Below are 50,316 nucleotides of genomic sequence, written 5' to 3' on the forward strand. Positions count from 1 at the left end.
TTGATGAATTTCTTTTTATCCTCTTCAATAACATTAAAGCTTTCAATATAGCCTTTAGCTTGGAAAATTCCAAGTAAAGCTTCGATAACTTTAGAATGCAAAAGCTGAGTAGTTTCTAATCTTCTCATCCCTGCATTTCTAATTCTTGTTAGTGAATCTGAAATTAAATCATTTATCATGGTTCTTTCCTCTTACCAACTTGCTTTTTTAAGACCAGGAATTAAACCTTCATTTGCCATTTTTCTTAAGCAAACTCTACAAATTCCAAAATCTCTATAAACTGAATGTGGTCTTCCACAAATTTGGCATCTAGTATACCCTCTAACGCTAAATTTAGGTTTGCGGGCAGCTTTTGCAATCATTGATTTTTTAGCCATATTACTTTCCTTTTGCAAATGGCACGCCAAATAATTCTAATAATTTTTGTGCCTCTTTATCTGATTTTGCTGTTGTAACGATAGAAATGTTCATACCATGAGTTCTTAAGATTTTATCATATTCAACTTCTGGGAACATTAACTGCTCATCTAAACCAAAGTTATAGTTTCCTCTTCCATCAAAACCATCTCTTGGAAGACCTCTAAAGTCTTTAACACGAGGAAGAGCTATAGTAATAAGCTTATCTAAGAAAGCATACATATTGTCTTTTCTTAATGTTACCATTACACCTACTGGGAAGCCTTCTCTCACTTTAAAACCAGCAACTGATTTTTTAGCTTTTGTGATAACTGCTTTTTGTCCAGCAATCAATGAAATAGTATCCGCAACATTTTGTAATACTTTTTGATCTTTTGCTAATTCCCCAGCACCTACACTGATTACAACTTTTTCAATAAAAGGAATAAGCATAGGATTTTTAATATCAAATTCTTTTACTAAAGCAGGTTTGATATTTTGATCATATTTTTCTTTCAATCTCATCATCTTATTCTCCTGCCTTTGCTACATTTGAAATATCCATTGGCATTTCTTTATTGATAAAACCGCCATTTGGATTTTTATCACTTGGCTTAACAGCTTTTTTAGCGATTTTACAACCCTCAACAATTACTTTATTTGTTTTAGGAAATACTGCTAAAACTTTACCTGTTTTACCTTTGTCATCGCCTGCGATAACTTTTACCATATCATTCTTTTTAATTTTTAATTTCATTACAACACCTCCGGTGCTAGTGAAACAATTTTCATAAAGCCACCATATCTTACTTCACGACCTACTGGTCCAAAAATACGCGTTCCGATAGGCTCTTTTTTAGCATCAAGAATAACTGCCGCATTTTCATCAAAACGAATTAAAGAACCATTATCTCTATGAATTTCTTTTTTAGTTCTAACGATAACTGCTTTTACCACTTGACCTTTTTTAACTTTACCATTTGGTAGAGCTTTTTTTACAGATGCAACGATTACATCACCAACAGTAGCGTATCTTCTTTTACTACCACCTAAAACCTTAATACACATTAATTCTTTTGCACCGCTATTATCAGCAACTGCAAGCCTAGTAAAACTTTGAATCATTACTCAACTCCTGCTGATACTATAGTTTTTAAGCGAAATGATTTTCTCTTAGAAAGTGGTCTACATTCAATAGCAACCACAGTATTTCCCACTTTAAGTTCATTTCTTTCATCATGAATTAAATATTTTTTAAAGCGTTTTACGATTTTTCTGTATTTTGGGTGAACCACTTTTCTTTCAACCAAAATTGTTGCTGTTTTATCTCCAGCAATTTGAACAACAACGCCTTGAATTTCTCTTTTAAATGCCATTTTCTATCCTTATTTTAAAGCGCTAATTGCAGTATTGATTCTAGCGATGTCTTTTTTAACTTCGCTAATCTCTTTAGGATTAGTTAGCTGCATTGTTTTTAGCTTTTGTCTTAAAGTAAATAAAAGCACCTTTTTTTCTTTTAGCATTGTTGCAAGCTCACCTGCTGTTTTATCTTTAATCTCAGTATATTTCATTTTGGCTCTCTCTTGTAACAAACTTAGTTTTAAATGGCAATTTGTGCATCGCTAAAGTTAAAGCTTGTCTTGCCATTTCTTCATTAACCCCTGCCATTTCATAAATAATACGACCTGGTTTAATGTTCATTACCCATTCCTCAACTGCACCTTTACCTTTACCCATACGAGTTTCTAAAGGTTTTTTAGTTAAAGGTTTATCTGGGAAAACTCTAATCCAAGTTTTACCTTGTCTTTTTACAAAACGAGTTAAAGCAATACGAGCTGCTTCGATTTGACGTGAATTGATACGGCCAGCTTCAGTTGCTTTTAGGGCAAAATCACCAAAAGTAAATTCAGTCCCTCTGTTGGCATAACCTCTGTTACGCCCTTTCATCATTTTACGATATTTTGTTCTTTTTGGCATTAACATGATTATTTACCTCTTCTTGCTCTTCTAGTTTTTTTAGCTGGAGCGTTTTCTTCGGTTTTTTCAGGTTGAACACCCTTTTGTAAAACTTCACCTTTAAAGATCCATACTTTAATACCTATGTTTCCATAAGTAGTGTGCGCTTCTGCAAAACCATAATCGATTTTTGCTCTTAAAGTGTGAAGTGGAACACGACCTTCTAGATACCATTCAGTTCTTGCCATTTCAGCACCACCCAAACGGCCTGAAACTGAAACTTTAATCCCTTTAGCACCTGCTTTTTGCGCTCCTTGAATTACTTTTTTCATTGCTCTTCTAAAAGCAATTCTTTTTTCAAGTTGAGTAGCAACACTTTCAGCTGCAAGCTGAGCTGAAGCACCCGCTTTTCTTTCTTCTTTGATGTTAATATTAACTTCTTTTTTGATTAAATCTTGAAGTTCTTTTCTTAAAATATCAACATCACTACCTTTTTTACCAATAATAATCCCTGGTCTTGCAGCTACAACAGTTACTCTTAATTTTTTCGCTGTTCTTTCTACAAGAATTTGGCTAATTCCTGCATAATAAAGTTTTCTTTTTAAGAAAGTTCTGATTTTATAATCTTCACCAATATTTTCTGCTAAATTAGCTTTTGTAGGAAACCATCTTGATTCCCAATTTCTATTAATTCCTAGTCTTAAACCAATCGGATTTACTTTTTGTCCCATATTAGCTTTCCTTTTTCACTGATGCTTTTTTAGCTTTTGTAGTTTTTTCAGCATTTGCTTCTACTTTACTAACTTCTACCAAAATGTGTGAAGTTGGCTTTCTAATACGACTAGCACTTCCTCTAGCTCTTGGTCTAAATCTTTTTAAAACCGCACCAGCATCAACACGACAACTTGAAACAACAACTTCATTTGCTTCAAATCCGCCATTTGCTACAGCACTTGAAATAGCATTTGCTATAAATTTAGCACCTTTATTTGGCATAAATTTCAAACTAGCTAATGCAAGCTCTGCATTCATACCTTGAACTTCTCTAGCAATCAATCTCGCTTTAGTTGGAGATAATCTTATGAATTTAATTAACGCTCTACTCATAAATCTCCCTTACTTACCTATTTTTTTCTGAACAGAGCCTTTGTGACCCTTAAATGTTCTAGTAGGTGCAAATTCACCTAATTTGTAACCGATATGATTTTCAGTAACATATACTGGAATAAAGCTTTTTCCATTATGAACATTAAAAGTTAAACCTATCATATCAGGTATAATAGTGCTGCGTCTTGACCAAGTTTTAATTGGCTTACCATCGTTAGCTTTTTTAGCAGCGATGACTTTTTTCATTACATGGTCATCAACAAAAGGACCTTTTTTTAGTGACCTAGCCATCTTACTTTCCTTTTCTTCTTGAAATTATTAGCTTATCGCTAGCTTTTTTACGGCGAGTTTTAGCACCTTTAGTTGGTTTACCCCATGGAGTAACTGGATGACGGCCTGAATTTTTCTTACCTTCACCCCCACCGTGCGGGTGATCAACTGGGTTCATCGCAGAACCTCTTGTTTGAGGACGAATACCTCTATGGCGATTTCTACCAGCTTTACCAATAGTCACGTTTGACCATTCTTCATTACCAACTTCACCGATACTTGCCATACATTCAGCTAAAACTTGTCTCATTTCACCGCTTGCAAGTCTTAAGATAACGTATTTTTCTTCTTTACCCATTAATTGAGCATAAGCACCTGCTGAACGGATCATTTGACCGCCTTTACCTGGCTTTAACTCGATATTGTGTACGATAGTACCCACTGGGATGTTTCTTAATTTCATTGCATTACCTGGTTTAATGTCAAGTCCGCTTTCAGCAGCACAAACAACATCACCAACACTTAAACCTTTTGGTTGCAAGATGTATCTTTTTTCACCATCTCTATAAGAGATTAATGCAATACGACAATTTCTATATGGATCGTACTCGATTGCTTCAACTTTACCTTCAATACCAAATTTTCTTCTTTTAAAATCTATAATTCTGTAAAGTTTTTTAGCACCTGCTTCTTTATGACGGCTTGTGATTCTACCATTATTGTTACGACCTGCATGAGCTGGAAGTTTTACAAGTAATGAACGCACACTAGCTTTTGCTGTGATATCATCAGAGCTTACACCTGTGATGTATCTTCTACTTGGAGTATATGGTTTATAAGTTTTAATTGCCATCTTATGCCTCCGAACTTTCTAAGCTCACACCTTCTGGTAGCTTAACATAGAATTTTTTAAAGCTATTTCTTTGACCTTCGCGACCTCTAAAACGCTTTACTTTTCCATCCATTTTTAAAGAATTAATTCTTACTGGAGTTACACCAAAATATTCTCTTAAAACTTCTTTTAGACCATTTTTAGTCATCTTTGGAGAAGTTTGAATAACTACAACACCTTGCTCTTGAAGGTTTAAGCTTTTTTCAGTGTAAAGTATTGTTTTTATATCAGTAATATCTGCCATTTTAACCCTCTTTTACGATAGATTCAAGCGCTGCTTTTTCAATGATAACAGCATTAAATACAGATACTAAATAAGCATTTACTTCGCTAATATCAACCACATAGCAATTTGCTAAGTTTCTAAAAGCAAGAAGTGTTTTTTCATCTAGTAAATCTTTTACAATTAAAGCATCTTTTAAACCAAGCTTTTTAATAACTGCATTTGCATCTTTTGTTTTACCGCTTTCAATGCTTAAACTATCTACTGAGAATAATGCATTGTTTTGTGCTTTATCAGCCAATGCTCTTTCAAGCGCTAAGCGTTTTTGTTTTTTATTAACTTTTTGGAAATAGTTACGATTGTTTGTAGGACCAAATGCCACAGCACCACCAACCCAAACATTCGTTCTTGTTGAACCTGCTCTTGCACCACCACGACCTTTTTGTCTCCATGGTTTTTTACCACCACCGCTTACATCGCTTCTACCTTTAGTATGAGCTGTGTTTGCTCTAAGGCTAGAAAGATAAGATTTTACATATAGATAAAGGTTGTGAGGATTAACTTCTGCATATTTTGCTGGAAGATCGAGTTCACTAGCTTTTTCAAATTTATCATTTAAAACAGTTACTTTACTCATTTTGCAATCCTTATTTTACCCATAGCACCATTAAATCCTGGTACCGCACCTTTTACTACTAAGATGCCATTTTCTTCATCAAATGAAACTACTTCATTTTTAACAGTAACTTTTACATTACCATAATGACCTGCCATTTTCATACCTGGTTGAACACGACCTGGCCATTCGCGGTTACCGATTGATCCGTGACGTCTGTGGAATCTTGAACCGTGACTTGCAGGACCTCCGGCAAATCCGTGTCTTTTAACAACCCCACTATAACCTCTACCTTTAGAATTAAAGCTTACTTTTAAGATAGAAGCTTCTTTTAAAGGATTAAGATCAATATCACCTGCTTCTGTGTTTGCTACTTCTAAAGAAGCAAATCTATTATATTCAGCTGAAAGATTGTATTTTTTTTGCTGACCTGCAATGCATTTATTATTTGCTTTGCCTTTTACATAAGCAACCAAAGCTTTTCCATTTTCTACTTCACATACTTTAGTTTGAACAAGTTTAAGTAAGGTTACAGGAATGCTTGGTGTGCTGATTGTTCTACTCATACCAATTTTTTCTACAATGTATTCCATATTCTATCCTTATTTACCCATAGCTCTTACTTCAACATTGACCTCTGGAGCCAAGTCAAGCTTAGTGAGTGAATCTACTGTATCTGGAGTAGCTGCTACAATATCAAGCATACGAGCATGAATTCTCATCTCAAATTGTTCGCGTGAATCTTTATTGATGTGTGGAGATTTCAAAACTGTGTATCTTTTGATTTTTGTAGGCATTGGCACTGGACCTCTGATGTCAGCACCTGTTCTTTTAACAGCTTCTACAATTGCTGCAACTGTGCGATCTAGAACTCTGTGGTCATAAGCTTTTAGCTTAAGCCTGATTCTTTCCATATTTTTTCCTTTGTAAAGAACTCGTTAGACTCATAAGAATCTAACCACCATATAAAATGATGTTGAGATTATATAAAAACATACTTTGCTATGTCAAGAAATTTATACATTTTTTTTAATTATTTTCCTTTTTAAAAGGATAAAAATAAAATTTTATAAATTTTACAAGATTTTTTATGCATTAAGAAAATCTAAGAAAAAATATAGTATGATTTCAAAATCTAAAAGGGGCATTAGCTCAGCTGGGAGAGCACAACGCTGGCAGCGTTGGGGTCAGCGGTTCGAACCCGCTATGCTCCACCATTTAGTATAAAGAAATCTATGAAATCACTACAATTTTTTTACGATAATTACCCAAAATTTCAAAAATTTGATGAAAGAAAAATTCAAATCCAAACTCATAAAAACATCATCATAAAAGGTGGTTTTGCAAGTGGTAAGAAAAATTTGATCTTAAATTTTTTGTCTTTATATAAAGCAGAAAATATACTTTTTATTGATTGTAATGATTTAAAATTTCAAGCAAGTGCTTTAATAAATTTAAATTCATTTTTAACTTATAATCCACAGATTAAATTTTTAGCACTTTGTAACTTTACTCATAATTTTGACTTTGCTAGTTTAAAACATCTTAATTTACAAATCATAATAAGTGTTTGTAATAGTAATTTTTGCTTAGATCAGTTTGAAGAACTTCATTTAGATTATTTAGACTTTGAAGAATTTTTAAGCCTAAATAAAAAATATACTGATACCAAAACAATGGTAAGTTATTTTTTACACACGGGACGCAATGTGATTTTAAATCACAACTTTAACACAAACTCATCATACTTGAAAAGCTTTTATACCCCATTAGAGCTTACTATACTTAAACAAATCGCCTTAGAGCTTGGGAGTGAATTTAGCGTTAATGAGTTATTAAAAACTCTAAAAAACAGTATAAAAATTTCCAAAGATACCTTATATAAAAGCATAGAAAAACTAGAATCAAACTACACTTTGTATTTTGTAAAAAATCTTGAAAAGAATTTAAAAAAAGTGTATTTTTGGGACTTTTCACTAAAAAATTCTCTAAGCATACAAAAAGACTTTAGCGCTTTGTTTGAAAATTTGATTTTAAGCGAATTATTTAAATTTAAACAAGAAATTTTTTATACTAAGCATTTTGATTTTTACTTACCAAGTCTTAAAAATGCATTTTTATGCTCACCTTTTAAAGATAAAGATTTAATTAGTTTAAAAGTCAAAAAAATCCTTAGTAAAAATCAACTTGCACTTTCGACTATTTATATCATCACGCTTTCGCAAAGAGATGAGTTTTTTATTGAAGGGGTGTGCGTGATGATTTTGCCTTTTGATGAGTGGGCCTTGGGTAATTAATCTAACTCATCAAGATTATGTTGCTCTATAATAGAAATAATAAGCTTGGTATAATTACTTTTAATTTCTGAGTATTTTTCTAAATGACTTGCCGCTTCTTTACCATCAAGTTTTTTATTTTCACTTATAGCATTCCATCTCCAAGCTCTAAATTCCTTATAAGCATCATGGCGATTTAAATTAAGCAAGTATGAATCCACACTTTCTTGTAAGCTATCAAATATACGAATTTTGTGAGTTTTACCCTCGCCTCTTTCCTTTGGGACCAAACCTTTTTCACCCCAAGTCCATTCTCCAAATAAATTATTTGCCTCTTTAGCAAAGCGACTTGTACCGGTTGCACTTTCAATAATAGCTTGAGCTATAGCTAAAGACTTTGGTGCCTTTTGGATACGCATTTGGTATTCTTTATGATCGTATAAATTTTTAACGCGATATTTTTCTTTTAAAGACCATAGTTTTTGCACAGCATTAGAATTTAGTTTTCTAAAATTATTCTTTAAAGCTTCCCTGAAAAAAATATCTATGAATTCTTTTTCATTTTCAATTTCTTTAAAAGAAACATCTAATAAAGCATTGATTTTTTTGATAAAAACTTCGCGCTTTTCTTTTATACTTAAAGTATAGTATTGCTCATCAAAACCTGCTACAAATTCGGCTTTTAAAAATAAGACACTACTAAGTAAAATTATAATCAGCTTCAAAACAGCACTTTACCTTTCCTCTAAAAAATATTTGATCCTCTTCTAATCTAAAATACAAACTTTCATTACTCTTTGGCTTTACCAAAATATCATCTTTAACTTTTTGATTTAAATACGCTAGATAAAAACAAGCCCCCATGCCCGTACCACAAGCTAAAGTCTCATCTTCCACCCCACGTTCATAAGTTCTAACTCTTATAAACTCATCATCTTCCACTTTAGCATAATTAACATTTGCATTATATTTTTTACGCACTTCTTTGCATAAATTTACATCAAATTCATTTAAATCATCAACAAAGGTTACTATGTGTGGAACTCCAGTATTACAGCCTTGCCAAATTCTACCTTTATACTCAAAAGCTTCTTTAGTATCCTTTACCCCGCTAAGTTTTATTTCAACTATATCATCATCAACAAAAGACTTTATAAGCCCTGCGCCGGTTAAGAAATTTAAATATTGAGATTTTTTTAAATAATGATGTACAAAATGAGCTGCCGCGCGTGAACCATTGCCACACATGCTTGCTTTGCTCCCATCGCAATTATAAAATTCCCATTCAAAATCATATCTATCATGAGGCACAACCACTATAAGCCCATCAGCACCTATGCCCTCATAGCGATTACAAAGAATTTTAGCCAATTCACTGCGATCTCTTTTTTCACTATCTGCAAATACCACAAAATCATTCCCACTAGCACAATACTTATAAAATTTCATTCATTACCTTTAAAGTGTGTTTTAAAAAATTTAGCACATTTTTCTCAAAATTTTCATAATCTGAAGTATTTTTTATCACAAAATCTGCTTTTTTTAGTTTTTCTTCTATATCAAGTTGCAAATTAATTCTTTTTAAAGCTTCATTTTCATCTAAATTATCTCTTTGCATTAGTCTTTGAAGTAAAATTTCTTTTGGAGTATAAACCAATATACTTTTTCCTAAATTATGATAGTGATTGTTTTCAAAAAATAAAGGTAGTTCTATAAAAAAAGCCTTATTTTTTTTATCTAAAATTTGGGCTTTTTGTAAAATAACTTCTTTGATTTTAGGATGTAAAAAATCTTCTAACTTTTTTTTGGCATTTAAATCATTAAATATAATAGCACCAAGTTTTTTTCTGTCTATTTTTCCTGCTATGATTAAATCATCATTATTAAAAATCTTAGCTATGGAATTTGCATTTTTATTTAAAAGCTCATGGGCTATCACATCTGCACTTAAAGTATCAAAACCCAAATTTTGAACTATTTTTATAAAGCTTGACTTTCCACCTGCTATACTTGAAGTTACAAAATAAGCATTTTGCATAATTTAGCCTTAAAACATTTTTAGTTAAAATACCTTTTAAATTCTTAAAGGAAGATAAATGAATATAAGCTATGAAGATGCGGGCGTAAGTATAGACAATGGTAATGCTTTTGTAGAAGCAATCAAGCCTTTAGTAAAAGAAACTTTTAATGAAAATGTTTTAGGTGGCATAGGCTCTTTTTCGGGTGCTTTTGCTATGCCAAGTGGTTTTAAAAATCCTGTTATGCTAGCAGCAACTGATGGAGTAGGTACGAAGTTGCGCCTTGCTATTGATAGTCAAAAATTTGACACCATAGGCGAGGACTTAGTAGCAATGTGCGTGAATGATTTAATTTGTAATTTTGCTACACCTTTGTTTTTTCTAGACTATTATGCAACTGCAAAGCTAGATGTAGAAGTAGCTAAAAAGGTTGTAGCAGGGATTGCTAATGGTTGTAAAAAAGCAAATTGTGCTTTAATAGGTGGAGAAACTGCCGAAATGCCTGGCATGTATCATAGCAATGATTTTGACTTAGCAGGTTTTTCAGTAGGTATGGCTGAAAAAGATGAGATAGATAGAAGAAATTTTGTAAAAAATGGAGATATTTTGCTAGCTCTACCTAGTAGTGGGCTTCATTCTAATGGATATTCTTTAGCTAGAAAAGTATTATTTGAAGCACAAAAGCTTAAATTTGATGATAAAATAGATGGTAAAAATTTAATCGATATTTTACTTGAACCTACAAGAATTTATGTAAAAGACTTTTTAAAATTAAAACCATTCATTAATGCACTAGCTCATATAACAGGCGGTGGTTTGGTAGAAAATTTACCTAGAGTTTTCCCAAGAGGAATAGGTGCAATCATCAGAAAACATCATTTAAAAACTCCTGAAATTTTTTATCAAATAGGCCAAAGTGTAGAAGAAGCTGAAATGTATAGAAGCTTTAACATGGGCGTGGGTTTAGTTATGGTAGTAGATCCATCTAATGTAGGAAAAGTTTTAGAAAGTTCAGATGCTTATGTAATAGGCGAAGTTGTGCTAAATGAAGGGGTTGTTTTAGAGTAATTTAACTTCCTAGAATTTACTTTAACGAGTTTGCTTAAAAAGGAGTTATTTTACTGTCTTTGTTAAACCCTGAATATTTTTTTGTTGTTTTATAATTTTATCTAAGCAAACTCTAGGAAATTAAATCATTTTCTTTAATTTATAGTAACATATAAAGATAAAAAAACCACCATAATCATAATAGTAATAAAAAATCTTTTTATACTTTGCTTCATTCCTTACCTTTAAAAAACCCTAGCTTAAAGCTAGGGTTAGTGTTAAAACTTATAACGAGCTTCTGCTTTAAATCCATAGTTAGCATCTGTATCATCTAAGAAGTAACGATTGGTTTCAAAGCTTAATTCTAAATTATCTTTAGCCTGAACTTTAAATCCTATAGCAGCATTTAAGAAACTATAATCATAATCTCCTTTTTTATAACGCCAAGTCCCCATTAAAGGATCTGAAAGTTTTCCATATTCAGCATCTGAAAAATACTTACCAAAGTCTGTTTTTAAATATACTAATGTTTTTTCATCATTATAATATTGACCTAAAAGCACAGAAGCAACAAGACCTAAATTTCTATAATCTTCATTATAGATTGAAATCTTATTAGATGTTTTAAATTTACTCTTAGCATAGTAAGTAAAATCAGCACCTATAGAACTATCTAAAAAAGCTCCTTTATTTAAATGAAGTTTTTTACCTAAAGCTGCAAATGCACTATAAGCAAATTGACTATAGTTTGAATTTATATCTCCACCATTGTATCTAGGATCATTAATAAAAGCAGTAGAAACATTTGTTTTTGCTTTGTAATGATCTAGATTAAATCCTGTTTCTATATAACTATCATCATGGAACATAAATGCAGAATAAAATCCTGTAGAAAAATTATTAATTTTAGAACTACCCAAACTATTTAAGTCAGAACTTAATCTTGCATACCCTGCATAAACCCCATTCATCATATCAAAGTTTTTAAAGCTTTTTTTCTCATCAAATCCATACTTACTTGAAGTATAAATGCTTGATATTTTTCTATCTCCATAAGCACTGCTGTGAAGATTTAGATGATTATTAGCACCTTGAACCCACATACCATAATTTTGATTATTGTCTTTTAAGATTCTAAATCTCTCACTTAAATCATTTCTTGATAATAAGTGCATTCTATTAACTAAAAATCCACTATCTGTTATAGCTCTTATGATTTCTGATGGATCTTGGATAACACCATTATCTCCACCTCCGCCACCATAGTTTTTATTAACAACTTCTATTTTTTCTAAGTCTATATTGCCTGTTTTATCATCTTGAGTAATAGTAGGGGTGATATAGTATCTTATAGCACCTTGATCTTTAGTGACTGTTGTATTAGAAGCTTGCAAATAACCTTCTAGTTTAAATTTATTTTTATCAGTGATTTGGCTAAGATCTACTAAGGTATGATCACCTGTAATGGTTTGAGAAATAGGGTTTTCATAAGTGAAGAAAATTCCAGCATCATCTAGTATTTCTATTTTAAAGTTTTTAATATCACTAAAATCTAATTCTTTAGTAATTTCAATGCTATCTCCTTTATTGTTTTTTAAATCTGTATAAAAACCAAAAGTAGCATCACCTTTTAAAGTAAATTTATCTGTACTGATTTTTCTATAATCTTGCATAGATTTAAGTTTATTTTCTTCTAAAGCACCAAAGTATAATTTAGAATTTTCCAAATAAGCACCATAAGCCTTAGAGCTATTATTATCTCCAATGCCTTGTTCTACTTTAGCACTTAAATTTAAGCTAGTTCCTACATTAATCAAAGAATTATTACTAGCATAAAGACTATAAGCTACTAACTTACTTTTATCATCTGAATTGGTACTAGATTCAACATGTATATTTTTAACACTATCATTAGAGCTAGTGATATTTAAAACTCCTCCATTTATAGCAACTAAACCAAGAGCATAAGATGCTCCATCTAAACCATCTAAGTATTGAGTTCCCCAAGCTGATTGTGTGTATTTGCTATCTTTATTAATTACAGTAGCATTGTGGATATTTCCTACTGTTCCTGCTTGACCACCTTTACCTGATTTAGTTTTTATATTTATATTAGCATCTAGATTGATATTTGAACTTGCTTTACTAGAAAAAGCGGCTATAGCTATAGCATCACCACCTCTTCCACCAGCACCACCATCGCCTGAAGTAATTTTATTAGTAGAGCCTTGATTGTATTTATGATCAGCCCCATCACCTAAACCACCATCAGCACCATTACCACCATCGCCTGCTGTGATATTTATTTGCATATCTTTGCTTATACTAGCATTATTAGCATTATTAAAGCCAAATACCCTAAAGCCTTCTCCATGGCCTCCAAAGCCACCATCGCCACCATTACCATAAAGATAAGCATCAGTTCCAGCTTCGCCATTAGTACCATTTTGGCCAGTTTTAGTAAATACTCCAGCATCTCCTATATGCATAAGGGTTTTATAGTTATAAGATTTACCATCTTTGCCATTTTTGCCATGATGATTTTCAACGATTTCTACCTTAGTTACTTTTAATTCACCTTCGTTTTTATAATCATTAAAAAATAACTCTACCCCATAGCGTCTGTTTTCAGTATCATAAGATCCACCACTACCACTTGAAGCAATTTCTACATCTTTAAGAGTGCCATTTTCACCTTTGATTAAAGTAATACCACCATTATCAAACTCAAATATTCCACTTTGTAGTTGTTCTTCTTCTAATTTTTTATTAATATAAGGATCTCTTATAGAAACAAATAATTTACCATTACCATCTGATTTAAACTCATTTACATTTAAAATATCTGCACCACCTGTAGTATGATTGATATTAAAAATCATAGTATTATCTTTTTCCAATACTACAGAATCATTAGTTTGGAATTTATGGAATTTATCAGTTTCACTAGAGTTTTTATTAAAATCTATATGAGCATTATTAAAAATTGCTCCTGAGGTATTATCATTAGCTTTATTAGTGGTAGTGGTTTGTATATTTACATTACCATCTATAGTTAAAAAAGAATCTTTAATATAAAAAGCACTTGCTCTAGATCCATCAGCTCCACTTGCATTAGCATTAATGATAAAATCTTTGTCGGATTTAAAAGTAAGATGAGAGCCATTGTTTATATATACTCCATATACTTCAGCCTTACCAGTACCTGAATTTGCACTAGCATTCATCGTAAAGCCATCTTTAGATGTAAGATTTAATTTAGAGCCATTATCTAAATATACTCCATAAATAACAGCATCACCATCTTTAGCATCTTCTCCATCTTTACCCTCATTAGCTACGCCACCTACAAACTTATCATCTATTAAGGTAAAACTACCATCTTCTGTATCTGCTTTGGTATGATCGCCTTTTTTACCACCTGTGCCACCTTTACCACCAGTAGCTTTTAAATCTAATTTACCATTTAAGGTAAGATTATAAGCTTGATTGCCATTTAATCCATTAGCATATATTCCAGCTATATATACATCACCACCAGCTCCGCCATTGCCACCATCTCCAGCTTTTACTCCGTTAAAATGATCAATTCCATCAGCCATAGCTCCATTAGCACCATTGCCACCATTACCACCTATAGCATCAATGTTAGCATTTTTATCAAAGATACTAAAAAGACTAGAACCACTAAGGCGATATGCTACTTGGAAAAGACTTTCTCCTTTACCACCATGGCCACCATTACCACCATTGCCATAAAGGATAGCATTAGTTCCATCTTTACCATCACCAGCATTATTTCCTGTAGTACTAGCTCTTACAGACTTATTATCATGGCTTAGTATATTAATATTTGCTTCATCAAAGCTAAGTCCATCATCTCCTTTTTTACCTTCTTTAGAGCGTTTTATGGTTAAACCACCTGAACTAAGATTTCCATTATCATTTTTTATTTTATAATCTGTCATATATCTAGTATCTTCTAAGTCAAAGCCTTTATTATCAAGACCTAGATTATAATCTTTTATACCGCTAATTAAGGCTTTATCCTCTCCATAGTTAAAATCTTTTGTTTGACCTTCTTCTAAAGATTTTTTTCCACTTTTTATATCTTTTACAAACTGATCTTCTATATTTATAGTAAGATCATCTTTAGTAGTATTTGCATTTTTAGTTATTTGTATAAAACCTACTTTATTATTTTCAATATCAGTATCTAAGATAAAGATATTTTCACCCTGTGTAGTTAAAATATCGCTGGTAAAAGTTTTACCTGCTTTAATATTTAAAGTACTATTACTAAAGTGTGCACCTTTTTGCTTAGAATCTAAATTAGCACTAGCTCCACTTGTAGATGAAGTAAGTTTTAAATCATCTAAAAGATTAATAGTAGAATTTGTAGCTTTTAGAGTATAAGCTTGACTTTCTGTACTTGTATTTCCACCATTTATAGAAGAGTTTATAGTTATAGTGCCATTATCACTATAGCTTTTTAAATTTAAGCTAGTATTTTCTAAGGTGAGGGCATTAGCTTTTAAATTATTACTTGTGTTTGTTGCTGTGGTCATCATGCTATCTAGTTTTAGGGTGTTATTTTCACCACCACTAAATTTCAAGCCCTGTGCATCAGCCCAGTTATTTCTAGCATTTGCACTAATATTAGCTGTTTTTATACCTATGTTTAGATTAGATTGGTTATTGATTTGAGTGTATTTTACATTAGCATTTCCATCAGTACCACCACTTCCATTAGCACCATTGCTACCACCAGCACCATTGCTACCATAAGCGCTATCTCTTCCAGAACCACCAGCGCCGCCACCACCAGCGCCACCAGCGCCACCAGCGCCACCTCCAGTTCCACCATTACCTGCATTAGCTTTTAAAGTAAGTGTTTGTATATCTATATCTTGTTGTATATTAGCAAGTTCTATAGTAGCACTACCACCGGTTCCACCATTGCCACCACGGCCACCATTTCCGCCATTGCCACCATTGCCACCATTGCCTGCAATAGCTTCTAAGTTTAAAGTAGTGATTTTATTTACATTGGCTAGATTTAAGCTTATATTAGAAGCTCCACCTGTGCCACCCCAGCCACCATTAGCTCCATGACCAGCATGACCTCCCCGGTTAGCATCACCACCACGGCCATTGTCATAATAATCATAGCCATCAGCTTCTCCCTTGCCACCTCCACCACCAGTGCCACCAGTTCCACCATTGCCTCCGTTTGCTCCATTTCCACCATTACCTGCTTTGTTGGTTATGGTTAGATTGTTTATAGTGGTGTTTGCTTGGCTAAAGTTTAGGCTTATTTTAGCTTCGCCTCCGCTAGCTCCAGCTCCACCAGCTCCACCAATGCCACCAGCTCCACCAGTGCCACCAGCGCCACCATTGTTGGAATGATCGGTTGGCAAAGCTGATGTATCTGCATCACCACCTCTTCCACCATTTCCTCCTGTGCCACCATTGCCACCATTGCCACCAAAGCCTCCAGAACCAGAAGTATTGTTTATGGTGATATTGCTAAGATTATTTTGAGTGAAATTTAAACTAAGTTCTGATTTGCCTCCAGCAGCTCCATTAGCTCCGGTAGATCCATTTCCTGCATTACCTGCATTACCACCAACATCAGCATTATTTCTGTTGTTATTACCAAATGAAGCATGACCTGCATGACCTCCGTTTCCACCATGACCTCCAGCACCACCATTGCCACCATTTCCTGCAGTGGAATTTAGAGTAAATGAAGTGGAAGTTATAGTAGCACCTAAATTTATACTAGAGCCTGTGCCTCCTGCTTTGCCTACAGAGCCAGCTCCGCCTGTGCCTCCATTACCTCCTTCGCAATTACCACCGTCGCGGACGGTGCAATTATACTTACCGGCTTCTACATGACGGTTAATTTTTCCATTACTACCTTGTCCGCCGCGACCTCCATCTCCGCCGCGACCTCCATTGCCACCAGTTCCACCTTTTATGGTAAAAGTATTATCACTTATAGTTTGATTGCCTGGGTTGTAGTTTTGTGCATTAGTGCCATTGGAGTTATTTCCTTGTCCGCCACCACCAGCACCTCCATCTTCTTTGTAAGCCCGCTTAGTATATGAGTATCCATAAGTATTCCCAATATATATTAGGTTATTTTCATGATCTTTACCAGCACCACCACCACTGGCATTGTTTCCAGCTTTTCCAGCTTCTAAATTTATATTTTGAGCAAAAATTTCATTTGTTATTAAAGGGTTTGAGGTAAAAAGTAAGCTTGCTAATATTAAAGAGAGTTTAATCTTAGAATTGCGATCCCCCCCCCATAGAATGAGTTATTAAACATTATTTTTTCCTTTTTTTGGTTTATATTTGATAGCAAATACTATACCAAATCCAATTCCCCCCCCCCATATATATAAATATACTTAGGGTTTTTTGGCATGGCTTGTATTAAAGGAATTTTAAATTATAAATTTAAATAAAATTTAAACTATGAGATAAAAACAAGCTCTTAGAATTTCTAAAAGCTTGTTGTGTTTTAGTTTAGTGGGTGAAGTTCGTTTGCGTAAAAACTTACTGAATTCATACCTTCTTTGATAGCCCATTCATAAGCTTTTGCCACAAATTCCCAGTTAATGTGTGCGTAGAATTTTTCTAAATACGCAGGACGTGCATTACGGTGATCTACATAGTACGCATGCTCCCATACATCAACTACTAAAAGCGGAATTTTACCTTCAGTGATAGGTGTAGCAGCATTGCTTGTAGCTACTAGTTCTAATTTTTGATTTTGAGTGTTATAAACTAACCAAAACCAACCAGAGCCAAATACCCCAGTAGCACCTTTGATAAATTCTTCTTTTAGATTTTCCATAGAACCAAAGTCTTTTTCAACTGCTGCTTTAAATTCAGCACTCAAAGAACAGCCGCAACCACAGCATGTTTTTGGCTTAATGCAATCAAAATAAAAGTCATGATTATACACTTGAGCAGCGTTGTTAAAAACTCCACCATTTGAATTTTGTATGATATAAACTAAATCTTTTCCTGCAAATTCAGTATCTTTTATAAGATTGTTTAGGTTATTTACATAAGTTTGATGGTGTTTACCGTGATGAAATGCGAAAGTTTCTGCGCTTAAAAAGTCTCCAAAAGCGTCTGCTTCATAAGGTAGTTTTCTTAATTCAAACATATTGTTCTCCTTTTTTAAATTTTATAACATTCTAACATAGTTAAATTAAAAAAGACTAAATGGGTCTTTATTTTTCAAAAAGTATTACTTTGCCTTGCTCTAAGCTTTTTGCTACATCGATAATGCGTTGGTTTTTACTACCTTTAAATTTTAAAGATAAGTCTTTTTGCTCTAAAATAAACTTACCATCTATTAAAATATCAGCCAAAACGAGTAATTCTTTCATGGATTTTTCTTGCACTAGCTCTTCATAAATAAAGCCTGTATATATAGTAAGATCAAGCCCTAAAGTCTTGATATGCTTTGCTAGAATGCTTAAATTTTTTGCTTGCATAAAAGGCTCTCCACCACTAAAAGTAACACCTTGAAGCAAAGGATTTTTACAAATCTCATCATACAAACTTGCTAAATCTTGTAAATACCCTTTGTTAAAATCGTGCGTTTGTGGGTTATGACAACCTTTGCAATGATGATGGCAGCCTTGAGTAAAAATCACATAACGCAAACCATAGCCATCTACTATGGATTCTTTTACAACACCAGCTAATCTAAGAAAAATCGTGTTTAATTCTTGCATGAACTTCAGCTTTTTTAGCATCATTAAAACGATCAAGTGTTCCTACTAAATAACCTGTGATTCTTCTTATGCGTTCGAATTTAATACCATTTTCTTTTCTGTGGCATTTTGGACAAAACTCATCTATCACACCACTATAACCACACACTGGATCCCTATCTAGTGGGAAATTAATCGAACCATAACCTATATTGTTTTCTTTCATACATTTTATAATGCGTTCAAAACTTTCTAAATTTTTACTCACATCGCCACTTAATTCCACATAAGTAATATGCCCACCATTATTTAGCTCATGATATGGAGCTTCTATTTGAATTTTATTATATATGCTAATAGGAAAATCCACAGGAATATGAAAAGAATTAGTATAAAAATCTTTATCGGTTATGCCTTTTAAAATGCCGTATTTTTTTTGATCTAGCTTTAAAAATCTTCCACTTAAACCCTCAGCCGGAGTAGCTATGAGTGAAAAATTCAGCTTATCTTTGAGTGCTTTTTCATCGACAAATTCACGCATAAAACGCACGATTTGCAAGCCAAGCTCCCTTGCTTCTTGGCTTTGTCCATGATGAGAACCTATCAAAGCTATTAAACTCTCACAAAGCCCTATATAGCCTATAGCCAAAGTCCCGTGTGCGATAACTTTCTCTACGCTATCATTTTCTTTTAAAGAATCTGAATCTATCCAAATTCCCTCGCCCATTAAAAATGGGAAATTTTTAACCTTTTTTAGACTTTGAATTTTGTATCTATGAAGTAATTGCTCATACACAAGTTCTAATTTTTCTTTTAAAAGTGAGTAAAAAAGCTCTAAATTTCCTTTAGCTTCTATGGCTAAACGCACAAGATTTATACTTGTAAAGCTTAAATTTCCCCTGCCACTTGTGATTTCTTTGCTCTCATCATAAACATTTGCCATAACTCTAGTTCTACAACCCATATAAGCTACTTCACTATTATAATCGCCCTTTTTATAGTATTTTGCATTAAAGCTTGCATCTAAAAAGCTAAAATTTGGAAAAAGTCTTTTAGAAGCACATTCTATGGCGAGTTTAAAAAGCTTGTAGTTTGGGTCTTTTTCATTATAATTAATGCCTTCTTTTACCTTAAAAATTTGTACAGGAAAAATCGGCGTTTCACTATTTCCTAAACCTCTCATCGTAGCTTTTAGTAAATTTTCTATTACCATTTGTCCTTCAAATGAAGTATCGGTACCATAATTTAGCGTGCTAAAAGGCACTTGGGCTCCTGCTCTTGAGTTCATAGTATTAAGATTATGTATTAAAGCTTCCATAGCTTGAAAAGTCACATCTTGTGTTTGCTTTAATGCTCTTTTATAAGCATAAGCATTGGCTTTTTCTAAAAAATTCTCATCACTATTTAATTCAAGCCCTAAAAGCTCCTTGAAGCATTTTTTTTGGCTTGAAGCTTGAAAATTAGCATTTTTAAAACACTGCTTGTCTAAACTTTGTTCTAATTTTATTTCAAAAAAAGCATTTATAGCCTTTTTATACTCTTTTTGAAAAGTCTTTGCCACACCTTTTGCCATGGCAAAATCAAAATTTGGTATAGACTGACCTCCATGCATTTCATTTTGATTAGCCTGCAAGGCAATGCAAGCTAAAGAAGCATAAGATCTGATATCATTTGGCTCACGCAAACTTCCATGCCCTGTACTAAAACCCTTTTCAAAAAGCTTCAATAAGTCTATTTGACAGCAAGTTTGTGTTAGCATATAAAAGTCTTTATCATGTATGTGTATATCACCGTTTTTGTGCGCATTTGCGATATGTTTTGGCAAAATACACTCATCTACATAGTATTTTGCGCCTTCTGAACCATATTTTAACATCATACCCATAGCACTATCTGAATTAATATTTGCATTTTCTCTTTTTAAATCAGCTTCTTTAGAATCTTTAAAAGTTAAATCATCATACAAACTTAGCAAATCATAGCTACCATTGCGAATTTGTGTTCTTTTTTGGCGATATAAAATATAAGATTTTGCAGTATTGATTAAGGTATTTTTTATTAAAACTTCTTCAACTTTATCTTGAATTTGCTCTACTTGCGTGTGTTTTTCATCAAGCAAAGCCACAACCTCATCGCAAAGTTTATCTAAAAAATCATTATTTAATTTTTCATCTGTGGAATTTATATTGGCTTTGAAAATAGCATTTTTGATTTTAAAAATATCAAATGCAACTTGACTTTTATCTCTTTTTATAATAAATTTTATTTTCATGGAAATTTTCCTAAAAAATAATCTCTAAGTACTACAAAACAGTACTTTGAAAAGATAAGTTTAGTACAAAAAGTTGATGAGAAACTTAAAAAGATAAAAGAAAAATTCACACAAAAAATGTGTGAATTTTGTTTATTCTAACTCTATACATTTTACGATATAAATTTTTATCAAGACCGCGATTTCCAAATCTAATTTCATTAGAAGTTTTCAGATTTAATAAAGAATGATTGGATTTAATACAATTAAATTTTTAATAAAAAATACTATGGAAGAAAACATAGGGTGGTGACCCATACGAGACTCGAACTCGTGTTACCGCCGTGAAAGGGCGATGTCCTAACCGCTAGACGAATGGGCCACTTTGCAGTTTCATTTTTATGAAATAAAAATTATATCTATGTTTTACTTAATAAATAATTAATTTGTTATTTTATATAAAAATATATAATTTCACCCTATTAAGTAGTCAAGGAAAAAAATGGATATTTTGAGCTTAATTGTTTTGTCTTTTGCTTTAGCAGCAGATGCTTTTGCGGTTTCACTATGCAAAGGCTTTAGTGTTAAAGAATTAAAATTAAGACATTATTTAATAGTTGGACTATATTTTGGTGGTTTTCAAGCTTTAATGCCGACTATTGGATATATTTTAGGTTCTTCTTTTGGTTCTTTTGTAGAAAAAATTGATCATTGGATTGCTTTTATTCTTCTTAGTATTATAGGCGGTAAAATGATACAGGAATCTTTCAAAAAGGATAGTTGTAAAGAAAATTCAAATTTATTTGATTTCAAAACCATGATAGCTCTTGCTATTGCCACTAGTATTGATGCGCTTGCCGTTGGAGTAAGTTTTGCATTTTTAAAAGTGGATTTATTTATGGCGTTGATATGTATAGGTGTAATCACTTTCATGATGTGTATTCTAGCTTTAAAAATAGGTAGCAAATTCGGCATCTATCTCAAAAGTAAAGCCGAATTTCTAGGTGGTGTAATTTTAATTTTACTAGCAGTTAAAATTTTATTTGAACATTTATCCTAAATATCTATTTCTATCCCTACAGGAGCATGATCTGAACCAAAAATATCATCTCTTATGAAGGCATTTTTAAGCTTATCTTTTAAGCCATTAGAAATGAAAAAATAATCAATCCTCCAACCTACATTTCTTTCTCTTGCCTTCATTCTATAGCTCCACCACGAATACTTTTCTTTAATATCGCCATTTATATGTCTAAAAGTATCAATAAAGCCTAATTTTAGCAAATCATCTATCCAAGCACGCTCAATCGGTAAAAAACCTGAAGTTTTTTCATTGGCTTTTGGATGGGTTAAGTCTATCTCACGGTGAGCAGTATTTACATCTCCACATATGATGATTTCTTTACCTTCTTTTAAAAGCTTATCTAAATACACTAAAAAATCATTATAAAATTTCATTTTAAAGTTTAAACGCTCTTCATCTTTTTGACCATTTGGAAAGTAGATATTAAACAAAACTACATTTTTAAAGCTATGTTCTAAAACCCTACCTTCATCATCATCAAAAAACTCACATTTTTTTACCTCACAATCAAAATTACACAAGCTCATTACACCTGAATACCCTGCTCTTTTGGCACTATTTGAATACATATGTTTAAAAGGATACTCATAAATTCTTTTTGGAAATTTATCCTCGTGTGCTTTGATTTCTTGAAAACCTATAAAATCGATTTCTTCTTTTTCAATCCAATCAAGTGCATTTTTATCACAAATTGCCCTTAGGCCATTTACATTCCATGATAACAATTTCATAATTTAATCCTTAAACTTACAAAAGTAAAATCATACCATAAAGATATTAAGTTAACCATTTTTATTTATAATTAAATCTTAACTTTGAAAGGAACTTATGAAAATTTTCAATATATCATGGCTTAAATTTATTATTTTAGGCGCTTTTTATATAACTAGTATTAACCTAAAATTGTTTTCTTATATTCATGAAAATTTACATCCTTACAATAATGACATTTCCATTATTTTATATATATTTATATACTTTACACTATTAGTTGGAATTTTTGCTTTATTGTTTTTACCTTATCTTAGCAAAATTTTAATGATTTTTTTAATAGGCGTAAGCTCAATTAGTAGTTATTTTATGATCAATTATGGTGTCATTATAGATCATGATATGATTAGAAATGCTATACAGACTGATCAAAAAGAAGTATCTGATTTACTTCATTTTAATATCTTTGTTTATATATTTTTTACTTTTATGATTCCAACATTTTTAATTATAAAAGCTAAAATAGAATATCACAATATCAAAAAGCATTTAATTATCAAATTTAGTACTTTTATTGTTGCTTTTATTGTTGCTTTTGGATTACTTGGAATTTTTTCAAAAAGCATTGTACCATTTTTAAGAACTTATAATGAAGTAAGAGTTTATAACACTCCTTTTTATCAAATTTATTCAGCAATTAAGTATATAAAATTAGAAGTCATTCCAAAAAAAGAACTTCAAAATATAGCCTTAGATGCGAAAATGGAAAAAGATTTGAACAAAACTATGATTTTAGTCATAGGAGAAACCGCTAGAGCAAACAACTATTCTTTAGGTGGTTATACTAAAAATGATACTAATTTTTATACTAAAAATGAACCCAATTTAGTATATTTCAATAATGTAAGCTCATGCGGAACAGCAACTGCTAGAAGTTTACCTTGTATGTTTTCAAGACATAAAAGAACTACTTTTGATAACAGTCTTTATGAAGAAAATGCTTTAGATGTTTTACAAAGAGTTGGAGTCCAAAGCGTTTGGCTTGGAAATAATTCTGGAGGTTGCAAAGGAAATTGCGATCGTATAAAACATAAACTAATTTCAAAAGATTACGATGAAAACTTGCTTGAACTTGTAAAAGAACAATTACAAAGTCCATATTCAAGTAAAATTATAGTCGTTCATTTACAAGGTTCTCATGGGCCAGCTTATTTCAAGCGCTATCCAAATGAGTTTAAAAAATTTACACCAACTTGTGATACAAATGAATTGCAACAATGTTCACAAGAAGAATTAACCAATACTTATGACAACACCTTACTTTATACAGATTTTATCATAAAAAATCTTATTGATTTACTCAAACAAAGTCCTATACAAAATGCTTCATTGTTATACATATCAGACCATGGAGAAAGTTTAGGGGAAAATGGAATTTATCTTCATGGAATGCCATATTTCATAGCACCAAAAGAACAAACCCATATTCCTATGATTCTTTGGAGTAAAGATAATAATCTAATCCAAGAATTACAAAAAAAGAAAAATTATAAATTATCTCAAGATAATATTTTTTCAAGTTTATTAGGATATTTTAATACTCAAACTAAAGAATATGAAGAAAACTATGACTTATATAGTAAAAATTTAAAGGAAAATCCTTAATGAAACCAAAGTATTCTTTATTTAAAAATGCAAGCTATGCCCTAAGTGGAATTAAATTTTTACTCAAGGATGAAATGGCTTTTAAGATAGAATTTGCCATTATTTTACCTTTGATTTTTACAAGTTTATTTTTCCCTATAAGTTTTTTAGAGCATTTTACGCTTGTATTTGTTTTAGTGCTAATTTTAATCATAGAAGCACTAAATTCTGCCATGGAAGCTTGTGTGGATCTTTGCACGAGCGAATTTCATATCTTAGCTAAAAAAGCAAAAGATTGCGCGAGTGCTGGGGTGTTTTTTAGCGTGGCTTTAGCTATAATTACTTGGAGTTTTATTCTTTTTGATTTGGTTAAAGAATGGATGATAAAGTAAAAACACTATGCGCGAAAATATTTGGTAAAAAACGCTTTGAAATTTTAGAATTTTTAGCCCTTCATGCTGATGATGATGGCTTTGTCTTTACAAACATAGAAGAACTTTCTAAAAGGTTAAATATCAGCAAACCTACCATCATTTCTACTTTTAAATTTTTAGAAGAAAAGGCTTTGCTCGAGAAACTCAAAAATGGCTTATATAAACTCAAATAGGAGATAAAATGATACTTAAAAACCCTTTGGATATGCATTTACATTTACGCGATGAAAGCATGCTTGAACTTGTAGCCCCATTTAGTGCAAAAGACTTTAAAGCAGGGGTTATCATGCCAAATTTAATCACCCCACTTACTGAAATAAACACATTAAAATCTTATAAAAAACGCATTTTAAAAGCATGTAAAAATGAAGATTTTATACCTTTGATGACTTTATTTTTTAAAGATTATGATGAGAAATTTTTAGAAAAAATCAAAGATGAGCTTTTTGCTATCAAACTTTACCCTGCAGGTATCACTACCAACTCAGATAATGGAATTTCAAGTTTTGATATAGAAAAGTTAAAACCTACACTAAACGCTATGAGTGAATTAAACATACCTTTGCTTGTGCATGGCGAAACAAATGATTTTGTCATGGATAGAGAAGCAAATTTTGCTAAAATATATGAAAAATTAGCTAAAAACTTTCCAAAATTAAAAATTATAATGGAACATATTACTACTAAGATTTTATGCAACTTGCTAAAAGATTATGAAAATTTATACGCAACTATCACTTTACACCATTTGATGATAACGCTTGATGATGTGGTGGGTGGTAAGATGGATCCGCATTTATTTTGCAAGCCTATTGCAAAACGCTATGAAGACAAAGACGCTTTATGTGAACTTGCTTTTAATGGCTATGAAAAAGTTATGTTTGGAAGCGATAGCGCACCTCATCCTTTGCACACTAAAGAATGCTGTGGTTGCGCAGCTGGGGTATTTAGCGCACCGGTAATTTTACCTGTGTTGGCCGAACTTTTTGAAAAACACTCAAGTGAAATAAATTTACAAAAATTTATTTCAGATAATGCTTGTAAAATCCATAATCTTAAATTTGAAAAAGATAAAATCATCACTTTAGAAAAACAAGAATGGCAAGTGCCGCAAAAATACGGCGATGTGGTGCCATTTATGGCGGGAAAAAATATTAGTTTTATGATTCTTTCATAAAACTAATAATCTTTTTAAAATTATCTTTTTTTATACCAAAAAACACCAAAAAAATATCAGCAATATACCAAAGCAAAATCGCAAATACGCAAATAATGTCCATAGGGGTATCAAATATAACGCATAAAAATAAAAGTGATAATTTAATACAACCAAGAAGCCAATTGCCTTTATAAAATCTATCAACCCCGCAAGAGCCAAAAGCAATACTTAAGATTAATCCAAACTCGGCATTTTTAAACTTAACTAAAGTAAGTTTTTGAAGCTTATCTTCCGAAATGTGCTTTAATTGTTCTTCAACAAAAGATAGTTTATTTGCAGGAATTTTGTCTTTAAGATAAAGCAAAAACATCTTAATTATCAATCCAAAATACTATAAATTTTTGATAAGTTTCTCTTTTTGGTTTCTTTCCATACAAAATATAAATCTACCAAAACATATAGAGTAACAATCAATCTTAAAGTATCAATTTGTGTTACTGTTACAATCACAACAATAAAAATAAATAAAGCAATCTTAGCAAAAGCAATTTTTTTATCGCCAATATAAAATCTATCCGCACCACACCATCCAAAGAAAATACCTATAACCAAAGCAACTATATTACTTTTTAAAGGCGTTAAAGCAATTTGAGATAAAGCTTCCTCTGATGCATTAGATAATTTTTGTTGTAATTCACTCCATTTGTCTGATGGGGTTTTATCTTTAAGAGATAAAAATACAGAATTTGTATCCATTATATTTCCTTTGTGTTTATTTTATGAAAGAATATATTCATTTTATAAATAAAATTTTAATATTTGCTTCTACAACATCTTCTACCTCATCTTTTATAAAGCTTTCTAACTCTTGTTTGTTTGCATTAATGCCATTCATATTCAAATGCCATAAAGCATTTTCTATCGCACTTTCTTTATCTCTTTTTACCACTCTAGTTTCGTTAAAAACTTCATACTCATAAGGGATATTTTGTGCATTTAAAAAACTTTGCAAGTCCTCTTCATAAAAACCTTTAAAATACGTGTTAAAATGCTCAAATATAGGATCTAAAAAGCTACTTTTGCGCCTACTTGCCCAGCCTAAATACACCTTTTTAGAAGCTAAGTTTAAAAAAGCTTTATAGTCTTTTTCATTTTGTAAAGCAGGAGACATACTCAAAAAAGCTAAGTCAAATTTCGTGTTATTATTTTTATAAAAGTTTTCAAAATCTAAATTTAGGGTTTTTACATTTGATATAGCATGAGTTTTTGCATCTTCTTGTAAAATTTCAAGCATAGCACTAGAGCTATCTACACCCAAAACACTTTTTGCTTTTTGTGCTAAATGCAAAGTCCAAACACCACTCCCACAACCTATATCCACTACACTTTTACCTTGTAAGGATCCAAGTTTTGCAAAAGTAGCTTTTTGAATTTCGTTTAAACTAGGATTATACCTTGCATAGCTTTTTGCTTTTTTATTCCATAAATTCATCTTCACTCCTTATTTTTTCTAATATAGTATAATATTTTTTTGTTTTTAGAAAGGAAAATTATGCGTGTATTGTTTTTGTGTTTGATTTCATTTTTAAGTATATACGCCAAAGATTTGGTAAGTGTTAGTATAGCCCCACAAGCTTACTTTGTAAAACAAATTGCTAAAGACACTTTAGATATTAATATAGTCATACCACCTAATGCAAATGAGCATACTTTCGAATTTAAACCAAGTGGTATTTTAAAACTTGAAAAAAGCGATATTTACTTCACAGCAAATTTAGAATTTGAAAAAATTTGGATTTTAAAACTTAAAGATAATCTCAAAAATACCAAAATCATCTCTACTCAAAATGGCATTGATTTTATACCTTTGCAAGAGCATACTCACGAAGGACACCATCATCATGGAGATGACCCTCACACATGGCTTGATCCACTTTTGGCAAAAACTCATGCTAAAAATATCACCCTAGCACTTATAGAACAATACCCACAAAATAAAGCATTTTATGAGCAAAATTTAGAAAATTTCTTAAAAGAAATGGATGCATTAAATTTACAAATACAAGCTTTATTTAAAAATGCAAAAAACAAGCATTTTCTAGTCTATCATCCATCTTGGGGGTATTTTGCAAAAAGATATCATCTAAGTCAAATTCCTGTTGAAATAGAAGGAAAAGAACCTAAGCCAAAAGACTTGGCCAAGCTTGCAAAACTCATACAAAAAGAGCAAATAAAAGCTATTTTTGTACCCAAAGGAGCCAATAACAATACTATTAAAGCTATGGCGAGTAATTATAATCTTAAAATCATAGAACTTGATCATTTGCCAAGTGATTATAAAAATGAGCTTTTAAAAGATGCAAAAAATATAGCAAGTGTTTTACAATGATAAAAATCAATATTAAAAATTTAAACTTTTCTTATAATCAAGATGAGGTTTTAAAAAATATCAACCTAAACTATGAAAGCAAAGACTTTTTAGCTATAGTAGGGCCAAATGGCGGGGGTAAATCTACACTTTTAAAACTCATACTAGGCTTGCTAAATAGCCATAAAAACATAAACTTTGAGGGATTGAGCTTAAAAGATATAGGCTATGTCCCACAAAATACTTTAGCTAATCCAAACTTTCCAGTACGCGTGCTAGAAGTGGTGATGATGGGAAGGGTGGATAAAAAATTCTTTGGTTTTTACACCAAAAAAGATCAAGAACAAGCCTTGCTAGCCTTAGAAAAAGTAGGTATGAGAAATTTTTGGGATAAAAAAATCAACGAACTAAGCGGGGGTCAAAGACAAAGAGTTTACATTGCAAGAGCCCTAGCAAGTGAATGCAAGCTTTTGATCCTTGATGAGCCTACTGCAAGTATAGATACTAAAGGCTCTGTGCAGATTTTTGAGCTTTTGAAAAAATTACACGAAAGCGGGGTTGGTGTGATAGTAATATGCCATGATTTAAATGTAAGCTTAGCTTATGCAAATAAAATCGCGTATTTAAACAAAGAGTTATTCTTGCATGAAAACACCCCTGAAAAAAAGGCACATTTACTAGCACATTTAAGCCAAAATCACACGCATTTTTGTGATGTGGAGCTTAGCTTGGAGCAGTGTTGTTGTGAAGGAAAAAACCATGCTTGAACTTTTATCTAGCTCTTTTATACAAAATGCTTTTTTGGCTGCATTTTTAACTAGTATTGCTTGTGGGATTATGGGGACTTTAATCATGATCAACCGCTTAAGCTCTATGGCAGGAGGCATTACACATGGGGCTTTTGGGGGTATAGGTATAGCATTTTATTTTGGTTTGCCAGTACTTGTCAGCACGAGTTTATTTACTCTTTTTTTAGCCTTGCTTGTAGCGTTTTTAGTGCAAAAATATCCTTTTAGAAGCGATAATATAGTCGGGGTTATATGGGCTTTTGGAATGGCTGTTGGTATCATACTCATAGACTTAACCCCTGGGTATAATGGTGATTTAATGGGGTATTTATTTGGTAGTATTTTGTCTGTACCTACACAAGATATAGTTTTATTTGCAGTGATTGATGTGATTTTTATCATTTTAGTATTGCTTTTTTATCGTCAATTTGAAATTCTAAGCTTTGATAAAGAATTTGCAAGCTTAAGAGGGGTTAAAACTAATCTTTTTCATTATCTTTTAATCGCAATGATGGCTTTTTGTATCGTTATAAGTATCAAAGTAGTAGGACTTATACTTGTGATAGCTTTACTTAGCATACCTGCATTTATCGCTGAGAGCTTTTCTAAAAAACTTGGTCAAATGATGATCATCTCTACGCTTTTGAGCATAAGTTTTTGCGTGATAGGGCTTTTTGTGAGTTTTTATTATAATCTTGCAAGTGGAGCTTGTATCATAGCTAGCGCTTGTATAGCTTTTGTGCTTTATCTTTGTTTTAGTGCTTTTTTAAAGAAAAGTTAAAATTTACTTTTACCTTAAAATGCTATTTTCATGCACTCTTAAAAAACTAGCAAATTTTGGCTTGCCATTTTTGGTTAAGCCATTGAATTTAAAAGTGATGATAGCACCAACTGGCGGAGGGTTTAAGCGATCGCTTTCTTTAAAACCTGAGCCTATTTTAAAACTTACTTTTTTACCCTCAATCACTGCTTCACAAAGCAAAGATCCCATTTTACCTTCAAATTTTCCTTTGCCTTCAAAATGCTTTTTTACAACACATTCTGCATCATCAAAAGGTTTTAGTTTAAAAGCATTGTTTGATCTTTTCTTTTCATAAGGTGCGTTGTTTAATCTTATGATCACGCCCTCGCCTTTATGCGAAATGATGTCTTGGTAAAATTGCTTTAAATGATTTTTATCTTTAATGCGAATTTGTGGGATGATTTTTATAAAATCATTTGGATTTTTAGCCAAATACTTTTTTAAAATTTCTAATCTTGCTTCTAAAGTACAAGGATCAAGCTTAAATTCCTCGCAAGCATTTGGTACATCAAAGATATTATAACTTACTTTTTGCCAAAGTTTTTCATCAGGATTTTCTTGGCGTATTAAAGATGAAATTTCTTCAAAAGAAGCTCTTTTTATCCAAAGTTCTCCATCTAACTCAAATTTAGGAAAGTTTTTTGTGAAAAATAAAGGGAGTTTTATAGCATTTCCTGCTCTTGTTTGCATAGACTTACCACTCCAAAGCCCTCTTACGCCATCGAGTTTTTCGCTCATGAGATAATGGCTTAAATTTATATCTTTAAATGCTTTTTCATCATAAACTTTAAAAAGTAAAATATCTTTTGCAAAAAGAGGATTTAAAAAGAGAGTAGAAAGAAAAACAAGGCTTATAAAAAGCCTTGCAGTAAGATTAAAGTGCTTTTTTAGCAGCATCTGCTATTTTAGCAAAAGCAGCTGCGTCATTCATCGCTAAATCAGCTAAGATTTTTCTATCAAGCTCAATGCCTGCTTTTTTAAGACCATTTATAAATCTTGAATAACTAATATCATTTAGTCTGCAAGCTGCATTGATACGTACTATCCAAAGACGACGGAAATCACGTTTTTTGCGGCGTCTATCACGATACGCATAAACCAAACTTCTTTCTAATTGTTCTTTAGCTTTTCTAAAGTGTTTGCGGCGACCACTATAAAAACCACGCGCAAGTTTTAAAACTTTTTTATGTCTGCGGCGTCTTACAACACCTGTTTTTACTCTTGCCATATTTATCCTTTCACAAATTGGCGTTCGTTAAACGAATCTTGCCCTTTAAAACAAGGGGAGTTTGAATGACTTTTGTCAAAAACTAAATTTAAGCGAGCTTAAATTCCTAACATTTTTTCAACCGCTTTAACATTGGTTGAGTGAACATACTTAGAAGTGCGAAGATCACGCATTCTTTTAGCAGGTTTTTTAGTCAAAATGTGGCTTCTATAAGCAGCACCTCTTTTGATTTTATTTTTACCTACTTTGAAGCGTTTAACAGCACTTTTAACGCTTTTCATTTTTGGCATGTGTATCCTTTGGATAAATTTTTTCATAAAAGAAAGCTATCATTTTACTACAACTATGCTTTAGAAAAATTAAATTCTAATTCTTCTTTTTTAACACATAAAGTTGTTCTTGTATGTGCATAGAGCGTTTAGAAAGGTTTCTACTAGCTCTAAAGGCATTATACTTTTGCTCAAGCACAAAGCATTCTCCAAGACTTTGAAGTCTTTTTGTGAAATTTTCTTTTTTTACAAAACCCTCACAATTATAAGAAAGCAATACGATCTTAGCTTTTAAATCATTTATCAAATCAAACAAAGCATCTTCGGCTTTTTTTTCTTTGTTAAAAGCACTGCGGTTCCAGTCTTTTGGTATACCAGAAACCTTTGAAATTTCCTTTGGCTTTTTATAATTTGCGATTAAATTTAACATAAAATAATTTGACCCATAAGGATGCTGATTATAAGGCGGGTCTAAATACGCCACATCAAAACTATCAAGCTCTTTAGCTAAAACATTTGCATCTTTTTGAAAAACCTCATATTCACAAGTAAAATTTGAAAAAATAGGCATTTTTAAAGCTATATCGCCTTTTATACGACTAAGCGCATTTGCTCCATTTCCTCCAAATTTACCAATGCCATTTTTATCTTTATAAAAGCCTTTAAAAACCCCACTTGTATTTGCATGCACGCTTGCTTCATAGATAAGCGGTGCGATAAAGTATTTTTGTATATTACTTGGCAGGCTTGAAATTTTTTCTCGCATAGAGTCTAAATACATAGCGTTTTTAAGCGTGTAGAAAACTCTTTCATTCTTTTGGATACACTCATCATCATTTGGCGCATAAAGCTTACTTATAAAGCCTTTTTTGAGTTTTAAATCAGAAATTAAAAAATCATAATATTTTTGTAATTCTTGTAAAAATTGTGTATTTTGATTGCTCAAATAACACTCATTGATGATTTTAGAATAATCTTCCAAATCATTTGCCATGATAAAACTCGCATAAGGCCTCACAAAACGCGAAACCACCCCAGAACCACTAAATACATCACAAAAGCTAAATTTGTCTTTTTTAAGCTCATTCTGTGCGAATTTAAAGCCTTGATTTAAAAACTCAAGCAAAGATCTTTTATTACCAAGATAAGTTATGATTTGTTCTTTTAAAAATTGTGGATTTTCTTCTAGCATAAGCTTAAAATACAAGCCTTAAAAAGGCTTGTGATTATTTTTTCTTTTTAGGAGTTACTAGCATATTTACATAGCGTCCTTCGAGTAAAGGCTCTTTGTCTCTATCTGCTATATCTTCAACCATTTGCCAAATTTTTTCAAGCAAAGCTACCCCTGCTTCAGGAGAGCCCATCTCACGACCTTTTAAAAACACTCTAAATTTCACATGCTTGCCTTGCTCTAAAAACTCACTTGCATGTTTGACCTTATAATTAATGTCATTTTGAGCGATTTTCACAGAAAGTTTGATTTCTTTTATATCAATAACTTTTTGTTTTTTCTTTGCTTCTTTTTGTTTCTTTTCTTGTTGATAACGGAATTTTCCATAATCCATTATCTTACATACAGGTGGTTTGGCTTCGGGGGCTATCATCACCAAATCAAGCCCTAGTCTATTTGCTATATCTAGTGCTTCATCACTACTAATAATGCCATAAACCTTGCCATCATCACCTATACATCTGATCTCATCTGCTTGAATTTCTTCATTTAGCAATACTTCTTTTTCTTTACTCAAAAGCGTACCTCACTTAATTTCTCCTTTGTTAGGGTTATAAATTCATCTAAAGTCATTGTTTTTTGTTCTTTTGCTCTTCTATCTCTTAAAGCCACACTTTTATTTGCTACTTCTTCATCGCCTAAAACAAGTATCATAGGCACATGTGCTTTTTCTGCGGTGCGGATTTTTTTGTTTAAGCTTTCGTTTTTATTATATACTTCACTATCAATACCAAGCTCTAAAAGCTTTCTTGCTATTTCTTTTGCATATTCATGATGATTTTGTGAAATAGGCACTATAGCTACTTGAGTTGGTGCTATGAAAAATGGCAACTCACCCGCACAATGCTCTACTAAAATTCCTATAAATCTTTCAAAAGAACCCAAAATAGCACGGTGAAGCATTACAGGTTGTTTTTTCTCATTATCTGCGTCTGTGTATTCGAGTTTAAAACGGCTTGGTAAGTTAAAATCTACTTGTATAGTTCCACACTGCCATTTTCTTTTTAGCGCATCAGTGATTTTAATATCGATTTTTGGACCATAGAAAGCTCCACCACCCTCATCAATACCATATTTTAAACCTTGCTCATCTAAAGCTTCTTTTAAAGCCTTTGTAGCTATATCCCAAATTTCATCATCGCCTATTGCTTTTGCTGGGCGTGTTGAAATTTCCATTTCATAATCAAACTCAAAAGCTTTCATCAAAGTATCAACAAAGCTTAAAATTTCTAAAACTTGTTCTTTTATCTGACTTGGCATACAAAAAATATGCGCATCATCTTGAGTGAATTCTCTTACTCTAAAAAGCCCGTGTAAAACTCCACTTTTTTCATGGCGGTGCACCACACCGTATTCAAAAAATTTCAAAGGTAAATCACGATAACTTCTAACATCACTTTGATAAATTTTAATATGCCCTACACAATTCATAGGCTTAATGCCGTATTCTTGCTCATCAATTTGCGTAAAATACATATTTTCTTTATAGTTTGTATAATGCCCGCTAATTTTCCACGCATCAGCTTTTAAAAGCTCAGGCCCACGCACAGGCTCATAACCTCTTAATCTATGTGCTTTATATAGCAAATGCTCTAATTTACTTCTTAATTTTGCACCATTGCTAAGCCATATAGGAAGCCCACCGCCTATTTCATCATCAAAGGCAAAAAGCTTCATTTCATTACCAAGTTTTCTATGATCTCTTTTTTTAGCTTCTTCAATGATTTTTAAGTATTCATTTAAACTTTCTTTATCTGCAAAAGCAGTACCATAAATTCTTGTGAGCATTTCTCTTTTTTCATCACCACCCAAATACGCACCAGCTACACGAGTAAGCTTGAAAAATCTTAAATACCTAGTATTTGGCACATGAGGCCCACGGCATAAATCTTCAAATTCGCCTTGCTTATAAATACTTACTTTTCCATCAGGAATTCTTAGTAAAACTTCTTGTTTTAAATCATCATTAGCAAATTTTTCTTTAACCTCAGTCTTTGAGAGTTCATATTTTGTAATGTCTAGCTTTGCTTCTGCTAGTTCTTTCATTTTCTTTTCGATTTTGCTTAAGTCTTCTTCTGAAATCTTACTATCAACTCTAAAATCATAATAAAACCCATCTTCTATCACAGGCCCTACGAAAAATTTAGCCTCTGGATATAAACTTTTAATCGCTTGAGCCATTAAATGCGCACAAGAGTGGCGGATAACTTCTAAACTTTCTTTAGAGTTATCAAAATAAATCGGAGTTAAATTTGTATCATTGTTAAAACTTTGAGTATCTATCAAAGTTTCATTATTTGCATATGCAATTATATCTTTTGTCATTTCTACCCTTAACACTCACTAACCTTGTGAGCTTAAATTAAAATATAAGACTAATTTTAGCTATGAAAAACTTAAACTTTTTTTAAATAAAGGATATTTTTATATTTCAAACACCCGTTCTTGATATATCTAAAGTACCGCTCATAAAAAGGTATAAAAATACAAAACCTAAAATTATCCTATAAATTCCAAAAGGTATGAAGTTTATCTTGCTGATTAATTTTAAAAATATTTTAATTACTACAAAAGCCACTATAAAAGCTGTTATAAAACCTATGGCTAAAGGAATGAAATTATTCATATTGCTTAAAACTTGTGGTTCTTTATAAATGCTATAAGCTGTTGCTATAATCATAGTAGGAATTGCAAGTAAAAATGAAAACTCAGAAGCCACCTTGCGATCAAGTCCAAGCAATAAACCGCCTATAATGCTTGCTCCGCTTCTTGAAGTACCTGGTATGATAGCAAGAGCTTGAGCTAAACCTATCAAAAAAGCTTGTTTATAGCTTACTTCATCTAAAGAATGTATACCATAGTCTTTTTTTCTATGTTTAAGTTCTATAATTATAAAAATAATCCCACCAATGATTAACATAGTAGCCACGGTATAGCCATTAAATATTTCTTTTAAAAACTTATATGCTATAAAACCCACCCCACCTGCAGGCAAAAAGCCCACAGCAAGTTTTAACCAAATATCAAGTTTTTGAGTTAGTTTATCTTTGAAAATAAAAATTACCGCTAGTATAGAACCAAGTTGAATAATGATGAAAAAACTTCTCCAAAAATCATCTATATTTAAACCCAAAATTTCAGCACCTAAAATCATATGTCCTGTAGATGAAACAGGTAAAAATTCTGTCAAACCCTCGATAATTCCTAAAATCAAAGCATAATAATAATCTAAATTCATTTTTTAAGTACTCTTCTTGCAAAAATTAGCATGATCGCTACAAACACTACAAAACCTATAATCCCATTGTCTTTAAATGAAGTTGCAATAGCAAGTGGATCTTCAGCCCCACCTCTACTAATAGAAAGCACAGTTAAACCAGCTATTAACACCCCAAATAAACTCTCACCTACTATCAAACCAGAGGCAAATAAGGTTCCTTTTTGCTCATGCTCTTGAATGAATTCTTTTTTATGAGCATTTTTAGCATATCTTTGCTCCAAACGCTTTTTGATTAAATATGCTAATAATCCGCCTACAAATAAAGGCATATTAACAGCAGGTGGTAAATATATACCTATACCAACAGCTAAAGGTGGCAAAGACATATTTTTCTTTCTTAATAAACGATCGACGATAATTATACCAATGCCCACAAAGGCTCCCGCTATAATATAACTCCAATCAATATTAGCATTAAAAATGCCTTGTGCTATAGTGCTCATTAAATTTGCTTGTGGTGCAGCAAGTGCATTTGCCTCATCCATTCCTTCTCTTGGCATTGCACCCACAAAACCATAAGCTTGATATAATAAATTTAACACAGGAGCGATAGCCAAAGCTCCAAACACACAACCTATAATCAAAGAAACTTGTTGTTTCCAAGGAGTTGCACCCACTAAATAGCCAGTTTTTAAATCTTGTAAATTATCATTAGAAATAGCAGCAGTTGCTAAAATAACACTAGTAGTAAATATAGCAAAAGCGATGGCAAATTTAGACATTAAAGGATCGCTAAATAAATCTACTTGATAACCCAAAAGTAAAATAATCAAAGAAGAAATCATAATCCCAATAAGTCCTATACCCGAAATAGGAGAAGATGATGAACCCACCAAACCTGCCATATATCCACAAGCAGAAGCTACAAAAAAGCCTATGAAAATAGCTACTAAAGTTCCTACCAAAGCAAAAAGAATTTGATAACCACTTGCTAAATTTGAATCAGCCACAAAAGCATAAAATGAAATAAACAAACCTATACACATAAGCACAAATAAACCTAGCATAGTTTTTAAAGATAAATCCATATCTTTAGGATCTTGTGAGAGGTTTAATGAGGTTTTTTTAAGCATATTTTTCATGCCATCATAAACAGGCTTTGCAAGCTCTATTAAAGTCCATAATGCTGCTATAGCAATAGCTCCTGTACCTATTAAGCGTACTTTTTGAGCCCAAATTTGATTAGCTATATCAAGCGCACTTAAACTCGCATCAAAACTTTCTTTAGCAGAAAAATACGGCACAAAAACCATCCAAGCAAGCACCATACCCGCAAGCAATGCAACACCTCCGGCTATACCTACTAAGTATCCAGCACCCAAAAGTGCCACTGAATAACCCATAGAAAAACCAAAAGTCATTTTTTGCCAAATGAATGCAAAACTGCTTCCACTTGAAAGTAGTTTAAAACCGCTTGAAAAAAGACTTATCACAGAAGCAAAAGCCACGCCAAGTGTGATTTCTTTTAAGCCTGCTTTTCCTTTTTTATCAGCTTGATCTTTATTGGCCACTTTTAAAATTTCAGCAGCAGCTCTTCCTTCAGGATAAGCTAATTTACTCTCTACTACCATGGCTCTACGCAAAGGTATAGTAAAAAGCACACCTAATCCACCTCCACAAAGACAGAGCATAAAAGTAAGCCAAAGTGGAAATTCAAACCAATATCCACACATAAAAAGACCTGGTATAACAAAAATCACAGCCGAAAGCGTACCTGCAGCTGAAACTTGAGTTTGAACCATATTATTTTCTAAAATATTAGAGTCTTTAAAGATTTTTAAAACAGCCATTGCAATCACAACAGCAGGAATAGAAGTAGAAAAAGTAAGACCAACTTTGAGCCCCAAATATACATTTGAGGCGGTAAAAATAATCGTTAAAATACTTCCTAGTATTATACCCCTAAGCGTAAGCTCCGGTAGTGAGTTTTTTGTATGCATTTTGCTTCTCCATTTTTATTGACAACCTTCACATTCTATAGTTCTATCAACCACATCATCATTTACTTTTTGACTATCAGGACTTTCACTTCTTAGATAATAAGTTGATTTAACACCTAATTCCCAAGCAAGTTGATAAATTTCATTTAAATATCCACCGCTTGCTTTATCTAAAGAAACAAAGATATTTAATGATTGACCTTGATCAATCCATTTACCACGAATCGCTGCTGCTTTTACTAAGATTTTTTGATCAAGCTCATAAGCAGGAGTGTAATACTGCCAAGTATTAGCACTTAGATTTGGCACTACAGTTGGTATCATACCGCTTAAGTTTTGCTCAAACCATTTTCTTTTATATACAGGCTCAATCGTTTGGGTAGTGCCTACTAAAATAGAGATAGAAGAAGTTGGCGCTATGGCCATTAAATAACCATTTCTTATACCATCTTTTTTTAGTTTTTCTCTTAATTTTTCCCAATCACACTCGCTTTGATCAAACAAACCTTCACTTGCGGTAAGTTTTTTAGCATTTTCATTTGCTACATCAATTGGCACTATACCTTTGCTCCAGTTTGATCCTTCAAAGTCAGGATAGCTTCCTTTTTCTAAAGCTAAATTTGAGCTAGCTAAAATAGCTTCATAACTAATCATCTCCATAATATGGTCAATTTTTTCAAAATGCTCATTAGAACCCCAATAAATTTGAGCTTCGGCTAGCATTTGTGCTTCACCCATTACACCAAGCCCTATAGCGCGTGATTTTAAATTGGTATTTTTAACCTTTACATGGGGATAAAAATTTAAATCAATCACATTATCAAGCATTCTTATAGCTGTTGGCACTACTCTTTGAATATCTTCTTTGGTGTTGATTTTACTTAAGTTTATACTTGCTAGATTACAAACTGCAGTCTTTCCTTCGTTTTTATATTTTTCTACTATATAGACTTTTTTACCATTAATACTATCTAAAGTAGAAACTTTCTTAGCAAGTTTTTTATATCCTCCATCTATTGTAAGCTCTTCATCCTCATCTAAATAAAGCTTTGTTTTATCATCAAATACGATTTTGATTTGATAATAATTTGGATCTGTATTTTGAAAAATTTCTGTACATAAATTTGAACTTCTTATAATTCCTGCATGAGAATTTGGATTTGTTTTGTTTGCACTATCTTTAAAACATAAAAATGGCATACCTGTTTCAAAATAAGATAAAAGTATTTTTTTCCAAAGCTCTTTTGCATCTATAATTTCTTTAGCTATGCTTTCATCTTTTTCAAATTCTTCGTATTTTTTTTCAAATTCTTCACCGTATAAATCGCATAAACTTGCTGTATCAGCAGGATCAAAAAGCGTCCATTTATCATTTGCTCTTACTCTTTTCATGAATAAATCATTAATCCACAAAGCAGGGAAAAGCTCATGTGCTCTTCTTCTTTCTTCACCTGAGTTTTTACGCAAGTCTAAAAAGTCATTAATATCCATATGCCAAGGTTCAATATAAACTGCAATCGCCCCTTTTCTAGTACCAAGTTGATCAACAGCTACTGCTATATCGTTAGTGATTTTTAAAAATGGTATGATCCCACCTGCTGCATTTTTATGCCCATCTATACTTCCACCCATAGCGCGCACCTTAGACCAATCCCAGCCTATACCACCGCCAAATTTAGATAAAAGTGCCATTTCTTGATAAGAGTCAAAAATTCCTTCTATATTATCAGGCGTGCTTCCTATATAACATGAGCTTAATTGGTGTCTTGTAGTTCTTGCATTTGAAAGGGTTGGAGTTGCAAGCATTACTTCAAAAGTTGAGATCAAATCATAAAATTTCTTAGCCCAAGTTTGAGAATCTAGCTCATTTTGTGCTAAAAACATTGCAATAGCCATAAACATTTGCTGTGGTAATTCTATAGGCATACCTTTAGAATCTTTAATCAAATATCTATCATATAAAGTTTTTATACCAAGATAAGTAAATTGCAAATCACGTTCTGGCTTTATATAAGCATTAAGATCATCTAAATCATATTTTTCTTTTAAGCCAATTAAAATCCTACCTTCTTTTTCACCTTTTTCAAGATATTCTCTTAAATGTTTATATCCATTATAACCACTTACTTTTTTATATAAATCATATAAAAATAATCTTGCAGCAACAAAGGTCCAATTAGGTCTATCAATATCTATTTTATCTACTGCTGTTTTAATTAAAGTTTGTTGGATTTCTTCTGTTGTTATACCATCACGAAATTGAATTTTTGCATCTACTTCAAGCTCGCTTTGGCTAACATTTTCTAAATTTGCCACCGCATCAGTGGTATATTTTTTAATTTTAGAAACATCTAATTCTTCAGTTCTTCCATTTCTTTTTAATACTTTCACTCACAACCCCTAGTTTATTATTTAAATGTTCTTTCAAAAATTTTATCTACATTCTTTGTATAGTAGTTATAATCAAAGCAATTTCTAATATCTGCTTCACTTAAAGACTTTTTCAAATCCTCATCAGCTAATAAAGCTAGCAAAAACAAACTCTCGCCTTTTTCATTTAAAGCAGGCTTACCATTTTGCAAATCAGCCCAAACTTTCATAGCATTTCTTTGAACGATTTTGTAAGCTTCTTCTCTGCTTATACCTTTAAATGGAAGTTCAAGCAACACTCTTTGAGAAAATACAAGTCCTCCGGTTAAATTTAAATTTTTCATCATATTTTCTGGATACACCAAAAGCTTTTCTATCACACCACATAATCTTGAAAGCATAAAATCAGTCGTGATAAAAGCATCAGGTAATACAAATCTTTCTACACTAGAATGTGATATATCTCTTTCATGCCACAATGCTACATTTTCCAAAGCAGGTGTTACATAAGCTCTTATCATCCTGCAAAGACCGGTGATATTTTCACTCAAAACAGGATTTCTTTTATGAGGCATAGCCGAGCTTCCTTTTTGTCCTTGAGAAAAATACTCTTCAGCTTCATATACTTCTGTTCTTTGAAAATGGCGGATAGCAACAGCAATTTGCTCACAACTTGAAGCTAAAATAGCTAAAGCTGAGATAACTTGTGCGTAACGATCTCTTTGTATGACTTGGTTTGAAACTGGTGCTGGCTTAAGATCTAAGTTTTTGCAAACTTCTTCTTCAAACTCAAGTGGAGCATGAGCAAAATTTCCCATGGCACCGCTGATTTTTCCATAGCTAATCACTTCTTTTGCGTGAATGATTAAATCTTTTGCATGAACTAGTGAATCATACCAAATAGCCAAAACCAAACCAAAAGTTATAGGCTCTCCATGAATTCCATGACTTCTTCCTACCATTAAGGTATTTTTATGCTCATATGCTCTTGTTTTAATCGCTGCTAAAACTTGATCTAAATCTTGCAAGATTAATTCTAAACTATCTTTAATTTGCAAAGCAACTGCAGTGTCAATACAATCTGAACTTGTCATTGCATAATGTACAAAACGACTTTCCTCGCCCAAACTTTCACTTACACTAGTTAAAAAAGCAATAACATCATGTTTGGTAGTTTTTTCTATCTCATCTATTCTCGCTATATCAAATTTTGCATTTTTTATAATTTTTTCACAATCATCATCTTTAATAAGACCAAGTTTATTCCACGCTTTCACAGCAGCTAATTCCACTTTTAACCATGCATCATATTTTGCTTGCATGTCCCATTTTTTAGCCATGATTTCTCTACTATATCTTTCAACCATTTTCAAGACCTTTTTTTATATAATTTTTTATGAAAAAATAGCTTGAATTTTATTATAAATTACCTAAGAAAGTTATTAAATGGCATACATAAAAAAGAAACTAGCAAATAATGGAAAAAAGGCATTTAGACTACTTATGGATGAGTTAAAAATTTCTATGCGTGAAGCACAAAAACTCATTGACAAAAAAAGACTATTTTGTAATGGAAATTTGGTAGAAGAAAAAAACAAATTTTTAGATGGCTTAGTGGAATTAATCGTATATGAAAATAACCCTAAAGGATTGGAAATAGTTTATGAAAATGAAGATTTTGCTGTAGTAGAAAAACCAAGCGGGGTACTAACTCATCCTAATGGACGCAATTGTACTTATAGTCTTTGTGATGAAATTTGGCATTTATGGGGTGAAAAAGCTTGCGTAGCTCATAGATTAGATAAAGAAACAAGCGGGCTTTTACTCATAACTAAACATAAAAATGCACAAATTGAGTTAAAAACCATGTTTGAAAAAAGATTAGTGCAAAAAAGCTATTTTGCTCTAGTAAAAGGAAAAACTAAAAAAGAATTTATAGTAGATAAAAGCATGGATTTGGCTAAAGACTATGATGCAGTAAAAACTAGGATGCATATTTGTGAAAATGGTAAAGAAGCTTTAACGCAATTTTACACTTTAGAATATTTTGAAAATTTAGATACTAGTTTAATTTTAGCTAAACCTCTAACAGGCAGACAACACCAAATAAGACTACATTTGTTTCATGTGAAACATAAAATTTTAGGTGAACCTTTATATGGTTTAGAAAAAACACAAATTGAGCAAATATTAGATGGAAAAATGAGCAATATAAAAAGAACTCAAATCACAGGTGCTAAAAGACTACTTTTGCACTCTTTTAGCTTAGAATTTACATATAAAAATCAAAAATTTTTGATACAATCTCAAAAAGATATAAAAGATGAGTTTTTGAAAAATTTATCTTAATCTTTTTCTAATTTTAAAACCTTATCAGTTTGGATTGCAACTGCAATTTGCTTAGCTGGCTTACCATAATCCCTACAATAATCACAAGATTTATAAAAATCTTGAGAATAAAATTCAAAAAATCTTTCTTTAGAATCCTCTAAATTTAAAAAATCGCCATTAAATTCTTCAAGTCCTTTTAAGCGTGACAAGGAACTTGATATAGGGCAAACAAAAACAGCTCCTTTAGGTGCTAATTGTTTATTTTCTAAGCCCTCAGATGTCATCAAACTTACACATGGCATTTGACAATTACGATAATTTTTGATTATATCTTCTTTACTTCTACCACGTTTATAAATTTTTTCAGGGTCACTCCAAGTAGAATTTTCGCCACTAGAGTCCATAGAAAATGGAATTTTATTTTCTTTTAATTTTCTTAAAATATTTTCTTGTTTTAGTGGAATTTTTAAATTTGGCGATCTTTTGTAATCTGAAATCGTAATTTTTCTAACCTTATTAGATTTTTTTAACTTTTTCATCAATTCATCTTTAAAATCAATGGTTGCATTAGTAACTAAAGAAAAAGTTAGTATTTTTTTTTGAGTATCTAAATAATCAATCAATTGTGGTAAATCTTTAAATAACAAAGGCTCTCCACCTATGATTCTAACTCTTGCGATAGAATCTACCTTAGATAAAAGTAACTCTAATGATTCTATAATACCCTCTAAAGTACAAGCATATTGATTTGATGGTGAAAAATATTGCATCAAATTATTGCATGACTCACAGCGCAAAGTACATCTTGTAGTTAAAACTAATTCTAAATAAGGAATATCCACCTTACCCTCTAAAACTCTCTTTTCGAAGTATTTTTTCAAATAAAATTTTTTCATCAAAGCAGCATAAGGAACTTTAAAAATTCTAGCAACTCCTCTTTTACCATTTAAATACGAAAAATACCAAGAAATATTTGGTTTTATATATCTATTTTGAAATAATTGATTTTCTAACAATTGTTTTTTATCTATCATTATTTTTCCCTTCATTTTTTAATACATAAATAATTCCACCAAGTCCTATGATCACCACTATGCTTATAAAAATAAGCTGTGCTATATCTAAAAAAGTCATTGTTTACTCTGCCTTTCTTTAAGCTGTCCGCATGCAGCTGAAATATCAAGTCCTTTACTTTCTCTTATCGTACAAGTAACACCTTTGGCACTTAAATAATCTTGAAATTTAACCGCATTTTCAACACTTGGTCTTTTATATAAACTTCCTTCATGTGGATTAAAAAGTATTAAATTCACTTTAGCTTTTATGCCATTTAAGAGCTTCACTAGTTCTTTTGCATGTTCTATTTTGTCATTTATCCCATCAATTAAAAGGTACTCAAACATTACTCTTTTACGTTGATCTATAGGAAAATTTCTCACTGCTTCCATAATACTTGCTATATTATAAGCTTTATTAATAGGCATTAATTCACTTCTAAGCTCATCATTTACAGCATGGAGCGAAATAGCCAAAAGCACACCCAAATTCATTTCTCCAAGCTCTTTGATCTGTTTTGCTAAACCGCTTGTACTTATAGTTTGTCTTCTAGGGCTTATTGCCAAAGCATCATTATCGGCTAAAATTCTAACTGCCTTAGAAACATTTTTAAGATTATCCAAAGGTTCACCCATACCCATATAGACTATGTTAACTCTTCTTTCATAAGGTATGTTGTTATGTTTTTTAATCCACAAAATTTGTCCTACTATTTCTCCTGCACTTAAATTTCTTTTCAAGCCGCCTTTAGCAGTCAGACAAAAACTACACCCACTTTTACACCCCACTTGAGAGGAAACACAAATAGTATATCTTGCATGTTTGATGATTTTTCCATTTTCATCTACAAGTTCTTCTTTCATTGGTAGCAAAACAGCTTCTATTTTTTTACCATCTAAAAGTTCAAAAAGATATTTTATACTACCATCTTTGCTTTTTTCATCTTTCACACATTTTAGAGGTGAAAAATGAAAATTTTCTTGCAAGTACACTCTAAAATCTTTTGGCAAAGACGACATTTGTAAAAAATCGTCTGCATATTTTTTATATACCCATTCAAAAATTTGCTTTGCTCTAAATTTTGGCTGAACTAAATTTTCTAATTCTTCTTTAGTAAAATCTAATATATTTTTTAATTCACTCAATTTTTTTCCTATATAAGTTTTTTATCTAACAAAAAATCTTTTAATAATTCTTTTGCTTTTTGGTGATTTTTTAAAAAATCTTCATGTGCAAATTCATTACAAAAATTTGTCGCACATAAATAACAAATTCCTTCTATCCCTTGCATTTTTGCACAAGAAAGCACTGCATATGCTTCCATATTTTCTATATGTACGCCCTTTTTAAAAAATTCTTGAGCGATATTTTCATCTTTACAAATATAATTTGAAGAATTAATCATAGTTTCATGTGAAACATTTAATCTAATCTCATTTGCTATAGGTGTATAAAAACTATCAAATAAATCTGAGTATTCTAAATTTGTAGCATTAGAACTTTCATAAATGTCTAAAATTTTTCCTTCTTGGTAAATTCCACATGTACCTATAAAAATTACCCTATCTACTTTTACTTGACTTAAAATTTTACCTAAAGAAAAAGCAGAATTAACCAAGCCTATGCCTATACTTTGTGCAAATTTAAAATCCTCATTTCCTCCTGCACATACTATAAGATTTTTCAAAAATTAACCTTTATAAAAAATAATTCAAATTTTATCTAATTAGCGCTTAAAATAATGCTATAATTAATGTTTTTTAGATAAAATAAATTTATGATAAAAGCAAAAAAACATTTTGGACAAAATTTTTTATGTGATAAAAGCGTGGTAGATAAAATCATCCAAGCCATACCCAAAGATACTAAAAATATAGTTGAGATTGGGCCTGGCTTAGGTGATTTAACGCAAGAACTTTTGAAAATCCCACAAGCTCATGTTAGAGCTTATGAGATTGATAAAGATTTGATTCCTATTTTAAATAAAAAATTTCAAAATGAGATTGAAGGTGGAAATTTTGAGCTTATCCATCAAAATGCAAGCGATGCTTTTGATCAAGGAAGTTTAAGCGATAAAGAGTACTTTTTGGTAGCAAATTTACCATATTATATTGCTACAAATTTGATTTTAAAAGCCCTAGAAGATCAAAATTGTCTTGGGCTTATAGTAATGGTGCAAAAAGAAGTGGCACAGAAATTTTGTGCAAATGAAAAAGAAAGTAATTTTTCGGCTTTAGGGGTGCTTTGTGCATTGATATGCCAAAGACAAATGCTTTTTGATATACAACCACAAAGCTTTAATCCTCCACCAAAAGTTACTTCAGCTGTAATGAAGTTAATAAAAACTACTCATTATCAGCAAAAATGTGAAAATATAGAAGCTTTTAAAGAATTTCTTAGAGCTTGTTTTCAAAATCCTAGAAAACAACTCTTATCTAATTTTAAAAATAAAAAAGAAAAAATTTTAAAAGCATTTGAAGCACTAGACATCTCTTCTACCTCAAGAGCTCATGAAATTAGCGTTGATTCATACCTTAAAATTTATGACTATTTAAAGGATGACTATGAGCGAAAAAAACAAAACTCAAGAACAAAATAAAGCTAAAAAATTTAATAAATTTAGAAACAAAAGAAAAAAAGATTCGCAAAATCAAGAGCAAAATAGTGAAATTAAAAACGAAACAAAAGTAGAAAATACTCAAACTGAAGCTAGCGAAGAAAAAAAGAAAAAGAAAAAAAATAGAAATTTACCTTCTAAATTAAGCGGTAATGAAGAATGGCAAATAGAACTTGCCAAAAGCATAGAAGCTAATAAAATCATGCACGAGCTAAGACTCCACCCTTTAAAACACAACAACTCAAGCGAACATAAAATTCGTATTACGCCTTTGGGTGGACTTGGGGAAATCGGTGGAAATATCACTGTTTTTGAAACCAACAACGATGCGATTATCGTTGATATAGGTATGAGTTTTCCAGATGGAACCATGCATGGAGTAGATATTATCATACCTGATTTTGACTATGTAAGAAAGATTAAAAACAAAATTCGCGCTATCATTATCACTCATGCTCATGAAGATCATATCGGTGCTGTGCCGTATTTTTTCAAAGAATTTCAATTTCCTATCTACGCAACACCTTTAGCATTAGGTATGATTTCAAATAAATTTGAAGAACATGGTTTAAAAGCTGAGCGTAAATGGTTTAGACCTATAACAAAAAGAAAAATTTATGAAATAGGCGAGTTTAACTTAGAATGGATTCATATAACCCACTCTATCATCGATGCTTGTGCTTTAGCTATTAAAACTAAAGCAGGAACCATCATACACACTGGCGATTTTAAAATAGATCAAACACCAATTGATGGTTATCCAACGGATTTAAGTCGTTTAGCTCAATATGGCGAGGAAGGCGTGCTTTGTCTTTTAAGCGATAGTACAAACTCATATAAAGAAGGTTATACAAAAAGTGAAAGTTCCGTAGGACCTACTTTTGATCAAATTTTTTCTAAAACTAAAGGCAGGGTAATCATGAGCACCTTTAGTTCTAATATACACCGTGTATATCAAGCTATTAGTTATGGTTTAAAATACGGTAGAAAAGTGTGTGTTATAGGACGCTCTATGGAAAGAAATCTCTATACCACTATGGAACTTGGTTATATCAAACTTGATAGAAAAATTTTCATTGATGCAGACGAAGTAAGCAAATATAAAGATAATGAAGTACTAATTGTCACTACGGGAAGTCAAGGCGAGACTATGAGTGCTTTATATAGAATGGCTACAGATGAGCATAAATTTATCAAAATCAAACCTAGCGATCAAGTTATCATTTCGGCTAAAGCAATACCAGGTAATGAAGCAAATGTTTCTGCTGTGCTTGATTTTCTTTTAAAAGCAGGGGCTAAAGTAGCTTATCAAGAATTTAGTGAAATTCATGTAAGTGGACATGCTAGTATAGAAGAACAAAAACTCATGCTAACTTTGGTAAAACCTAAATTTTTCTTACCAGTGCATGGAGAATACAATCATATCAATAAACACAAAGAAACTGCTCTAAAATGTGGCATACCCGAAAGAAATATCTACTTAATGAGTGATGGAGATCAAGTAGAGCTTTGCCAAAAATACATCAAACGTGTAAAAACAGTTAAAACAGGAAAAGTCTTTGTAGATAATCAAATCAACAAACAAATCGCAGATGATGTAGTAATTGATAGACAAAAACTAGCAGATAGTGGCATAGTTGTCATCATTGCTCAGCTTGATAAAGCAAGTAAAACACTGATTAATAAACCAAGAGTATTTAGCTATGGCTTGGTAGCTGATAAACAAGATGGAGCATTCTCAAAAGAAATGAGCGATGTTTTAAGTCAATTTTTCCCAAATGTAAAAGATGAAATTTTAGATAATCCAAAAGTTTTAGAAGCTCAAATTAGACAAGTACTAAGAAAGCATATTTTTAGAAAAATCAAAAAATATCCAACCATAGTACCAACTATTTTTGTGATGTAAAGTAAAATTATGAGAATTAATAAATTCATCTCACACAATAGCAAATATTCTCGCCGCGAGGCTGATGAGTTAATCAAGCAAGGCTTAGTAAAAATCAATAAAAAAACAGCCTTGCTAAGTGATAGTGTAAATGCTGAAGATAAAGTTTTTATCAATGGTAAAAAACTCCATAAGAAAACACAATTTTCAGTCATCATTTATCATAAACAAAAAGGTGAAATAGTTAGTAAAAAAGATGATAGAGGTAGAAAAACCATCTATCATACCCTGCCAAAACAATTTAGCACTTGGCTTAGTGTAGGAAGGCTTGACTTTGCAAGCGAGGGATTGCTTTTATTAACTGATTCGCCTGTGATAGCAGATGCGCTTATGCATAGTGATTTAGAAAGAGAATATTACTTAAAAGTAAAAGGTAATATAGATAAAAATGTCATTGAAGCTATGCAAAATGGCTTAGAAATTCAAAATGAAAAAAAAGGGGCTCATGCTAAAACTAAAATAACTTCAATGAGTTTTGCTCCATTTTTAGGCTTTGAAATTTTTGGCTCAAGCGGAGGCTATACGAAGCTAAAAGTAATCATTAATGAAGGTAAAAATAGAGAACTAAGACGTTTTTTTGGACATTTTGATTTAGAAGTGATGGATCTTAAAAGAGTAGCTTTTGGAGCATTAGATCTTGGTATGTTAAAAGCTGGCAAATATCGTTATTTGGAAAATGGCGAGTATGAAAAACTACGCGATTTTTTAAAAACAAATGATATTAGATATTAATACTTTAAAAATACTTAAATTAATTGAAATTTAATTTTAATTTTGTATAATTAGCAATTTAATTTATATAAAAAAGGAAAATTATGGCAAACCATAAATCTGCTGAAAAAAGAGCAAGACAGACTATCAAAAGAACTGAAAGAAATAGATTTTATAGAACAAGATTAAAAAACATTACAAAAGCGGTTCGTGAAGCAGCAGCAAACAATGATAAAGAAGCTGCACAAAATGCATTAAAAGTAGCTAATAAAAGTATTCACGCTATGGTAAGTCGTGGATTTTTGAAAAAACAAACTGCATCACGCCGTGTTAGCAGATTGGCATTATTGGTAAATAAATTAGCATAATTTAATGTTAGCTGATAAACTCAAACCTTTTTTAGCACGCTTTGATGAGTTAAACACTCTTCTTAGCGATGTTAATATCTCTAATGATATTTCTAAAATGACAGCTCTATCTAAAGAGCAAAAAAATTTAGAACCTATAGTAGAAAAAGCAAAAGAGTATCTCAAAACCTTAGATGATATAGAAGAAAACAAACTTCTTTTATCTGATCCTGAACTAGGGGAACTTGCAAAAGAAGAACTTAAAAATCTCGAAGTTTTAAAACCGCAATTTGAAGAAGAATTAAAAATTCTTTTACTACCTAAAGATCCAAATGATGATAAAAATATATTTTTAGAAATTCGTGCAGGAACGGGTGGTGATGAAGCTTCTTTATTTGTTGGGGACTTAGTAAAAGCTTATATACGCTATGCAGAAAATCGTGATTATAAATACGAAATTGTAAGCTCAAGCGAAGGTAGCGTAGGGGGATTTAAAGAAATTATCATTCTTATTAAAGGAAATGGAGCTTATTCGAGACTAAAATACGAAGGTGGCACGCACAGAGTTCAAAGAGTACCTGAAACAGAATCTCAAGGTAGAGTTCATACTTCAGCTATTACAGTGGCTATTATGCCTGAAGTTGATGATGTTGAAATTCAAATCAATCCAAATGATTTAAAAATCGATGTAATGCGTAGTAGCGGTCATGGTGGACAAAGCGTAAATACCACAGATAGTGCTGTAAGAATCACTCACATTCCAACAGGTATAGTTGTAGTAAATCAAGATGGTAAAAGCCAACACAAAAACAAAGAAAGTGCCATGAAAGTCTTAAAAGCAAGACTTTTTGAAATGCAAGAACAAGAACGTTTAACTAAAGAAAGCGAGGCAAGAAAATCACAAGTTGGAAGTGGCGATAGAAGCGAACGCATACGCACTTATAATTTCCCTCAAAATAGAATTAGTGATCATAGAATAAATCTTACTTTATATAGACTTGATGCGATTTTAGAAGGTGGGCTTTTTGATGAGATCATTGAGCCATTAATCGCTTATTATCAAGCAGAAGCTTTAAAACAAGAAAATTTATAAACCTTAATCCTCTCCCCAGAATCTACTTAATCTACATTAAGCTTAAATATTTAAGCTTAATGTGATAGAGTTTGCTAATAAGGAGTTTATGTTTATCACTATAAAAATCTTTTA

General features: G+C 31.8%; 59 protein-coding genes and 2 tRNA genes (1 of these 61 running past the window's edge). 18 read left to right on the plus strand and 43 right to left on the minus strand.

Translation table 11 applies throughout. From position 1 onward, the window contains the following. The 16 genes in view from rpsH to rpsJ are tightly spaced (at most 12 nt apart) and all read right to left on the minus strand, a layout consistent with a single transcriptional unit that may run on beyond the window. Positions 1–179, minus strand: the start of a protein-coding gene (gene rpsH, locus ACOTVC_RS04195) for a 30S ribosomal protein S8 (RefSeq protein ID WP_039617152.1). The gene continues 217 nt to the left of window position 1, outside the view; only the first 179 of its 396 coding nucleotides appear in the window; its start codon is at positions 177–179; its stop codon lies beyond the left edge, outside the window. A gap of 12 nt (positions 180–191) precedes the next feature. Beyond that, complete coding sequence (locus tag ACOTVC_RS04200) at positions 192–377, minus strand: type Z 30S ribosomal protein S14 (protein WP_012660824.1); 186 nt, start codon at positions 375–377, stop codon at positions 192–194. 1 nt (position 378) lies between these two features. Continuing rightward, entirely contained in the window at positions 379–924 is a 546-nt protein-coding gene (rplE, locus tag ACOTVC_RS04205) for a 50S ribosomal protein L5 (protein ID WP_039617150.1), read from the minus strand. Position 925: 1 nt separating this feature from the next. Then, positions 926–1,153 (minus strand): 50S ribosomal protein L24, encoded by a 228-nt coding sequence (gene rplX, locus ACOTVC_RS04210; RefSeq protein WP_012660822.1) that lies wholly within the window; start codon positions 1,151–1,153, stop codon positions 926–928. Further along, the gene (gene rplN, locus ACOTVC_RS04215; protein ID WP_214115226.1) at positions 1,153–1,521 is read right to left on the minus strand and encodes a 50S ribosomal protein L14; all 369 of its coding nucleotides are present in this window, start codon (positions 1,519–1,521) and stop codon (positions 1,153–1,155) included. Before rplN ends, rplX begins: the two co-directional genes overlap by 1 nt. Continuing rightward, the gene (gene rpsQ, locus ACOTVC_RS04220) at positions 1,521–1,772 is read right to left on the minus strand and encodes a 30S ribosomal protein S17 (protein WP_039617148.1); all 252 of its coding nucleotides are present in this window, start codon (positions 1,770–1,772) and stop codon (positions 1,521–1,523) included. The genes rplN and rpsQ overlap by 1 nt, the downstream gene beginning before the upstream one ends. Before the next feature lie 9 nt (positions 1,773–1,781). After that, entirely contained in the window at positions 1,782–1,967 is a 186-nt protein-coding gene (gene rpmC / locus ACOTVC_RS04225) for a 50S ribosomal protein L29 (protein WP_012660819.1), read from the minus strand. Further along, on the minus strand, positions 1,954–2,379 hold the full coding sequence (gene rplP / locus ACOTVC_RS04230; RefSeq protein ID WP_012660818.1) for a 50S ribosomal protein L16: 426 nt from the start codon (positions 2,377–2,379) through the stop codon (positions 1,954–1,956). The genes rpmC and rplP overlap by 14 nt, the downstream gene beginning before the upstream one ends. A gap of 2 nt (positions 2,380–2,381) precedes the next feature. Continuing rightward, positions 2,382–3,083, minus strand: a complete 702-nt coding sequence (gene rpsC, locus ACOTVC_RS04235; protein WP_039617145.1) for a 30S ribosomal protein S3 — start codon at positions 3,081–3,083, stop codon at positions 2,382–2,384. 1 nt (position 3,084) lies between these two features. Then, positions 3,085–3,459, minus strand: coding sequence for a 50S ribosomal protein L22 (gene rplV, locus ACOTVC_RS04240; protein ID WP_039640497.1), 375 nt, complete (start codon positions 3,457–3,459; stop codon positions 3,085–3,087). 9 nt (positions 3,460–3,468) lie between these two features. After that, positions 3,469–3,750: a 30S ribosomal protein S19 gene (gene rpsS / locus ACOTVC_RS04245; RefSeq protein WP_039617142.1), complete on the minus strand. Its 282-nt coding sequence runs from the start codon at positions 3,748–3,750 to the stop codon at positions 3,469–3,471. A gap of 1 nt (position 3,751) precedes the next feature. Continuing rightward, positions 3,752–4,582: a 50S ribosomal protein L2 gene (rplB, locus tag ACOTVC_RS04250; RefSeq protein ID WP_039617141.1), complete on the minus strand. Its 831-nt coding sequence runs from the start codon at positions 4,580–4,582 to the stop codon at positions 3,752–3,754. Position 4,583: 1 nt separating this feature from the next. Beyond that, positions 4,584–4,865, minus strand: coding sequence for a 50S ribosomal protein L23 (locus ACOTVC_RS04255; protein ID WP_039617139.1), 282 nt, complete (start codon positions 4,863–4,865; stop codon positions 4,584–4,586). A 1-nt stretch (position 4,866) separates the two neighbouring features. Next, positions 4,867–5,481, minus strand: a complete 615-nt coding sequence (gene rplD / locus ACOTVC_RS04260) for a 50S ribosomal protein L4 (RefSeq protein WP_421627789.1) — start codon at positions 5,479–5,481, stop codon at positions 4,867–4,869. Further along, positions 5,478–6,053: a 50S ribosomal protein L3 gene (gene rplC, locus ACOTVC_RS04265; protein ID WP_012660811.1), complete on the minus strand. Its 576-nt coding sequence runs from the start codon at positions 6,051–6,053 to the stop codon at positions 5,478–5,480. The genes rplD and rplC overlap by 4 nt, the downstream gene beginning before the upstream one ends. Before the next feature lie 9 nt (positions 6,054–6,062). Beyond that, complete coding sequence (gene rpsJ / locus ACOTVC_RS04270; protein WP_012660810.1) at positions 6,063–6,374, minus strand: 30S ribosomal protein S10; 312 nt, start codon at positions 6,372–6,374, stop codon at positions 6,063–6,065. Positions 6,375–6,601: 227 nt separating this feature from the next. Between rpsJ and ACOTVC_RS04275 the strand changes: the two genes are divergently transcribed. After that, a tRNA-Ala gene (locus tag ACOTVC_RS04275) sits at positions 6,602–6,677 on the plus strand. Between the two features lie 18 nt (positions 6,678–6,695). After that, the gene (locus ACOTVC_RS04280; RefSeq protein WP_421627791.1) at positions 6,696–7,757 is read left to right on the plus strand and encodes an ATP-binding protein; all 1,062 of its coding nucleotides are present in this window, start codon (positions 6,696–6,698) and stop codon (positions 7,755–7,757) included. On the opposite strand, the gene ACOTVC_RS04285 is transcribed toward ACOTVC_RS04280, so the two are convergent. The 3 genes from ACOTVC_RS04285 to coaE are packed head-to-tail and all read right to left on the minus strand — an operon-like array spanning position 7,754 to position 9,774. Continuing rightward, entirely contained in the window at positions 7,754–8,461 is a 708-nt protein-coding gene (locus ACOTVC_RS04285; protein WP_421627793.1) for a glucosaminidase domain-containing protein, read from the minus strand. The two genes, ACOTVC_RS04280 and ACOTVC_RS04285, sit on opposite strands and share 4 nt — an antisense overlap. Continuing rightward, positions 8,436–9,185, minus strand: coding sequence for a diaminopimelate epimerase (dapF, locus tag ACOTVC_RS04290; RefSeq protein ID WP_421627795.1), 750 nt, complete (start codon positions 9,183–9,185; stop codon positions 8,436–8,438). Before dapF ends, ACOTVC_RS04285 begins: the two co-directional genes overlap by 26 nt. After that, positions 9,172–9,774 (minus strand): dephospho-CoA kinase, encoded by a 603-nt coding sequence (gene coaE / locus ACOTVC_RS04295; protein WP_214097816.1) that lies wholly within the window; start codon positions 9,772–9,774, stop codon positions 9,172–9,174. The genes dapF and coaE overlap by 14 nt, the downstream gene beginning before the upstream one ends. A 58-nt stretch (positions 9,775–9,832) precedes the next feature. Here coaE and purM point away from each other — a divergent pair, with 58 nt between their 5' ends. Beyond that, positions 9,833–10,822 (plus strand): phosphoribosylformylglycinamidine cyclo-ligase, encoded by a 990-nt coding sequence (gene purM, locus ACOTVC_RS04300; protein ID WP_220555150.1) that lies wholly within the window; start codon positions 9,833–9,835, stop codon positions 10,820–10,822. A gap of 257 nt (positions 10,823–11,079) precedes the next feature. Here purM and ACOTVC_RS04305 read toward each other — a convergent pair whose 3' ends face one another. Together ACOTVC_RS04305 and ACOTVC_RS04310 are read right to left on the minus strand one after the other, a co-directional pair. Beyond that, on the minus strand, positions 11,080–16,221 hold the full coding sequence (locus ACOTVC_RS04305; RefSeq protein WP_421627797.1) for an autotransporter outer membrane beta-barrel domain-containing protein: 5,142 nt from the start codon (positions 16,219–16,221) through the stop codon (positions 11,080–11,082). A 131-nt stretch (positions 16,222–16,352) separates the two neighbouring features. After that, a complete protein-coding gene (locus ACOTVC_RS04310; protein WP_421627799.1) occupies positions 16,353–16,526 on the minus strand; it encodes a hypothetical protein in 174 nt (57 codons plus the stop codon). Here ACOTVC_RS04310 and ACOTVC_RS04315 point away from each other — a divergent pair. Then, complete coding sequence (locus tag ACOTVC_RS04315) at positions 16,517–16,702, plus strand: hypothetical protein (protein WP_421627800.1); 186 nt, start codon at positions 16,517–16,519, stop codon at positions 16,700–16,702. The genes ACOTVC_RS04310 and ACOTVC_RS04315 overlap by 10 nt on opposite strands. Before the next feature lie 631 nt (positions 16,703–17,333). Here ACOTVC_RS04315 and sodB read toward each other — a convergent pair. From sodB to ACOTVC_RS04335, 4 genes are all read right to left on the minus strand, one after another. After that, the gene (sodB, locus tag ACOTVC_RS04320; RefSeq protein ID WP_263689614.1) at positions 17,334–17,987 is read right to left on the minus strand and encodes a superoxide dismutase [Fe]; all 654 of its coding nucleotides are present in this window, start codon (positions 17,985–17,987) and stop codon (positions 17,334–17,336) included. Positions 17,988–18,054: 67 nt separating this feature from the next. Beyond that, a complete protein-coding gene (gene nrdG / locus ACOTVC_RS04325; RefSeq protein ID WP_250323757.1) occupies positions 18,055–18,564 on the minus strand; it encodes an anaerobic ribonucleoside-triphosphate reductase activating protein in 510 nt (169 codons plus the stop codon). After that, positions 18,536–20,815 (minus strand): anaerobic ribonucleoside triphosphate reductase, encoded by a 2,280-nt coding sequence (locus tag ACOTVC_RS04330; protein ID WP_421627802.1) that lies wholly within the window; start codon positions 20,813–20,815, stop codon positions 18,536–18,538. Before ACOTVC_RS04330 ends, nrdG begins: the two co-directional genes overlap by 29 nt. Positions 20,816–21,101: 286 nt before the next feature. Further along, positions 21,102–21,176 (minus strand) — tRNA-Glu (locus ACOTVC_RS04335). A 120-nt stretch (positions 21,177–21,296) separates the two neighbouring features. Between ACOTVC_RS04335 and ACOTVC_RS04340 the strand changes: the two genes are divergently transcribed. Next, positions 21,297–21,854: a manganese efflux pump MntP family protein gene (locus ACOTVC_RS04340; protein WP_421627804.1), complete on the plus strand. Its 558-nt coding sequence runs from the start codon at positions 21,297–21,299 to the stop codon at positions 21,852–21,854. Here the strand turns inward: ACOTVC_RS04340 and ACOTVC_RS04345 are convergent. Then, positions 21,851–22,609 (minus strand): exodeoxyribonuclease III, encoded by a 759-nt coding sequence (locus tag ACOTVC_RS04345; RefSeq protein ID WP_087684892.1) that lies wholly within the window; start codon positions 22,607–22,609, stop codon positions 21,851–21,853. The genes ACOTVC_RS04340 and ACOTVC_RS04345 overlap by 4 nt on opposite strands. A 97-nt stretch (positions 22,610–22,706) precedes the next feature. Between ACOTVC_RS04345 and ACOTVC_RS04350 the strand changes: the two genes are divergently transcribed. The 4 genes from ACOTVC_RS04350 to pyrC are packed head-to-tail and all read left to right on the plus strand — an operon-like array spanning position 22,707 to position 25,844. Further along, entirely contained in the window at positions 22,707–24,254 is a 1,548-nt protein-coding gene (locus ACOTVC_RS04350) for a phosphoethanolamine transferase (protein ID WP_214099299.1), read from the plus strand. Next, positions 24,254–24,625, plus strand: coding sequence for a diacylglycerol kinase (locus ACOTVC_RS04355; RefSeq protein ID WP_087684890.1), 372 nt, complete (start codon positions 24,254–24,256; stop codon positions 24,623–24,625). Before ACOTVC_RS04350 ends, ACOTVC_RS04355 begins: the two co-directional genes overlap by 1 nt. Beyond that, positions 24,610–24,840, plus strand: coding sequence for a helix-turn-helix domain-containing protein (locus ACOTVC_RS04360; RefSeq protein WP_039640467.1), 231 nt, complete (start codon positions 24,610–24,612; stop codon positions 24,838–24,840). The genes ACOTVC_RS04355 and ACOTVC_RS04360 overlap by 16 nt, the downstream gene beginning before the upstream one ends. 8 nt (positions 24,841–24,848) lie before the next feature. Continuing rightward, positions 24,849–25,844, plus strand: a complete 996-nt coding sequence (gene pyrC, locus ACOTVC_RS04365) for a dihydroorotase (protein WP_087684889.1) — start codon at positions 24,849–24,851, stop codon at positions 25,842–25,844. Here the strand turns inward: pyrC and ACOTVC_RS04370 are convergent. The 3 genes from ACOTVC_RS04370 to ACOTVC_RS04380 are packed head-to-tail and all read right to left on the minus strand — an operon-like array spanning position 25,828 to position 27,318. After that, a complete protein-coding gene (locus ACOTVC_RS04370; RefSeq protein WP_250323631.1) occupies positions 25,828–26,196 on the minus strand; it encodes a TM2 domain-containing protein in 369 nt (122 codons plus the stop codon). The two genes, pyrC and ACOTVC_RS04370, sit on opposite strands and share 17 nt — an antisense overlap. 8 nt (positions 26,197–26,204) lie before the next feature. After that, positions 26,205–26,582, minus strand: coding sequence for a TM2 domain-containing protein (locus tag ACOTVC_RS04375; protein WP_039640460.1), 378 nt, complete (start codon positions 26,580–26,582; stop codon positions 26,205–26,207). Between the two features lie 37 nt (positions 26,583–26,619). After that, positions 26,620–27,318 (minus strand): class I SAM-dependent methyltransferase, encoded by a 699-nt coding sequence (locus ACOTVC_RS04380; protein WP_087684888.1) that lies wholly within the window; start codon positions 27,316–27,318, stop codon positions 26,620–26,622. Between the two features lie 60 nt (positions 27,319–27,378). Between ACOTVC_RS04380 and ACOTVC_RS04385 the strand changes: the two genes are divergently transcribed. Genes ACOTVC_RS04385 through ACOTVC_RS04395 form a run of 3 tightly spaced genes read left to right on the plus strand, consistent with a single transcriptional unit; the run spans position 27,379 to position 29,763 of the window. Continuing rightward, the gene (locus tag ACOTVC_RS04385) at positions 27,379–28,215 is read left to right on the plus strand and encodes a metal ABC transporter solute-binding protein, Zn/Mn family (protein ID WP_257905898.1); all 837 of its coding nucleotides are present in this window, start codon (positions 27,379–27,381) and stop codon (positions 28,213–28,215) included. Next, on the plus strand, positions 28,212–28,961 hold the full coding sequence (locus ACOTVC_RS04390; RefSeq protein WP_039625060.1) for a metal ABC transporter ATP-binding protein: 750 nt from the start codon (positions 28,212–28,214) through the stop codon (positions 28,959–28,961). Before ACOTVC_RS04385 ends, ACOTVC_RS04390 begins: the two co-directional genes overlap by 4 nt. Next, positions 28,954–29,763 carry a zinc ABC transporter, integral membrane protein gene (locus tag ACOTVC_RS04395; protein WP_039625059.1) on the plus strand — a complete coding sequence of 270 codons (810 nt, stop codon included), beginning with the start codon at positions 28,954–28,956 and terminating at the stop codon, positions 29,761–29,763. The genes ACOTVC_RS04390 and ACOTVC_RS04395 overlap by 8 nt, the downstream gene beginning before the upstream one ends. Positions 29,764–29,772: 9 nt before the next feature. Here ACOTVC_RS04395 and ACOTVC_RS04400 read toward each other — a convergent pair whose 3' ends face one another. The 10 genes from ACOTVC_RS04400 to purB form a co-directional block, all read right to left on the minus strand. Then, positions 29,773–30,681: a DNA ligase gene (locus tag ACOTVC_RS04400; RefSeq protein ID WP_257905899.1), complete on the minus strand. Its 909-nt coding sequence runs from the start codon at positions 30,679–30,681 to the stop codon at positions 29,773–29,775. Continuing rightward, positions 30,659–31,012 (minus strand): 50S ribosomal protein L20, encoded by a 354-nt coding sequence (gene rplT / locus ACOTVC_RS04405; RefSeq protein WP_039617097.1) that lies wholly within the window; start codon positions 31,010–31,012, stop codon positions 30,659–30,661. The genes ACOTVC_RS04400 and rplT overlap by 23 nt, the downstream gene beginning before the upstream one ends. Positions 31,013–31,110: 98 nt before the next feature. Continuing rightward, complete coding sequence (rpmI, locus tag ACOTVC_RS04410) at positions 31,111–31,302, minus strand: 50S ribosomal protein L35 (RefSeq protein ID WP_039617094.1); 192 nt, start codon at positions 31,300–31,302, stop codon at positions 31,111–31,113. Between the two features lie 76 nt (positions 31,303–31,378). Beyond that, the gene (locus ACOTVC_RS04415; RefSeq protein ID WP_421627809.1) at positions 31,379–32,473 is read right to left on the minus strand and encodes a DNA adenine methylase; all 1,095 of its coding nucleotides are present in this window, start codon (positions 32,471–32,473) and stop codon (positions 31,379–31,381) included. A gap of 34 nt (positions 32,474–32,507) precedes the next feature. Beyond that, positions 32,508–33,029 (minus strand): translation initiation factor IF-3, encoded by a 522-nt coding sequence (gene infC / locus ACOTVC_RS04420; RefSeq protein WP_039617082.1) that lies wholly within the window; start codon positions 33,027–33,029, stop codon positions 32,508–32,510. Next, on the minus strand, positions 33,026–34,837 hold the full coding sequence (gene thrS, locus ACOTVC_RS04425) for a threonine--tRNA ligase (RefSeq protein WP_214115377.1): 1,812 nt from the start codon (positions 34,835–34,837) through the stop codon (positions 33,026–33,028). Before thrS ends, infC begins: the two co-directional genes overlap by 4 nt. Positions 34,838–34,943: 106 nt before the next feature. Continuing rightward, on the minus strand, positions 34,944–35,750 hold the full coding sequence (locus ACOTVC_RS04430) for an undecaprenyl-diphosphate phosphatase (RefSeq protein ID WP_421627811.1): 807 nt from the start codon (positions 35,748–35,750) through the stop codon (positions 34,944–34,946). Beyond that, positions 35,747–37,732 carry an OPT family oligopeptide transporter gene (locus ACOTVC_RS04435; protein WP_421627813.1) on the minus strand — a complete coding sequence of 662 codons (1,986 nt, stop codon included), beginning with the start codon at positions 37,730–37,732 and terminating at the stop codon, positions 35,747–35,749. The genes ACOTVC_RS04430 and ACOTVC_RS04435 overlap by 4 nt, the downstream gene beginning before the upstream one ends. 15 nt (positions 37,733–37,747) lie before the next feature. Continuing rightward, complete coding sequence (locus ACOTVC_RS04440) at positions 37,748–40,123, minus strand: ribonucleoside-diphosphate reductase subunit alpha (RefSeq protein WP_421627815.1); 2,376 nt, start codon at positions 40,121–40,123, stop codon at positions 37,748–37,750. Between the two features lie 17 nt (positions 40,124–40,140). Continuing rightward, on the minus strand, positions 40,141–41,469 hold the full coding sequence (gene purB / locus ACOTVC_RS04445; protein ID WP_039625018.1) for an adenylosuccinate lyase: 1,329 nt from the start codon (positions 41,467–41,469) through the stop codon (positions 40,141–40,143). A 79-nt stretch (positions 41,470–41,548) separates the two neighbouring features. Between purB and ACOTVC_RS04450 the strand changes: the two genes are divergently transcribed. Then, on the plus strand, positions 41,549–42,451 hold the full coding sequence (locus tag ACOTVC_RS04450) for an RluA family pseudouridine synthase (protein ID WP_421627817.1): 903 nt from the start codon (positions 41,549–41,551) through the stop codon (positions 42,449–42,451). On the opposite strand, the gene ACOTVC_RS04455 is transcribed toward ACOTVC_RS04450, so the two are convergent. Genes ACOTVC_RS04455 through ACOTVC_RS04470 form a run of 4 tightly spaced genes read right to left on the minus strand, consistent with a single transcriptional unit; the run spans position 42,448 to position 45,176 of the window. Continuing rightward, positions 42,448–43,467 (minus strand): radical SAM protein, encoded by a 1,020-nt coding sequence (locus ACOTVC_RS04455; protein ID WP_214116144.1) that lies wholly within the window; start codon positions 43,465–43,467, stop codon positions 42,448–42,450. The two genes, ACOTVC_RS04450 and ACOTVC_RS04455, sit on opposite strands and share 4 nt — an antisense overlap. Next, complete coding sequence (locus ACOTVC_RS04460; RefSeq protein ID WP_087699086.1) at positions 43,457–43,567, minus strand: hypothetical protein; 111 nt, start codon at positions 43,565–43,567, stop codon at positions 43,457–43,459. The genes ACOTVC_RS04455 and ACOTVC_RS04460 overlap by 11 nt, the downstream gene beginning before the upstream one ends. Continuing rightward, entirely contained in the window at positions 43,564–44,634 is a 1,071-nt protein-coding gene (gene rlmN / locus ACOTVC_RS04465) for a 23S rRNA (adenine(2503)-C(2))-methyltransferase RlmN (RefSeq protein WP_214116142.1), read from the minus strand. The genes ACOTVC_RS04460 and rlmN overlap by 4 nt, the downstream gene beginning before the upstream one ends. An 8-nt stretch (positions 44,635–44,642) precedes the next feature. Continuing rightward, positions 44,643–45,176, minus strand: a complete 534-nt coding sequence (locus tag ACOTVC_RS04470; protein WP_214116140.1) for a purine-nucleoside phosphorylase — start codon at positions 45,174–45,176, stop codon at positions 44,643–44,645. 90 nt (positions 45,177–45,266) lie between these two features. On the opposite strand from ACOTVC_RS04470, the gene rsmA reads away from it, so the two are divergent. From rsmA to prfA, 5 genes are all read left to right on the plus strand, one after another. Continuing rightward, entirely contained in the window at positions 45,267–46,088 is an 822-nt protein-coding gene (gene rsmA / locus ACOTVC_RS04475; RefSeq protein ID WP_214116138.1) for a 16S rRNA (adenine(1518)-N(6)/adenine(1519)-N(6))-dimethyltransferase RsmA, read from the plus strand. Continuing rightward, the gene (locus ACOTVC_RS04480) at positions 46,054–48,012 is read left to right on the plus strand and encodes a ribonuclease J (RefSeq protein WP_421627819.1); all 1,959 of its coding nucleotides are present in this window, start codon (positions 46,054–46,056) and stop codon (positions 48,010–48,012) included. The genes rsmA and ACOTVC_RS04480 overlap by 35 nt, the downstream gene beginning before the upstream one ends. Positions 48,013–48,021: 9 nt before the next feature. Next, the gene (locus ACOTVC_RS04485) at positions 48,022–48,783 is read left to right on the plus strand and encodes a pseudouridine synthase (protein ID WP_214099280.1); all 762 of its coding nucleotides are present in this window, start codon (positions 48,022–48,024) and stop codon (positions 48,781–48,783) included. 83 nt (positions 48,784–48,866) lie between these two features. Beyond that, entirely contained in the window at positions 48,867–49,130 is a 264-nt protein-coding gene (gene rpsT / locus ACOTVC_RS04490; RefSeq protein ID WP_039617063.1) for a 30S ribosomal protein S20, read from the plus strand. A 4-nt stretch (positions 49,131–49,134) separates the two neighbouring features. Then, entirely contained in the window at positions 49,135–50,202 is a 1,068-nt protein-coding gene (gene prfA / locus ACOTVC_RS04495; protein WP_087685291.1) for a peptide chain release factor 1, read from the plus strand. The last annotated feature ends 114 nt before the right edge of the window (positions 50,203–50,316 follow it).

The organism is Campylobacter sp. GB48 (assembly GCF_049221845.1).
Lineage (GTDB): Bacteria > Campylobacterota > Campylobacteria > Campylobacterales > Campylobacteraceae > Campylobacter_D > Campylobacter_D lari_C.

What these genes read in the sequence shown, in the direction of transcription:
- ACOTVC_RS04200 (WP_012660824.1), bottom strand. Translation starts at nt 377, where the DNA reads ATGGCTAAAAAATCAATGATTGCAAAAGCTGCCCGCAAACCTAAATTT.
- rplE (WP_039617150.1), bottom strand. Translation starts at nt 924, where the DNA reads ATGATGAGATTGAAAGAAAAATATGATCAAAATATCAAACCTGCTTTA.
- rplX (WP_012660822.1), bottom strand. Translation starts at nt 1,153, where the DNA reads ATGAAATTAAAAATTAAAAAGAATGATATGGTAAAAGTTATCGCAGGC.
- rplN (WP_214115226.1), bottom strand. Translation starts at nt 1,521, where the DNA reads ATGATTCAAAGTTTTACTAGGCTTGCAGTTGCTGATAATAGCGGTGCA.
- rpsQ (WP_039617148.1), bottom strand. Translation starts at nt 1,772, where the DNA reads ATGGCATTTAAAAGAGAAATTCAAGGCGTTGTTGTTCAAATTGCTGGA.
- rpmC (WP_012660819.1), bottom strand. Translation starts at nt 1,967, where the DNA reads ATGAAATATACTGAGATTAAAGATAAAACAGCAGGTGAGCTTGCAACA.
- rplP (WP_012660818.1), bottom strand. Translation starts at nt 2,379, where the DNA reads ATGTTAATGCCAAAAAGAACAAAATATCGTAAAATGATGAAAGGGCGT.
- rpsC (WP_039617145.1), bottom strand. Translation starts at nt 3,083, where the DNA reads ATGGGACAAAAAGTAAATCCGATTGGTTTAAGACTAGGAATTAATAGA.
- rplV (WP_039640497.1), bottom strand. Translation starts at nt 3,459, where the DNA reads ATGAGTAGAGCGTTAATTAAATTCATAAGATTATCTCCAACTAAAGCG.
- rpsS (WP_039617142.1), bottom strand. Translation starts at nt 3,750, where the DNA reads ATGGCTAGGTCACTAAAAAAAGGTCCTTTTGTTGATGACCATGTAATG.
- rplB (WP_039617141.1), bottom strand. Translation starts at nt 4,582, where the DNA reads ATGGCAATTAAAACTTATAAACCATATACTCCAAGTAGAAGATACATC.
- ACOTVC_RS04255 (WP_039617139.1), bottom strand. Translation starts at nt 4,865, where the DNA reads ATGGCAGATATTACTGATATAAAAACAATACTTTACACTGAAAAAAGC.
- rplD (WP_421627789.1), bottom strand. Translation starts at nt 5,481, where the DNA reads ATGAGTAAAGTAACTGTTTTAAATGATAAATTTGAAAAAGCTAGTGAA.
- rplC (WP_012660811.1), bottom strand. Translation starts at nt 6,053, where the DNA reads ATGGAATACATTGTAGAAAAAATTGGTATGAGTAGAACAATCAGCACA.
- rpsJ (WP_012660810.1), bottom strand. Translation starts at nt 6,374, where the DNA reads ATGGAAAGAATCAGGCTTAAGCTAAAAGCTTATGACCACAGAGTTCTA.
- ACOTVC_RS04280 (WP_421627791.1), top strand. Translation starts at nt 6,696, where the DNA reads ATGAAATCACTACAATTTTTTTACGATAATTACCCAAAATTTCAAAAA.
- dapF (WP_421627795.1), bottom strand. Translation starts at nt 9,185, where the DNA reads ATGAAATTTTATAAGTATTGTGCTAGTGGGAATGATTTTGTGGTATTT.
- coaE (WP_214097816.1), bottom strand. Translation starts at nt 9,774, where the DNA reads ATGCAAAATGCTTATTTTGTAACTTCAAGTATAGCAGGTGGAAAGTCA.
- purM (WP_220555150.1), top strand. Translation starts at nt 9,833, where the DNA reads ATGAATATAAGCTATGAAGATGCGGGCGTAAGTATAGACAATGGTAAT.
- ACOTVC_RS04310 (WP_421627799.1), bottom strand. Translation starts at nt 16,526, where the DNA reads ATGGTGGCAATGGTGGTGCTGGAGGTCATGGTGGAAACGGAGGTCATG.
- sodB (WP_263689614.1), bottom strand. Translation starts at nt 17,987, where the DNA reads ATGTTTGAATTAAGAAAACTACCTTATGAAGCAGACGCTTTTGGAGAC.
- nrdG (WP_250323757.1), bottom strand. Translation starts at nt 18,564, where the DNA reads ATGCAAGAATTAAACACGATTTTTCTTAGATTAGCTGGTGTTGTAAAA.
- ACOTVC_RS04330 (WP_421627802.1), bottom strand. Translation starts at nt 20,815, where the DNA reads ATGAAAATAAAATTTATTATAAAAAGAGATAAAAGTCAAGTTGCATTT.
- ACOTVC_RS04340 (WP_421627804.1), top strand. Translation starts at nt 21,297, where the DNA reads ATGGATATTTTGAGCTTAATTGTTTTGTCTTTTGCTTTAGCAGCAGAT.
- ACOTVC_RS04345 (WP_087684892.1), bottom strand. Translation starts at nt 22,609, where the DNA reads ATGAAATTGTTATCATGGAATGTAAATGGCCTAAGGGCAATTTGTGAT.
- ACOTVC_RS04350 (WP_214099299.1), top strand. Translation starts at nt 22,707, where the DNA reads ATGAAAATTTTCAATATATCATGGCTTAAATTTATTATTTTAGGCGCT.
- ACOTVC_RS04355 (WP_087684890.1), top strand. Translation starts at nt 24,254, where the DNA reads ATGAAACCAAAGTATTCTTTATTTAAAAATGCAAGCTATGCCCTAAGT.
- ACOTVC_RS04360 (WP_039640467.1), top strand. Translation starts at nt 24,610, where the DNA reads ATGGATGATAAAGTAAAAACACTATGCGCGAAAATATTTGGTAAAAAA.
- pyrC (WP_087684889.1), top strand. Translation starts at nt 24,849, where the DNA reads ATGATACTTAAAAACCCTTTGGATATGCATTTACATTTACGCGATGAA.
- ACOTVC_RS04370 (WP_250323631.1), bottom strand. Translation starts at nt 26,196, where the DNA reads ATGTTTTTGCTTTATCTTAAAGACAAAATTCCTGCAAATAAACTATCT.
- ACOTVC_RS04375 (WP_039640460.1), bottom strand. Translation starts at nt 26,582, where the DNA reads ATGGATACAAATTCTGTATTTTTATCTCTTAAAGATAAAACCCCATCA.
- ACOTVC_RS04380 (WP_087684888.1), bottom strand. Translation starts at nt 27,318, where the DNA reads ATGAATTTATGGAATAAAAAAGCAAAAAGCTATGCAAGGTATAATCCT.
- ACOTVC_RS04385 (WP_257905898.1), top strand. Translation starts at nt 27,379, where the DNA reads ATGCGTGTATTGTTTTTGTGTTTGATTTCATTTTTAAGTATATACGCC.
- ACOTVC_RS04390 (WP_039625060.1), top strand. Translation starts at nt 28,212, where the DNA reads ATGATAAAAATCAATATTAAAAATTTAAACTTTTCTTATAATCAAGAT.
- ACOTVC_RS04395 (WP_039625059.1), top strand. Translation starts at nt 28,954, where the DNA reads ATGCTTGAACTTTTATCTAGCTCTTTTATACAAAATGCTTTTTTGGCT.
- ACOTVC_RS04400 (WP_257905899.1), bottom strand. Translation starts at nt 30,681, where the DNA reads ATGCTGCTAAAAAAGCACTTTAATCTTACTGCAAGGCTTTTTATAAGC.
- rplT (WP_039617097.1), bottom strand. Translation starts at nt 31,012, where the DNA reads ATGGCAAGAGTAAAAACAGGTGTTGTAAGACGCCGCAGACATAAAAAA.
- rpmI (WP_039617094.1), bottom strand. Translation starts at nt 31,302, where the DNA reads ATGCCAAAAATGAAAAGCGTTAAAAGTGCTGTTAAACGCTTCAAAGTA.
- ACOTVC_RS04415 (WP_421627809.1), bottom strand. Translation starts at nt 32,473, where the DNA reads ATGCTAGAAGAAAATCCACAATTTTTAAAAGAACAAATCATAACTTAT.
- thrS (WP_214115377.1), bottom strand. Translation starts at nt 34,837, where the DNA reads ATGACAAAAGATATAATTGCATATGCAAATAATGAAACTTTGATAGAT.
- ACOTVC_RS04430 (WP_421627811.1), bottom strand. Translation starts at nt 35,750, where the DNA reads ATGAATTTAGATTATTATTATGCTTTGATTTTAGGAATTATCGAGGGT.
- ACOTVC_RS04435 (WP_421627813.1), bottom strand. Translation starts at nt 37,732, where the DNA reads ATGCATACAAAAAACTCACTACCGGAGCTTACGCTTAGGGGTATAATA.
- purB (WP_039625018.1), bottom strand. Translation starts at nt 41,469, where the DNA reads ATGGTTGAAAGATATAGTAGAGAAATCATGGCTAAAAAATGGGACATG.
- ACOTVC_RS04450 (WP_421627817.1), top strand. Translation starts at nt 41,549, where the DNA reads ATGGCATACATAAAAAAGAAACTAGCAAATAATGGAAAAAAGGCATTT.
- ACOTVC_RS04455 (WP_214116144.1), bottom strand. Translation starts at nt 43,467, where the DNA reads ATGATAGATAAAAAACAATTGTTAGAAAATCAATTATTTCAAAATAGA.
- ACOTVC_RS04460 (WP_087699086.1), bottom strand. Translation starts at nt 43,567, where the DNA reads ATGACTTTTTTAGATATAGCACAGCTTATTTTTATAAGCATAGTGGTG.
- rsmA (WP_214116138.1), top strand. Translation starts at nt 45,267, where the DNA reads ATGATAAAAGCAAAAAAACATTTTGGACAAAATTTTTTATGTGATAAA.
- ACOTVC_RS04480 (WP_421627819.1), top strand. Translation starts at nt 46,054, where the DNA reads ATGAGCGAAAAAAACAAAACTCAAGAACAAAATAAAGCTAAAAAATTT.
- ACOTVC_RS04485 (WP_214099280.1), top strand. Translation starts at nt 48,022, where the DNA reads ATGAGAATTAATAAATTCATCTCACACAATAGCAAATATTCTCGCCGC.
- rpsT (WP_039617063.1), top strand. Translation starts at nt 48,867, where the DNA reads ATGGCAAACCATAAATCTGCTGAAAAAAGAGCAAGACAGACTATCAAA.
- prfA (WP_087685291.1), top strand. Translation starts at nt 49,135, where the DNA reads ATGTTAGCTGATAAACTCAAACCTTTTTTAGCACGCTTTGATGAGTTA.